Annotated in this window: 33 protein-coding genes and 1 pseudogene; 15 read left to right on the forward strand and 19 right to left on the reverse strand. The window is 61.7% G+C overall.

The window, feature by feature from the left end; all coding sequences use genetic code 11:
- Nucleotides 1-325: 325 nt before the first annotated feature.
- From JUB11_RS27930 to JUB11_RS27940, 3 genes are all read right to left on the reverse strand, one after another.
- Entirely contained in the window at nt 326-754 is a 429-nt protein-coding gene (locus JUB11_RS27930) for a response regulator (protein WP_207462076.1), read from the reverse strand.
- A 1,081-nt stretch (nt 755-1,835) separates the two neighbouring features.
- Complete coding sequence (locus JUB11_RS27935; RefSeq protein WP_207462077.1) at nt 1,836-2,168, reverse strand: response regulator; 333 nt, start codon at nt 2,166-2,168, stop codon at nt 1,836-1,838.
- Between the two features lie 202 nt (nt 2,169-2,370).
- Nucleotides 2,371-2,748, reverse strand: a complete 378-nt coding sequence (locus JUB11_RS27940; RefSeq protein ID WP_207462078.1) for a response regulator — start codon at nt 2,746-2,748, stop codon at nt 2,371-2,373.
- Between the two features lie 474 nt (nt 2,749-3,222).
- Here JUB11_RS27940 and JUB11_RS27945 point away from each other — a divergent pair, with 474 nt between their 5' ends.
- Entirely contained in the window at nt 3,223-3,945 is a 723-nt protein-coding gene (locus JUB11_RS27945) for a HipA domain-containing protein (RefSeq protein ID WP_207462079.1), read from the forward strand.
- 205 nt (nt 3,946-4,150) lie between these two features.
- Here JUB11_RS27945 and JUB11_RS27950 read toward each other — a convergent pair whose 3' ends face one another.
- Complete coding sequence (locus JUB11_RS27950; protein WP_207462080.1) at nt 4,151-5,407, reverse strand: methyl-accepting chemotaxis protein; 1,257 nt, start codon at nt 5,405-5,407, stop codon at nt 4,151-4,153.
- 984 nt (nt 5,408-6,391) lie between these two features.
- Between JUB11_RS27950 and JUB11_RS33030 the strand changes: the two genes are divergently transcribed.
- A complete protein-coding gene (locus JUB11_RS33030) occupies nt 6,392-8,341 on the forward strand; it encodes a methyl-accepting chemotaxis protein (protein ID WP_247887377.1) in 1,950 nt (649 codons plus the stop codon).
- A 90-nt stretch (nt 8,342-8,431) separates the two neighbouring features.
- Here JUB11_RS33030 and JUB11_RS27960 read toward each other — a convergent pair whose 3' ends face one another.
- From JUB11_RS27960 to JUB11_RS27990, 7 genes are all read right to left on the reverse strand, one after another.
- Complete coding sequence (locus JUB11_RS27960) at nt 8,432-8,716, reverse strand: hypothetical protein (RefSeq protein WP_207462081.1); 285 nt, start codon at nt 8,714-8,716, stop codon at nt 8,432-8,434.
- Nucleotides 8,709-9,887, reverse strand: a complete 1,179-nt coding sequence (locus JUB11_RS27965; RefSeq protein ID WP_207462082.1) for an IS256 family transposase — start codon at nt 9,885-9,887, stop codon at nt 8,709-8,711. The genes JUB11_RS27960 and JUB11_RS27965 overlap by 8 nt, the downstream gene beginning before the upstream one ends.
- A 520-nt stretch (nt 9,888-10,407) precedes the next feature.
- The gene (locus JUB11_RS27970) at nt 10,408-11,577 is read right to left on the reverse strand and encodes a diguanylate cyclase (protein WP_348771524.1); all 1,170 of its coding nucleotides are present in this window, start codon (nt 11,575-11,577) and stop codon (nt 10,408-10,410) included.
- Between the two features lie 209 nt (nt 11,578-11,786).
- On the reverse strand, nt 11,787-12,230 hold the full coding sequence (locus JUB11_RS27975; RefSeq protein ID WP_207462084.1) for a hypothetical protein: 444 nt from the start codon (nt 12,228-12,230) through the stop codon (nt 11,787-11,789).
- Nucleotides 12,211-12,606: a rod-binding protein gene (locus JUB11_RS27980; protein WP_207462085.1), complete on the reverse strand. Its 396-nt coding sequence runs from the start codon at nt 12,604-12,606 to the stop codon at nt 12,211-12,213. The genes JUB11_RS27975 and JUB11_RS27980 overlap by 20 nt, the downstream gene beginning before the upstream one ends.
- A 14-nt stretch (nt 12,607-12,620) precedes the next feature.
- Nucleotides 12,621-13,778, reverse strand: a complete 1,158-nt coding sequence (locus JUB11_RS27985) for a flagellar basal body P-ring protein FlgI (RefSeq protein ID WP_207462086.1) — start codon at nt 13,776-13,778, stop codon at nt 12,621-12,623.
- Between the two features lie 605 nt (nt 13,779-14,383).
- Nucleotides 14,384-14,836, reverse strand: a complete 453-nt coding sequence (locus JUB11_RS27990) for a hypothetical protein (RefSeq protein ID WP_207462087.1) — start codon at nt 14,834-14,836, stop codon at nt 14,384-14,386.
- A 313-nt stretch (nt 14,837-15,149) separates the two neighbouring features.
- Between JUB11_RS27990 and JUB11_RS27995 the strand changes: the two genes are divergently transcribed.
- Genes JUB11_RS27995 through JUB11_RS28005 form a run of 3 tightly spaced genes read left to right on the forward strand, consistent with a single transcriptional unit; the run spans nt 15,150 to nt 19,318 of the window.
- On the forward strand, nt 15,150-17,372 hold the full coding sequence (locus JUB11_RS27995; RefSeq protein WP_207462088.1) for a flagellar biosynthesis protein FlhA: 2,223 nt from the start codon (nt 15,150-15,152) through the stop codon (nt 17,370-17,372).
- Nucleotides 17,373-17,388: 16 nt separating this feature from the next.
- Nucleotides 17,389-18,231, forward strand: a complete 843-nt coding sequence (locus tag JUB11_RS28000; protein ID WP_207462089.1) for a flagellar biosynthetic protein FliR — start codon at nt 17,389-17,391, stop codon at nt 18,229-18,231.
- Nucleotides 18,232-18,241: 10 nt separating this feature from the next.
- Nucleotides 18,242-19,318, forward strand: a complete 1,077-nt coding sequence (locus tag JUB11_RS28005) for an EscU/YscU/HrcU family type III secretion system export apparatus switch protein (RefSeq protein WP_207462090.1) — start codon at nt 18,242-18,244, stop codon at nt 19,316-19,318.
- Nucleotides 19,319-19,479: 161 nt separating this feature from the next.
- On the opposite strand, the gene JUB11_RS28010 is transcribed toward JUB11_RS28005, so the two are convergent.
- The gene (locus JUB11_RS28010) at nt 19,480-22,224 is read right to left on the reverse strand and encodes a peptidoglycan-binding protein (RefSeq protein ID WP_207462091.1); all 2,745 of its coding nucleotides are present in this window, start codon (nt 22,222-22,224) and stop codon (nt 19,480-19,482) included.
- 140 nt (nt 22,225-22,364) lie between these two features.
- On the opposite strand from JUB11_RS28010, the gene flgF reads away from it, so the two are divergent.
- From flgF to JUB11_RS28035, 5 genes are all read left to right on the forward strand, one after another.
- Complete coding sequence (gene flgF / locus JUB11_RS28015) at nt 22,365-23,090, forward strand: flagellar basal-body rod protein FlgF (RefSeq protein ID WP_207462092.1); 726 nt, start codon at nt 22,365-22,367, stop codon at nt 23,088-23,090.
- A gap of 135 nt (nt 23,091-23,225) precedes the next feature.
- The gene (gene flgG, locus JUB11_RS28020) at nt 23,226-24,035 is read left to right on the forward strand and encodes a flagellar basal-body rod protein FlgG (protein WP_207462093.1); all 810 of its coding nucleotides are present in this window, start codon (nt 23,226-23,228) and stop codon (nt 24,033-24,035) included.
- Nucleotides 24,035-24,703 (forward strand): flagellar basal body P-ring formation chaperone FlgA, encoded by a 669-nt coding sequence (gene flgA, locus JUB11_RS28025; protein ID WP_207462094.1) that lies wholly within the window; start codon nt 24,035-24,037, stop codon nt 24,701-24,703. The genes flgG and flgA overlap by 1 nt, the downstream gene beginning before the upstream one ends.
- Nucleotides 24,704-24,725: 22 nt before the next feature.
- Entirely contained in the window at nt 24,726-25,469 is a 744-nt protein-coding gene (gene flgH, locus JUB11_RS28030) for a flagellar basal body L-ring protein FlgH (RefSeq protein WP_207462095.1), read from the forward strand.
- Nucleotides 25,470-25,518: 49 nt separating this feature from the next.
- Nucleotides 25,519-25,953, forward strand: coding sequence for a hypothetical protein (locus JUB11_RS28035; RefSeq protein ID WP_207462096.1), 435 nt, complete (start codon nt 25,519-25,521; stop codon nt 25,951-25,953).
- Nucleotides 25,954-25,998: 45 nt separating this feature from the next.
- Here JUB11_RS28035 and JUB11_RS28040 read toward each other — a convergent pair whose 3' ends face one another.
- Nucleotides 25,999-27,339, reverse strand: coding sequence for a FliI/YscN family ATPase (locus tag JUB11_RS28040; RefSeq protein WP_207462097.1), 1,341 nt, complete (start codon nt 27,337-27,339; stop codon nt 25,999-26,001).
- Between the two features lie 188 nt (nt 27,340-27,527).
- Between JUB11_RS28040 and JUB11_RS28045 the strand changes: the two genes are divergently transcribed.
- From JUB11_RS28045 to JUB11_RS33035, 5 genes are all read left to right on the forward strand, one after another.
- Nucleotides 27,528-29,162, forward strand: a complete 1,635-nt coding sequence (locus tag JUB11_RS28045) for a sigma-70 family RNA polymerase sigma factor (protein WP_207462098.1) — start codon at nt 27,528-27,530, stop codon at nt 29,160-29,162.
- A 158-nt stretch (nt 29,163-29,320) separates the two neighbouring features.
- Nucleotides 29,321-30,043 carry a hypothetical protein gene (locus tag JUB11_RS28050; RefSeq protein WP_207462099.1) on the forward strand — a complete coding sequence of 241 codons (723 nt, stop codon included), beginning with the start codon at nt 29,321-29,323 and terminating at the stop codon, nt 30,041-30,043.
- A 216-nt stretch (nt 30,044-30,259) separates the two neighbouring features.
- Nucleotides 30,260-31,132 carry a response regulator transcription factor gene (locus JUB11_RS28055; RefSeq protein WP_207462100.1) on the forward strand — a complete coding sequence of 291 codons (873 nt, stop codon included), beginning with the start codon at nt 30,260-30,262 and terminating at the stop codon, nt 31,130-31,132.
- Between the two features lie 152 nt (nt 31,133-31,284).
- Nucleotides 31,285-31,905: a hypothetical protein gene (locus tag JUB11_RS28060; RefSeq protein WP_207462101.1), complete on the forward strand. Its 621-nt coding sequence runs from the start codon at nt 31,285-31,287 to the stop codon at nt 31,903-31,905.
- Nucleotides 31,906-32,148: 243 nt separating this feature from the next.
- A complete protein-coding gene (locus tag JUB11_RS33035) occupies nt 32,149-32,448 on the forward strand; it encodes a hypothetical protein (protein WP_247887379.1) in 300 nt (99 codons plus the stop codon).
- Nucleotides 32,449-34,206: 1,758 nt separating this feature from the next.
- On the opposite strand, the gene JUB11_RS28070 is transcribed toward JUB11_RS33035, so the two are convergent.
- The 6 genes and pseudogenes from JUB11_RS28070 to JUB11_RS28095 form a co-directional block, all read right to left on the reverse strand.
- Nucleotides 34,207-34,554: a hypothetical protein gene (locus JUB11_RS28070; RefSeq protein WP_207462103.1), complete on the reverse strand. Its 348-nt coding sequence runs from the start codon at nt 34,552-34,554 to the stop codon at nt 34,207-34,209.
- Between the two features lie 100 nt (nt 34,555-34,654).
- Nucleotides 34,655-37,183 (reverse strand): PD40 domain-containing protein, encoded by a 2,529-nt coding sequence (locus tag JUB11_RS28075; protein ID WP_207462104.1) that lies wholly within the window; start codon nt 37,181-37,183, stop codon nt 34,655-34,657.
- Nucleotides 37,184-37,310: 127 nt separating this feature from the next.
- Nucleotides 37,311-37,901, reverse strand: a complete 591-nt coding sequence (locus JUB11_RS28080) for a hypothetical protein (protein ID WP_207462105.1) — start codon at nt 37,899-37,901, stop codon at nt 37,311-37,313.
- 73 nt (nt 37,902-37,974) lie between these two features.
- Nucleotides 37,975-38,640 (reverse strand): hypothetical protein, encoded by a 666-nt coding sequence (locus tag JUB11_RS28085; RefSeq protein ID WP_207462106.1) that lies wholly within the window; start codon nt 38,638-38,640, stop codon nt 37,975-37,977.
- A 170-nt stretch (nt 38,641-38,810) separates the two neighbouring features.
- Nucleotides 38,811-40,355: a hypothetical protein gene (locus JUB11_RS28090; RefSeq protein WP_207462107.1), complete on the reverse strand. Its 1,545-nt coding sequence runs from the start codon at nt 40,353-40,355 to the stop codon at nt 38,811-38,813.
- Between the two features lie 360 nt (nt 40,356-40,715).
- A pseudogene (locus tag JUB11_RS28095) lies at nt 40,716-40,927 on the reverse strand (IS5/IS1182 family transposase); the annotation flags it as partial.

The following is a 40,927-nucleotide window of genomic DNA, read 5'->3' on the forward strand; positions in this document are numbered from 1 at the left end:
CGTGTCCGTCAGGTCGCTCGGGTAACGACGGTCGTCATCTTTGTACTTTTCCCGCTGCGCGTCTGTCCACATCGTCCACTCCTCCTGCCATCACCAACAGACAGAAGCAGGTTTCAGTCAAACAGGCTCTGACCAGGCCTCTCCGCCAGCCGTACCCGCCTGTGAGCCCGCAACGGCGCTGACCGAAGGGACCGGAACCAATCCGATAAGCTTCTGTTAGGGAGGCAGGTGCATCTGATCCCTAACCCAGATTGCACCTATTCACGTAACGTCGGTGCCGCGCGAAGGCCGCCTGCCATCCGGGCGGCCTTCGCTGCGTCTGGGCTCAGTGAGTGGCACCCTCTGAGATGCTGATGCCGTCCAGGGGCGGAACAGGCATTCCGACCGTGTTGCTCTGCGGCAGCGATGCCCGAACCGCATCAAGAAGCAGGGCGTTGGGAACTGGTTTCGTAAACACAGCGGTTCGTCCCTGGGAGGGCTCGACCAGCACCATGCTGGGGACCATGTGGCCGGTCATGATGACCACCGGTAGGCTCGGATATTGTTCACGAAGGTGCGCTACCAATCCCAACCCATCAAGCTCCGGCATACGGACATCGGTTACCAAGATGTCTGCGGGATCCGCAGCGTATGCCTGCAAGGCATCTAGACCGTTGTCCGCCACTGTCACCCGATATCCTGCTTCGGTCAGCAGATCCTCTACAGCCATAGCGACCAAAACCTCATCCTCGGCAAGCAACACATGGATCGGCACGTCCCGGTCCCCTCAAGCGGTTCGACAAATTGGAAACGCGCCGATCAATCAGCCCGCCCAGTGCGCCGAATGATTAACTTATTTTAATGAAAGACCCGATTCGGTCTTTGGCCATAGGGGCGCCTATCGCAATCGAACATGCCCCTTTGGAGAAGCGGAACCAATCATTGAGGACCATGTTGTAGACGCCAGTGCGCTCTGGATCTCCGTCTGGAGGCACTGGTGGCTTGTACGTTATTTCATTCCTTCAGTGCAACGCGCGAAGGCCGTTTGCTCCCCGGCAACGGCCTTCGTTGCGTTTGTCCCGAATCATAATGCCATGACAAAACCTCGCAGGAACACTGTGCTTCTGCATGCGTTCTTTGCGTGGGTTTGGCATGGGCCAGCCTATAAGCCTTCGGGGTCGTTTCCTAAGCGGGAGACGGCCCCGTTGCTTTTTGTGGTCTTGTTTGGTTTAGAGGCAAGCTCGGCCTTCCTATGAGCCTCAAGCCGAGAGCATTCATGATTGGACGCTCCCAGTAAGCGGAGAAAGCCCGACAGACATTATAATAAAAATTTAGCTAATCCATTATAAGCGTACGGTTACAAACTGTTAACATCCGCCGTCTACAATCAATAGAAAGCGAGTTTCCAAAAATCCGAGGCCATGAGACACATTGAGTTTTCGAAAATGTATGTTGATCACTCTAATCCAACCGAAGTGACGCAGACTAAGAACTATTTACGTTCGATGACTCTGGAGGAACTGGAGCACGTACTGCACGAAAGCTGTGAGATCGTGCTGAGTGGCGAGGTTGTGTATCCATCAAGCGTGCGCCGCATGATCGCTACACAGATCCTGATTAGAGACGAGATTATGGCGAGGCGGAGCGAAAAATGAAGGTTGCGGCGTTTTTTCTTTGGATGCTAGCCTTTATTCTGATGAGTCCAGACAATGAATTGGTCTTTAGGTCTTTAGGCTTGATGACGTTGGTATCAACGACAGCATATCTACTTAGCAGTAATCGTGAAGAGCTTTCAACGCAGCGCTTTTCAAGCGTAAGCCACTAAACCATACAAGCTGCTTCACGTTACCGTTTGATCACTTAATCAGCGTCCGAATGGCCTTGATCAACGCGCCGACCATGAAAGGTTTGGTCAAGACAATGAGTTTTCCTGGTTGCTGCGCAGGTACGCTGTCGCTGTAGCCGGTCATCACGACGATGGGCAGGTTGGAGCGGCGCTGACGGATCAGGCGGATTAGGCTGTTGCCGTCCATGACCGGCATGCGCATGTCCGTGATCAGGAGCGCCGCCGGGTCCTTCTCATTAGCCTCCATTGCCTCCAGGCCATTGTGAACCGCCGTAACGCGGTATCCGTAATCTTCGAGCGTGGAGGCCAGAGCCATCGCAACAAGATCCTCGTCTTCAGCCATGAGAATGTGTGGCGAGATATTAGACACGGCGCTAGTCCCGTTATGGAGCCTCTGCACGCAACATTCTACGCTCTGGATTTATCACAAAAAATCGCAGCAGCACCGGAACAAAGCTTAAGGGCATGCGGCTTGGTTGGTCAACCTCACGTCTCAACCCCACCTCCGCACATCCAAACTCCCAATGAGATCCGTGAGAGATGCGCTATCTGCCAGCTTGGCTGGTGGGGAATGAAGCACGGACTGCATTGAGCAGTTGGTCCAGCCGCACGGGTTTTTCGAACACCGTGGTTTTCCCTCTGGATTGGTCAGTCACCATCATGCTGCTGAGCAGGTGGCCGGACATGATGATCACTGGCAGGGTCGGGTTCATTCCCCGAAGGCGCCACATCAAGGAGAAGCCATCAAGCTCCGGCATCCGCACATCCGTGATCAGGAGGTCAGCAGGGTCTGCCATGTAGGCGGCGAGAGCCTTCGTTCCGTCGCTTGCGACGGTCACGCGGTAACCGGCCTCCGTTAGGATCTCCTCAACGGCCATAGCGACCAGGATCTCATCGTCGGCTAGCAAAACGTGGATCTGCACACTGGGACCTGACGGCTACGGAAAGGCACACGAACGCTGCGTGACACCTCATTTATAACACCAAAGCGTTAACATATGTTAATGCACGAGGGGATTTCGATGTCGGGCGTATTGGTCGTCAGCAAGATGTTCACCGACGCAATACCTGTTGATCGGGCATGCCATATCGGCTTTTGGGCACCTTTATACGGTGGACGTGCCCGCCTGTGCGCCCGCAGCGACGCTGAGCGAAGGGACCAAAACCAATCTCATAGAGGGTGTCACGCTGTAACGTTGGATTTAAACAACTTTTATTGCTTCGCCTCTGTCAGCGCTTTTAGGGCTTGTTTGCTACCCCAGACATGCGACAAGCGATGGATCGGCCTTCCGGAGAATGCGTATGTGAAGGGAGGACGATCAACTCAGAGCAGCACAGAGGCACGATGTCAACAAAGTGACTCAAATCCAACGTTACTGCGTGACACCCTCCTCTGCATGACGCTCGCCGGCCGCTGCGACCTGAAGACCGCAGCGGTGACGACGGGCAGGGCGGGGGAGTGGAGCTACTTACTGGTCACCCGCTACGACCGGGTGCAGCGGGAGGGGCGCTGGCTGCGCGTCCACCAGGAGGACTTCTGCCAAGCGCTCGGCAAGCCGCCTGGGGCGAAGTACGAGCGCAACCGCTCGGGTGTCAGGGGGCCGCGCTTGGCCGACATGTTCAAGGTAGTCGAAGACTACCTGACGGCAGTTGACCGCATGCGGCTGCTCGACGCCGTGATTTCCAACGTGATGATCTGCAACACGGACTCGCACGCCAAGAACTACAGCGTCCTCCTGACAGGCCGGGGCGCCTCTCTGGCCCCGCTCTATGACCTCATGTGCGCGGCCGAGTGGGAAAACGTTACGAAAAACCTGTCGCAGACTATCGCCGGCAAGACCCGCGGGGATCATCTCAAGGGCTGCCACTGGCAGCGGATGGCGGACGAGTGCGGCCTAAACCGCACGATGATCCTCCGGCGGATCGAGACGATCGCGGGAAAGGTCCGGCGGGAACTGCCGGAGGCGGTCGAGGCGGTCAGAGCGATGCCGGGCGGGAACCATCCGCTGCTAACCGAGTTCGCAGCAGCGATCGAGGCACGCTGCCGAACCATCGTCCTAAACCTCGTCCACATCGAGGCGGCTGCCGAAGATGCTGACGATAACGTCCACGCCCGATAATGAGGCTCGATCCCGCCACCGCCTTCGGTTCCTCAATTCTCCAGCGCTTGGGCTCTGTTGCAAAGTTTGACTCAGCCACAAATGCTGATATGCGGCGTCTGCCGGACAGATGTTAACGTCTGCAGGTCAGCAAAAATTTTCAACAGAACCTTGCGCCGCCCTCAATTGGGCTGAGATCTTCGCTCAGCTGGTCAGCGCCCAGGTACTAACGGACTTGCATGTGCTGAAGGAATAGTTCGACCTCGCCTTGGAGAACCTCGGCCTGACGCGACACCTCGCCAGTGACGCCGAGCACCTGAGAAGCCGCGGCGCCCGTCTCATTGGCCGCTAACCGCACCTGAGAGATGTTGTTCGACACCTCTTTCGTGTGGTTCGAAGCCTCCAGCACGTTGCGGGTGATCTCGACGGTCGCGGCACTCTGCTCCTCGATGGCCGAGGCGATGGTGGCGGTGATCTCGTTCATCGTAGCGATGGTCGAGCCGATGCCTTGGATCGCCGTCACCGCCTGGCCCGCCACGTCACGTATAGCGGTGATCTGGGAGGCGATCTCCTCCGTCGCGCGCGCCGTCTGGTTGGCGAGGCTCTTGACCTCGCCGGCGACAACGGCGAAGCCCTTGCCGGCCTCGCCCGCCCGCGCCGCCTCGATGGTGGCGTTCAGCGCCAGCAGGTTGGTCTGGCTGGCAATGCTCTGGATCAGGTGCACCACCTCGCCGATCTTGTGCGCGGCTTCCGTCAGACCGGCGACTGTGCTGTTCGTGCGCGCGGCCTCCTGCACGGCGTTGCCGGCGATGCCCGAGGACTTGGCCGCGTGGGTCGAGATGTCCCGCAGCGCCGTCGCCATGCGCTCGGCGGCGGTGGCCACCGTCTGGACGTTGGTGGAGGTTTGCTCCGACGCGCTGGCCGAGGCGGTCGCCTGCCGGCTGGTCTCCTCCGCGATAGCGGACATGCTCTGGGCGGTCGCCTCCAGCTCGGTGGTGGCGGACGCCACGCTGCCGACGAGCTGCTTGATGGTCGCCTCGAAGTTCTGCGCCATACGGACCTGCTCGGTGACCGCCTGCCAGCTCAGCATCGCGCCGCAATAGGTCTTCTTCTTGTCGAGCACGGCGACGAAGCTGAGGTCGATCCACTCCTCGCCGATCTGCAGGCGGCACTTGTAAGGAAGCGCCGAGGGGTCGGGCAGTTTCACGCGGAGGTTCGCGCCGATGGCGGGGAAGAGATCCGCGACGTGCCGTCCCATCACTGTCTTGGCGGTCGCCGGGAAGGCGTCGCCGAGCCGGCCGATCAGCTCCTTGGCGGCCGTGTTGATGTAGGTGACCGTGAAGCCCTGAGCCGTGTCACACCACAGCAGCGGAATCGGCACGCAGTCGATCATCATCATCGCGGACTCGAACCAGGTCTGAAGCTCCGCGTGACGATTTTTGAGCGCGTTGTACTTCTTGTTAGACGCGAACGGCTTCCACATGCATCCCTCGTCATCACGGATGCCACGCTGCGTAGATCAACAGGCGGCTAACGCAGTTGCGTAAACCAGCAAACTTGAAAGATCATTAATGTTGCTCGGAAAGTTGCAAGCCGATGGGCCCCTGTTGCAAATTTCTGCGGACCTACAAACAGTAGCGTCCGTCCGGCAAATTCCGCATATCAACCTTTGTGGCTCAACCAAGATTCGCAACAGAGCCCAGGGATCCGGCGATTTCTCGGTCGGATGAGGTCGGTTAAAAGGCGGGCGCCTTGGTAACCACTGCGCCTGAGCATGTCGCAAAAACATAACGCTGACATTCGGCATGGTATCCCGAAGCCCAAACACAGCCTTGAGAACTGGGGGGGGGGTGCAAGCAGGACACTTAGGAAGTGCGGGAGCCCAACGCTCTGGGTGCGGCCCGAGGAGTTCGCGGTATGGACATCCGCCGGCACTGGCCGGAGACGTCGGCCTCAGGCCTATCTGGACATTACCAGTAAGACGGGAGTGATGCTGTGCGATGCGTTTGGCTGTAATGCTTTGCCCCGCGTCGCGCCTTTCAGGTCCAACTGTCGCATCAGCCGGGCTACCGTGCAGCCCGCCACCTCCAGACCCTACCGCGGCCTTGTTGCGCAAATCGGGATACGGGTAGGCTGCTCCCTTCCCCGGTTTTCAGGCGACCATGAGTGAGGCTGGCATACCGAGGCTGGTCATCCAGTTGAGGACGGCGGAGGTGAAGTGAGCCTCAACGTTTTGGATCATTCTTTGACCTATGTCACAGGGCACAAACTTATTTCAGTAAGATTTAATTAAGAGGTCGCGTTTATGACTCGGCCGGGGTTTGTGACAGCTTGCCTTATGCTGAGAAAAGGAATTGGACCAATGAACACACGCGGGCAAGTCGTTACGGGTGCAGCAAAAGCCGGAATATTCTCCAACCTCAAAACCCGAACTAAAGTTTATGTAGGCTTCGGTTCTGTCCTGGCATTGCTCGCGGGCATCGGCGCCTCCTCCTGGTATAAGGCGGGCGACGCGGAACGAAATCTGCTGCGCTACACCGGCCAGGCACAGTTGGCAATGCACAGCGCCGAAGCGGACTCTCACTTGATCGAGGCGCGGCTCGCGGTTCGGCGCTTCCTCGCCAGCGGGTCCGGCGAGGACGTCGCGAGCTTCGACGCGGACTGGTCCGAGGCGGCCCGGCAATTGGCCGCCATGAAGGCCAAGGTCACGCTGCCCGAGAACCTTGCTCTAATCGAAGAGATCATCCGGCTCAAGGCGGAGTACGAGGCCGGCTTCCGAGCAGTGGTGGAGAAGACAGCCAAGCGCGATGCGCTGAGCGAGTCGATTCTGACGAAGCTGGGGCTGGAGATCCGCACCCTGCTGACCGAGATTCGCAAGGCGGAGGCCGACGCATCCAACGTCGGCGCGCTGGCGCACAGTGGCGAGGCGAGCGAGACCTTCATGCTCGCCCGCTACGTGGCGGCGCGCTTCCTGGCGGAGCGGAAGCCGGCCGACGCCGAGCGCGTCGGGCGTGAGATCGCGGCCACCCGCAAGGCGCTGGACGTCATGGTCGGCGAGCATCTGGCCGACGGGCAGGGCGAACGGCTGAGCCGGGCCAGCTCCATGCTGACGTCCTACGATGCGGGCTTCAAGGAGTTGGCCGCCCTGACGGCCGAGATTGAGGAGTCAATCAACGGGCCGATGGCCCGGACCATCAAAGCTGTCCGTGAAAAGTCGGCCCGCATTCGCGAGAATGCCGTGCGCATGCAGGCAGGCGTAGCTGAAGAGGCTACGGCTGACGCCGCCGAGGCGAAGTCCATGGCGGTGCTCCTGTCGGCGCTGGCCGCGTCGCTCGGCGTCGCGCTGGCCTGGCTGATCGGGCGCAGCATCGCCGTGCCGGTCACCTCCATGACCGCCGCGATGCGCCGGCTGGCGGGCGGCGACACGGCGGCGGAGATCCCGGCGGTCGGCCGCCGCGACGAGATCGGCGAGATGGCCGAGGCCGTCCAGGTGTTCCGCGACAGCATGATCCGCACTCGCGCGATGGAGGAGGAGACCAAGGCCGCCGAGGCCCGTGCCGAGGCACAACGCAAGGCTGAGCTGAACCAGCTCGCGGCAAACTTTGAATACAGCGTGCAGGGTATTGTGGAGACGGTCGCGGCTTCCGCCACCCAGATGCAGGGTGCGGCGACGGCCCTGTCCTCCACCGCCGCCCAGGCGAGCAGCCAGGCGACTGCCGTGGCCGCTGCATCGGAACAGTCCTCCGCCAACGTCCAGACGGTGGCCGCCGCGACCGAGGAGCTGGCCGCCTCCATCCTGGAGATCGGCCGTCAAGTTTCCGCCCAGACCCGCATCAGCGGCGAGGCCGTGCAGGAGGCCGAACGGACGCAGAGCAGCATGCAGGGGCTTGTCGAGGCGGCCCACCAGATCGGTGAGGTGGTCGGGCTGATCAACTCCATCGCGGGACAAACCAATCTTCTGGCGCTGAACGCGACCATCGAGGCGGCCCGGGCCGGCGAGGCCGGCAAGGGCTTCGCCGTCGTGGCGAGCGAGGTGAAGAGCCTCGCCAACCAGACCGCTAAGGCGACCGAGGAGATCCAGACCAAGGTGAAGGAGATCCAGGGGGCAACCGGCGGCGTCCAGGGGGCAATCGCGAACATCGGCCGGACCATTGGCGAGCTGAACGAGATCGCCACGGCAATTGCCGCCGCCATCGAGGAGCAGAACGCGGCAACCGGCGAGATCTCCGGCAACGTCGCCCAAGCGGCGCGCGGGACGGAGGAGGTCAACCTCAACATCACCGGTGTGACTCAGGCCGCGACCGAGACCGGCTCCGCCGCCACCCAGGTACTGGGCACCGCCAACAGTCTGGCGGAAGAAGCCGAACGGCTGAAGGCCGAGGTGACCAACTTCATCGCCACAGTTCGCGCCGCTTGATGCGGTCGGTGGCAGGGTGATGAAATGCGGGACCGCCCTGTCGGGGTGGTCTCGGGACTGTCAGGAATTCCGTGTACGGGCCGGTTTTGATCAAGAGAGGGTGAAGCAGTCCTCACAAAGGTTTGTGGTGTACACGATCTGCCACAGAAGCCGACGCACGATCGCCATCATCACCTTGCACAGCGGCGCATCGGTCGGCCGCGGCGTGGGGCCAGGGCGGGGCTGCCGCTCGCCCTCGCTGGCCAGCACCGTTAGCTCGACCAGAACTTCGTCTACGAAGGCATCCACGTCGGCAAACGCGTCCCAGGAAGAAGAAGCGGTCTTTGGATTGAGCAACATGGTTTCTGGAAATTCGTATGTTTGAGCCTCAGTCATCCCGGTCGTTCATGTTGATGTAGACGCGGTCGGTTGTGGCCCACTCCTTGTCGATCTCGATGAGGATGGCGGTAACGAGGCGTAGGAGCGCGCTCTCGTTGGGGAAGACGCGAACCTTGGTCGTGCGGCGCTTGATCTCCTGCTGAATGGCGCGCTCGATCGGGTTTGCTGTGCGCATACGGCGGCGGTGATGGTCTGGCAGCCTGAAGACGGTGAGCCCCTCCGGGACGGCGCTTTCCAACCAGCCGGCGAGCTTGGGCGCGGTGGCCTGGTAGGCCTGCACGAGGCGTTTGAGCTCCTCTTCCGCCTGCGGCAGGGTGGAGGCGTTCCAGACCTGGCGCAGGTCGGCACCGATGCTTTTGCGGATGGTGGCATCGGGGGCGTGCTGGATGGCGTTCTGGGCCAGATGAAAGTGGCAGCGTTGCCACCGCGCGCCGGGAAAAACGGCTTGGCGGGCGGCGCGCAGCCCGGCGTGATCATCACTGGTGATGAAGCGCACGCCGCGTAGGCCTCGGGCAACCAGGTCGTCAAGAAAGGCCCGCCAATGAACCTCGGCTTCCGACAGGGCGGCGCAGACGCCGAGCACGTGCCGGCGGCCATCGGGATCGATGCCGATGGCCGAAAGGATGGCGGCATCGCGCACCACGCCACCCTTTCGGACCTTCTCGTAGCGCGCATCGAGCGGCAGATAGGAGACCGTGCCGAGCGGGCGTGAGCGCCAGGCCTGGAGCTCTTCATCGAGCAGAGCAGCGGCGCGGCTGACCTGCATGGAGGAGAGGCTCTTCAGGCCGAACTCGGCCGTGACCTTAGCAGCATCGCGCGTGGAGACGCCCTTCACGTACATCTCGGCCACCGCCAGCATCACGGCGCGACAGGAGCGCCGACCGCGTTCCAGCGACTGCGGATAGAAGGGCTCATCGGTGTCGCGGGTTTTGGGCACCTGGACGGTGACCGTTCCGGCCGGGGTGTCGAGCGTCTTGGGCTTGTAGCCGTTGGCATAGCCGCGCCGATCGGCGCTGCGCTCATACGGCTCGGCACCGAGATGGCGTTCGCGCTCCAGCCGCATGGCCAGGTTAAACAGGGCGGTGAAGGCCTGGGCCATGCCGTCCGGCCCGGCCTGGATAAGCTGTTCCATGAGCGTGGCGATAATCGTATCCTGAGGCTCCGGCATCTGGTTCTCCGAGTTTGGCGACAAGGATCACCGGAATGAACGGGCGCCCAGCCGTGTGCTCCGGCACGCGGCTGGGGCAGCCCAAAACTCAAATGCCGAATTTCCAGACCTCAAGTTACGCCACCGCGGGCGCGGGTCGTCTTCTGGTCGCGTGAGGGTGGCAGGCTGGAATCTCCCGGTTCTTAGGCGGCTGGTTCAGCTTCGCCTCGAGCGCCACGACGCGCTCCAGGAGCGCCAGGATCAGCGCGTCCTTCCCTTCCGAACACAGGCCAGACAAGTCGGGGCGTGTCATAGGTACGTTCACTCATGTCCACGCCTCCGACGCAACACCGGATCGCCAATTCACCCCCCTAATGCGCAAACCATGCCAGCATGGCTCTGCCCGCTTAGCCAACCAGGTGAGTAAATACCAGAAAGTCACGGCAATTCTGCTCGCACGCTGAATTGTACACCAAAGCCGCTTTGTCGATCCTGCCTGTAAGTCTCATTACTAATTTGCAGTAGAGTGATCATCACAGCCTTACTCCAAAGAAGGAGGTGTATCGACTGATCTGGAGCTGAAGGGGTTATTTGAGATGAAGTGATGAGTTATGGTTGGTTCAACGCAATTTCTTCCGCGTTCCTTTGCTTTATAAAGATGCCGGTCGGCCGACCGCAGCATATCCTCGGCATCCGCAAAAATGGGTGACCAAGTAGTAACTCCTATACTTACTGTAACGTGAATGATATCTTCGTCCGTGTGCAGGGCCGCATCTTCCACCGTCTTTCTGATGTGGTCTGCTTTCAGAATGGCATTCGCCTTATTGTCATGCTGCAAAAGCATTGTGAACTCTTCTCCTCCAAATCGACCAACGACCCCATGTTGGCCAATCTCAGCTTCAAATATTCGTGCTAGATGAATGAGGGTCTTATCGCCGCATTCGTGGCCATAGGTGTCGTTAACTTTCTTAAAATTATCACAGTCGATGAGTAGCAATGAAAAAGGGCGATTATACTTCAAAGCATCCTGGAATGAACCTCGAAGCGCGGTTAAAAAAGCTCTCCTGTTGGACAACCCGGTAAGCGAGTCGGTGAAAGCGACGCTGCGAAGCCATTTCTCTGAGTTAGCACTAAGCCGTTCTCTTGATAAAAATGTTCCCAATATCACAATGCCGCTAATGTTGGCGATAGTGAGTGGCACAAGAGCTTCGTTCAGGAACGTGAACATGATTGGTTGGGGCAAGATTAGAGCGTTGACTCCGCTGGCTGCAACCATACTGCCAAGCAGTACTAATTGTTTGAGACTGTATCCACCTTCGCGCTGTGAAGCCAAACGGTGGAACAAGATGCTGGACAGCAGGGCGATACCAATTCCGAAAACGCCGGCCATGGCGCCCGCTCCGCCAAGCCATGCGCGATAAGCGCCAGCAAGAACGCCCGCAATCAGGCCAGCTGGAACACCTCCGAATGGCGTTGCCAAGCCCACCATTATAGTCCGACCGTCAACAATCAGGCCGGACATCAGCTCTACGGGATCGGTCATAACCAGGATTGCTCCAACGCCGAATAGCAGACCCGTCAAGATCGAGATCAAAGCTCTACCGGAAGCATGCCGAATTAACACCCCGTAAACCATAGCCGTTAGCGCCATAAAGCTTAGGCTGTGGAGGAGAGCGTGAAAAATTATTTGATCTGGAAATGCTATTTTCATAACTATTCATATAGCTATGAATATCTTAATGTTTGATTACGATGCTTTGCTGGGTTCTGATGAACGATCCGGTGGGGGATAGACTCTGTTGCAAATTTCTGCTGACCTACAAAGGGTTAGCGTCCGTCCGGCAGACGCCGCATTCCGGCCTTTGTGGCTTAAACAAACTTTGCAACAGAGCCCTCAAGGATTGTCGAGCGCCCGAGCGGTCAGACCTTCTGCCCGCTGAAGAGGGTGGATGAGGCGTCCAGGGCATCCGGACCGTAGCCCCAACCCTCCTGCTTCATGTGGTCGAGCGCGAGACGAACTGACGAGGTGATCGAGTCAATCACGCCGCGCACGCGCAGTCGGTTGTCCTCGACGCTGGCCTGGAAGGCGTACCAAGCGGCCTCGACCGTGGCCCGGTCGGCGGCGGCCCCGCTTCCCCTCATGGCCACGCTCAGATGCTCGACCTTTGCAACCAAAGCGAGTTTTTCGGCAATGACCTCGCGCAGAGAGCCCTCAGATGCCGACAGCGCGAGTTCGATTTCCTCCCTCATCAACTCTTGGAGGCGCTGAAGGGTGGCCAGAAATTCCGGGACCAAGGAGGCCGTGCTGCCGGCGTTGGCCGCTGGAGTCTCCGGCACGGGCGTTTCAGCCGTGAAAGTCGTCATGGTCTTTTCCGTAGGGTGTTGAATTGGTGACCACCGTTGCAGCGGTCCGCGCGTCCGCCTGGTCCTGCAGGTCCTGCATTTGGGTCGCCACGAGCGTGGCAATCCCGAGACCGCCGTCGGTCGCAAGTGCCTTGCCGTACTCGTCGCACAGGAGGTCTCGCCACTGCGCCTCGGCGTTCCCACCCCCCATGCTGCCGCCGCGCACGCCGGCGAACATGCTCTTCACGAAGAGGCCGAGCACGACCCCCTCAAATTCCTCGGCTCTGGCCTTGATCACAGGCGCGACCGGTCGCTCGCCGGGCCGGGTCTCGCCGGCTCCGGCGGCGGATCTTAGGGAGGTCACGCCCAGCGGGCCGGAGGCGGGAAAGGTCGACATGATGTGATTCACCGTCACTGAATGACCAGATCGGCTTGAAGGGCCCCGGCGGTCTTGATGGCCTGAAGGATGGAGATCATGTCGCGTGGCGACACGCCAAGCGTGTTCAGGCCCTTGACCACGTCCTGGAGGGTCGAGCCGGCTGGGAGCACGGCAAGGCGCTTGTCGGCGGCTGTGTCCACCTGGATGTCCGTACGCGGCACTACAACGGTGGCGCCCTCACTCAGCGGGTTGGGTTGGGAGACCTGCGGCGTTTCGACAACCTTGATGGTAAGATTGCCATGGCTCACTGCGACCGTGCTGATGCGGACCCGTTCGCCCATTACGATTGTGCCGGTGCGGTCGTCCACCACGACTCGGGCGGCGGTGTCCGCAACGACGTCGAGATTCTCCACGCGCGCCATCAGTTCAACCATCCGGTCCTTCCAGGAATTGCCGGGCAGAATTTCGACCGTTGTAGGATCGAGCGCTTGGGCTCGCGCGCCCGTGCCACCGACGGCGCGGTTCACCACGTTGGCAATGCCGACGGCGGTGGAGGCGTCCGGGTTCATTAGCGCCAGCCGAAGCGTCTCGAGGCTGCTCATCTCGTAGGGAATGGGGTTGTCGGGCGTGCCTTCCGACAGTTCCGCCTCAATGATCGCGCCGCCGGGGATACGGCCAACGGTCTGCACGCCGACCGTCATCTTCGCCGCCTGTCCCTGCACGCCGAAACCCGACACCGCGATCGGGCCCTGCGCCATGGCATAAGGCCGTCCGTCGGGACCGACCAACCAAGTCTGCTGAAGGACACCGCCGAGAAGGCTTTTCGCGTCGCCGACGGCCTGCACGGTAACGTCTATCCGCGAGCCCCGGCGAGGAAAGGGAGGGAGGGTCGCCGTGACCGTGACCGCTGCGACGTTCTTCGCCCGCATCGGCTCGCCAGAAATGTTAACGCCGTACCGATCCATCAAAGAGGCCAGCAATTGCTGCGTGAACGGGGAGGAATTCAGGTTATCGCCGGTCCCGCCCAGGCCCGAGACGATGCCGAGCCCGGAGATTCGATTCTCGCGCACGCCCTCGAACGAGGCAATGTCCTTAATGCGCGCGGCTTCTGACGGCAATGCCAGATAGGAGGCCAAGGCAGTGGCGCAAAGGACCCTTGCGACGACGATCTTGATGGATCGGCGGATCATGGCGGACTCGACACTCCTCGTTGCCTGTCGGGGATCGTGATGCATGTGCGGCCGACACGTCACATCCGGCACTTCACTCCATATACGGCTGTAGGATTACGTCCGCCTCACATGGGCGTGCGGAAACACCAAAGGCTTTCGAAATCGGCACATTTTTTCGATCGCGCAGGCTCAAGCATTGGGTGTTTCAGGCATCATCGAAGGTTGCATAATGTTTGAGGGCGTCGGTCAAAATAACGATGTTCTCTAGAAAATGAATCGTGGCCCATCTTCGAAAATGGCAACTAGTATTGTTCCACCTTTTTAATGAATGTGAGGGCAAATACTCATATGTATGGGACGCCAGTGCTTGGGTTTCTTAAGCGTCCGTGCATCGAAAATGTTCCAGCTATATGCTGCAAGTGCTAAGCTCATAGGGCGCGCGGGACGGCGGTTCCTAATCCGATGCGCCGCCTCCGCCATCTCGGGCGCCAGTAATTGGGGGTGCCCTCAGCCGGTACGGCCCCTTCTGGTTTGCTCCGCCGTTTCCGCCATTCCTTGCCCGAGCCCCTCAATGTCCTCCCGATCTGGTCTGATCGGCAAATCGGGACAGTCGGCTCGTGCCTCTAGTCGAGGTCACACGCCTCCATTCCGCCGATGTGGCACGCCCGAACTTGCGGCACCGAAGCAAAGGACAGCCCGTTGCCATCCACGCGCACGCGCAGATAGCCCTGGTTGAGGAGAGCCCGCAACGCCGCCTCGGCCGTGGTGGGCGATACCTCCAGTCCTTGGGCGACTTCAAGCACACTGCGATGGCCCGGATGCGCCTGCAGCCACAACAAGGCGTGCCTTTCCTCCATGAACGCGGATGGTTCGGAGGGACTTCCCAACATCGAGGTGAGATCCCGGCTGACTCCCTTTGCCACCCAGTCGGGCATCTGCGTCACGCCGAAGATCCAGCGTCGGAGCGTCTCGTGTGTCACGCCCAGATAGGCGCGCATCGCCGACTGCCAATGCTCGCCGAAGACCAGCCGACCGATGCGTTCGAGGTCGGCGGGGTCAGAGATGCGAATCTTCATCCATGCTTCTCCTTCCGAACCGTGGCTTTCGGTCCGGGCATTCCATGCTCCAGGGATCGTCTTCTGCCGGACGGCTCTGCTGTCCTATGGATAGGAGACGGGAATTTCCGATGCTTCGTCTGCGGAGCCGAATTTGTCGGCCGCATTCAACAAAAATTTTTCAAAGGCCAAATTTTGCAGGGCCAGCAATGGGCTGGGTTCGTCAACAGGCTTCTCAGGAGCCCTTAATGATCGAACGTCATATTAACGATGATCGGACGCTCTCATGGTGGGCCGGCGGAGGGGCTGTGCAGGCCGGATTCAGGAAAGATCGATGAACGACATCAAGGCATCCGGAGCCCAAGCGGTCACCGCCCGGCCCGGGCAAACCGCCACGGGCGGAGTCATCACCGACTTGGTTTCGAGAATATCCGGGACCTTCTCCGCGGTCGCTGGAGCACATGGCGACACGGTTCTCGGCGTCGTGGTCGTCGCCGTGCTCGTCGGGCTCTTTGCACCGATCCCGGCGATCGTCCTGGATTTCGGCCTGGCCGTTTCCTTTACGACATCGCTGCTGGTACTGCTGGTCGCCGTTTATGTCCACAAGGGCCTGGAGTTCTCGTCATTTCCGACGGTCCTTATCCTCACGACGATGATCCGGCTGACGCTCAATGTCTCCTCGACGAAGCTGATCCTGTCGGAGGGGCACACCGGTCCCCATGCCGCCGGCTCGGTGATCGAGGCTTTCGCCGAGTTCGTCATGGGTGGACAGGTGATCATCGGCGTCGTGATGTTCCTGATCCTGCTGTTCGTAAATTTCGTCGTCATCACCAAGGGTGCGACCCGCATCGCCGAAGTGGCGGCTCGTTTCACTCTCGACGCCATGCCTGGCAAGCAGCACGCGATCAACGAGGACAAGGCCGCCGGCGTCATCGACGACAACGAGGTGCGCCGTCGCCGCCTAGAGCTGGAGCAGGAAGTCTCATTCATGGGCGCTATGGACGGCGCGGCGAAATACGTCAAGAACGACGCCGTGGCCGGCCTAGTCATCACCGGTATCAACCTGCTGGGCGGCATCACCGCCGGTCTGATCAGCCATGGAATGAGCTTCACCGACGCTGCCTTTGTCTACGGCCTGCTAACCGTCGGCGACGGCCTGATCACTCAGATCCCTGCACTGTTCATCAGCGTCGGCGCCGGCCTCCTCGTCGCCAAGAGCGGCACCGGTATGCGGCCGGACAAGGAGATTTTCGGTCAGGTCGGCCACCCACGCGCCCTTTCCCTGGGTGCCGCAGTCCTGTTCGGCTTCGCCGTCATGCCGGGCCTGCCCTTCGTGCCTTTCGCCACCTGCTCAATCATCGTGGGCGCCTTGTCCTACGCCCTGCGCCTCTCCCGGGCTGCGCAGGCCGCTGCGGCGCAGGCAGGGAAGGAGCAGGAGGCCATGAAGGCAGCTGCCGCTCCAGCAGGGCAGGAGAGGGAAATCCATAAGCTCAGCATTGAGCTGGAGCCGGTGCTCGCCGCGGCGCTCTACGGCCGCAAGCCGCCCGGACAGGAGAATGTCCCGGAGAAGGACCAGGTCTGCGTTCTCCAGTCCGCCATCCTGGAAATCCGCAAGCGCCAGGAGGAACGCTACGGCGTTCCCCTGCCGGACGTCTTTCTGCGACCCAACCCCATGTTCAAGCCGGGGGAGTACGCCATCCTCGTGCGCGGAAGCGTCGCGGGACGCTCGCTCGTGCGGCACGAGAAGATCCTGGTGGTCGACCGCATCGGCATGGGAAAGGGGTTCGGCCAAATCCAAGGCGAGGATGTGCTGGAACCGACGCTGAACCTGCCAGCGCGCTGGGTGGATAGCATTCACGCGCGCGCCGCCCGCGAGGCCGGCCTGATCGTCGCCACGCCGGAGAAGGCGATCGTCACCCACCTCCTTGAACTTGTCCGGCAGCATGTCTCCGAGCTGCTCGACTATCCGGAGATGATGAAGCTCGTCGACAAGCTCAGTCGGGACCACCGGGCCCTGTTTGACGAGTTCTGCCCGAAGCCACTGGGGCGTGCGGTGTTCCAGCGCATCCTGTCGAACCTCCTCTCGGAGGGCGTGGCGGTGACCGACCTGCCGCTGATCGTCGAAGCCATTTCCGAGGGGGTTGTCTGGTCCACCAACCCGGAGACCTTGACGGCCCATGTGCGTCGGCGTCTGTCCTGGCAGATCTGCTCGGCGGTCGCCGACAGGGAGGGCCGGATCAACTGCATCAGCCTCAACCAGCAAACCGACCAGATGCTCAACCGTTCGGTGAAGGAAGTGGACGGCGATGCGCGCGTCCTCATCAGCCCGGAGAATACCCGCGCCCTGACCGAGAGCATCGACCAAGTCGTCGGGAACTGCACCTCCGAGCCCGTGCTGATCGTGGGAGCCATGCACCGCCGCTGGATCCGCGACATCCTGTTCCGCTCGGCCGCCGCCGGCAAGATGCAGAACGCGCAGCGCGTCCTGCGCATGCCGGTCCTGAGCACCGAGGAAATCCACCCGAAGGCGAAGCTTCGCTACGTCGGACAGGTCTGAGAAGCGGGCGGCCAGGATGAATCCGGATCTGCTCGCGGCCTCGCCGGAATTCGCAACGCAAGCCGCCGCGTTCGCGCGGGTGGCGGGCATCGAGACTATCGCGCAGGAAGCCGTCTACGGCTTCCTGCTGATCCTCTGCCGCATGGCCGGCGCTTTGCTGCTGCTTCCCGGCTTCGGCGAAATGTGGGTGGCAGCGCGTGCGCGGATCGCGCTCGCCTTCATGCTTAGCCTCGTCGTGCTGCCGGTGATGCTCCCGGAGCTGCCGCCCGCGCCGGCGACGGCGAGCGCCATGGCACTGCAGGTCGGCGGCGAGGTTCTGGCGGGCCTCTTCTTCGGCTTCTGCGTCCGGGCGGTGTTTTCGGCCGCCTCCGTTGCCGGATCGATCTTCGCCATGCAGGCCGGCCTCAGCAACGCCTTCACCGCCGGTATCGTGTCGCCGGATTCCTCCTCGGCGCTCGGGTCCCTGCTCGGCATCGGCGTGCTCGCCTTTCTGTTCGCATCGGGCGCCGGAGGCGAGCTTCTCCACGCGGTGGTTGACAGCTACGGCGTAATTCCGCCGCCCGGCCCCGCCGGCTGGCATCTGCCCGCGGGCGACTATGCTCGCATTGCCGGGAGCGCGGTGACGGAAGGATTCCAACTCGGCTTCTGGATCTCCTTTCCTTTCCTTCTCGCGGGAACGGCCATGAACATCGGGCTCGGGCTGATGAACCTCTTCATGCCACGCATGCAAATCATCTTCATCAGCCCGCCGATTACGATCCTCGGCGGATTCCTGATCATGGGGCTGACGATGCCGCTGATGCTCGACCGCATCACCGAAGGGCTGGCGGCCTTCCTCGCCAACCTGACCGCCAGTTGAAGGACAGACCGTGTCGGGCGAGGCCGCAAGCAAGGATCAGAAGCAGTTCCAGGCCACGCCACAACGGCTGGAGCAGGCCAGGCGCAAGGGCGACGTGGCTCATTCACGGGACGCCACTCAGGCGCTGATGCTGATGTGTGTGCTCGCCTGGTTGAGCCTCGTCCTTCCCGGCGCCGCGAGCGCCTTTCTGGCCTGGGGGCTTGCGCTCATGCAAAATCCGCCCATGCGTCTGCTGGAGAGCGCCAACGGGCTGACCCATCTCGGCTGGGAGGTCGGAGGCCGGCTGATGGTCATTCTGATGCCGCTGCTCGCGATGCTGATCGCCGCGCCGGCCGCCTCCGGCCTCGCGCAGCAAAGCATTGTGCTGACGATGTCGAAGCTTGCCCCCGATCCGTCCCACATCAGTCCCGCCAGCGGTTTCAAGCGCCTTTTCTCCGCCCAGGCGCTGGTCGAGTTCGCCAAGGGCACCATCAAGATGTCCGTTGCCTTTGTCATTGTCGGGCTCGTGCTGAAAGGCGAGGTTGAGGGCATCATCTCCTCCGGGGAGCTCACGCCGGGCGCGGCCCTGTCCGCGTTCAGCGCCGTCATCCTCCGTTGCCTGGCCAGCGTCGTCGCCATGGCCATGGCCGTCGCCATCATCGACCTGCTGTGGCAGCGTTATCACTGGAACGCCAAGCTGATGATGACGCGCGAGGAAGTGAAGCAGGACATGCGCCAGAGCGAAGGTGACCAGGAAACCAAGACCGCCATCCGCCACAAGCAGATGGAGAAGTCCGTCCAGCGCATGAAGGAGGGGGTCAAAAAGTCCAGCGTTCTGATCACCAACCCAACCCACTTCGCAGTGGCGCTGCTGTACGATCCGGAGAAAGTTCCGCTGCCGGTCGTCATGGCCAAAGGCGTGGACGCCGTGGCGTTGGAATTGCGCAAGACGGCGCGGGAGGAGGGTATCCCCATCATCGAGAACCGGCCGCTTGCGCGCCTGCTCCACGCCCAGGTGGAGCTGCACGAGCCGATTCGGAAGGAGCATTTCGGCGCGGTCGCCGAGGTGATCGCCTACATCCTGGGCCTGGAAGCCGAGAAGAACTGACGCCGGCACCGTCGCGCGTTGGTCCTCCCTTCAACATTTCGGATTTCCGCCGCTTCGCCCCGTCGCGGGGATACAGCGCGGCCCTGATGCGAAACGGCCCATGTCGTCGACACGGGCCGTTTCGTTTGGGGAAAAACGCTTCCCGATATATGTGGCGCCGGTCAGCGCACCTTCGCTTCCAAGAGGCGGTCCGCCCTGGCCAGCAGGTCGCGGACGGTGGATGCCTGCGTGCGTTCCGTGAGCGCAGCGAAGGAGCTGGCGTGGCGCGTGCTGTCCATTACCGGCCGCCAATCCCGTCCGAGAGCTTCCAGCGCGTCCTCCTGCCCCGCGAGGGCATAGCTGGAGGCGAGCCGCATGACGTCGTCGTGCAGGTCGTTCTCTCCGAGCCGCTCGGCTGCCAACTCAGGGCGGGGGGGAACCTCCTGCGCCAGCTGGAACGCAACCCAGCCCCATCGATCCGCAGCGATGTGCGCCCTCATGGCCGCATCCGCCACCTTCCGGTCAGCAACGGCCTGTTTCTCCTTGCCCAGCAGGGCCACGGCTTCGTCGGGTTTTCCCGACAATGTCAACGCATCAGCTGTGCGGGCAAGCCACTCGGCGCGCAATGGGCTAGCCTGCGGTATGAGGCCGGCCACGCCTCGCAGTGTGGTGACGGCGGCCTTGGGGTCGCCGGCAGCCACCTGGAGTGCTGCCCGCCGCATCAGGATCACGGGCTTTTCGGCCGGATCAGCCGCAGCTTCGGCGTAGGCCAGCATCTCGGCCGCGCGTTTCGTCAAGCCGGTGCGGGCTAGGAACTCGGCCGCTTCGAGAAGGTGCGGACGAAGGGATGGGTCGCGCATCGCCCAACGGCTTGATAGCGACAGAAGGGCGAGTCGAGTGGGCAGTGAGACCGGCTCGCTCCCGTCGATGAGGCCGTTCAGCAGCCCACGCAGCTCGTCGCGCGCCCAGGATGCCACGGTCTGGTCCGGGTCCTGCATCAGCCGATCGAGCCGCGAGACCGCTTCGGCGGTGCGGCCCGCCTTGCGCAAGGCCCCGATAGAGAGCCGGTAAAAGGACGGGTCGAGCGCCGCGTCCGGCCATGTCGCCGCCAGCTCGTCGAGCTGGTCCGCCATGCCGGATGCGGCGGTGGGGCCGGCGTCCGGCAGCGACAGTGCGACTAGATGGAAACGGGAACGGATGCCGATCTCGCTACGGTTCTGGGCAAGCCGCCCATAGATCGCTTTTGCCTTGTCCTTGTCGCCGCGGATGTCCAGTTCGCGTGCGCGCCAATAATCGAGCACGTCGGCCGTCTCCCGATCGGCGGACCAGGATTCTAGCATCCGCATGACGTCATGCGCCGGTGCAAAGCGAGATGCCTCCACCAGACGGCCAATCGCGTCCTCGGCGATGCGGAAGCGGAGCGCCTCGGGGAGGTCCGCCAGGGCTCCCTTCAGCGAGTTCATCCGGGCCGTGCCCTCGACATCGCCCCTATACAGGGCGTCGACCGCACGCCAGAGCCGGGCTTCTGGCGACGTTCCCTTAAACAGGCCGGCGTCCGGAGACGCGTTCCCTTTGAGGGCGGCGGTCGCGTCGGCGAGTGCGGCGACGAGCGGCGTGGCCTCGCCGCGTCGGCGCAGGTCGGACACGAGCTCCTGGGTATCGTCCATTCGTCCGTGGGCGAGGTACACGCCGGCCAGCCGGCTCAGGATCTTCGCTTGTTCACTCGGCTTTTCGGCGATGGTCTGCACCGCGCGGCGCGTCTCCTCGACAAAGGGACGGGCGGTCCAGTCCGCGAAGTCCAGCTGCTTCGCCAGGGGAGGGCTTGCCGGTTCCGCGCTCGCCGGGGGCGCGGCATCCACGGTTTCCGGCGGCGCTTCTGGCACGCCGGCGCTAAGCATTCCGATCCGGGGGTCGATTACGTCGAGCGACATCCGGCTCTTGGCCGGGCCGGCTTTCTTGCCTTCTTCAGAAAGGCGGATCACCACCTCGGCGTTGTCGGAGTCCGGATCGATCTTCAGATTCTGCAGGAGTGAGGCGAGTTCCGCGTCGGACATCCGGATGCCCTGCCTTGCGAGCGGCTGGGTTGGTGACGTAACAGGCGTCACCTCGCGCGGGGGCCGCGCGCCCGGAACAGCGCGCGCGGGATCAATGTGGGCGACCATCGGCGGAGGGCTGTCTGCTGGCGCCGATCCCGTCAACGGTCCGGCCCCGGCCGCGAAGGCCCTCAACTCGTTCAGGGCGCGCTGCAGAGCTGCGAGATCTCCGTGCGAGGGGGCTTCCCGGTCGGGGAGACCGCGCTCAGATCGAAAGCTCTTGAGCGCGTCGCGTGACATCGGGCCCCAGTGGCCGTCGATGGGACCGGGGTCATAGCCGAGCGCGGTGAGCGAGGCCTGCACATTGTGAAGGTTGACCTGCTCAAGTTGCGCCATCCGGCTGGGCGGGAGCCGGGGCGGGACGGGTGCCTTGTCCGCGGCTGCCGCGGTTGACGGCACCAAATCCGGTGCGGAAGCGGACGACTGTGCATCGCCCACCTCGGCTCCGGTACTTGCCCCATGGTTCGCCGGCGTGTCGAGAGCGATGACGACCCGGCGCGGGCGCTGGTTGACGAGCAGATCGATCGTTACCGCGCCGTCGGCCACCGAAGCATGGGTCGGAGCCACATGGACCGTCTTCCCGCCGCCACCCGCTCCGCGTCCGGGAACAGCGGTCGCGACTCCGGCGGCTGGATCGAGGTACAGCTGATAGTCGGCCCCGCCGATGGCAACCTTCGCGGTTACCGCCTGTCCGGAACCGGCGCGGCTCGGCGCGACGGCCGCCTTGACCGGCGTGACCTCGGGGTCGCCGTCAGCTTGGGCGTGAGCGGTGCCGGGCATAGCGGCCGCCAGGATCCAGGCGGACGTGGAAGCGGCGAGCAGGCGGCGGAGCATGGGCGGGTTCTCGAAAAAATCTGTGCGGTTTTCATATATTCGTGCGTCGTTGCGATCGGATGATTTTTAATGGGCGGCTCATTTTTTTACGCCACCTGAAGGGGGAGAGCTTCACCGCTACCAGTTTAGGACATCCGCCCATGGCCCTGGAAAACGCGAGTTACGCTGCGCTGTCTAGCTTGAAGGCGCTGCGCACGCGCAGCGAAATCACGGCGAACAACGTAGCGAACATGAACACGGCTGGTTTCAAGGTCGAGCGCCAGATCATCCATGAGCGTGAGCTTTCCTCGGGCAAGGACAAGGTGTCCTACGCGCTCGATATTGGCAGCTACACCGACATGAGCGCCGGCGCGATGAGGCGCACGGATGATCCCTTCCACGTCGCCCTGGATGGGGACGGCTTCCTCGTCGTTCAGACGCCCGAAGGGCCGCGCTACACCCGCGATGGGCGCCTGCAACGCGCGCCCGACGGGACCCTGACAACCGTTTCCGGCCGTCCGATCCTCAACGATAACGGCGGGCCGATCGTCATTCCGCAAGGTGTGGGCCGGATCCAAATTGCGGAGGACGGGACCATTCTTGCCGGTGGTCAGCCTCTCGACCAGTTGGGCGTCGTCCGGTTCCCGGAAAGCCGTCCGATGTCCCGGCAGGCGGAGGGGCTGTTCAACACGGACGAGGCCCCGCAGATCGCACAAATGACGCGGGTCCAGCAGGGCATGCTCGAGAACTCCAATGTCCAGGCAATCAGCGAGATGGTGAACCTGATGCAGCTGGAGCAGGACTATCAGGCGGTCACGAACCTCGACAAGGAATCCGAAGAGGTGGCCCGCAAGGCGCTGAACGCCCTGTTCGGCGCGCCGGTCTGATCCATGGCGGACGGGCGGACCCGCCCCTTTCAGCCGCCCACCGATTCGACGCCGGCCCGGGAGCCCCTGTGGCGGCAACACGAGACGCAAGCCGGGACACCGGGCCAAGGACAGCAAAACAGAGGCAGCAGGACGATGAGCGCGCTCTACACGGCCGCAACGGGCATGATGGCCCAGGCCACCAACGTCGATGTCATTTCGAACAACATCGCAAACGTCAACACGACCGGTTACAAGACTGCACGTGCGGAGTTCCAGGACCTGCTGTACCAGCAGCATGTGCGCCCGGGCTCGCGAACCGGCAACACCGACACGCTCGCCCCGACCGGGGTGCAGGTCGGCGCCGGCGTGAAGGCGGCCGGCGTGTCCTACTCGAGCATGCAAGGCAGCCTCAAGCAGACCGACAACAAGCTCGACGTAGCGCTGCGCAGCCCCGGCAACTATCTGGTGGTGGCCATTCCCGGCCAGGATCGGCTCACCTATACGCGTGACGGTTCGTTGAAGCTATCGGCGGACGGACGGCTGGTCACTCGCGACGGCTACGACGTCATGGTCGACGGCGGCCCCGTGGAAATCCCCGCCAGCGCGACCGACATCACCATCAACGAGGCTGGCGAGATCTTCGTTACCGAGGGCGGCGCGGTCGAGGCGCGGCGGCTCGGACAGCTCGACTTAGCGCTTTTCCCCAACGAGAACGGCTTGCTGCACGTCGGCGGCAACCTGCTGATGGAATCCGAGGCCTCGGGCGCGCCAGTGGATGGAAAGGCCAACGACATGGCGAACGGCTTCGGCGCGATCTCCCAGGGTTACCTGGAAATGTCCAACGTCAATATCGTCGCCGAGATCAGCGATCTTATCACCGCTCAGCGTGGCTATGAGATGAACGGCAAGGTGATGGAAGCGGCGGATCAGATGGGCCAAGCCGCCAACCGGGTGATGGGCTGATGCGCACGCGGTTCGCGCCTTTCCTTTTTGCTGCCGTGGTCGCTCCGGCGCTGCTCGCCTCGGCCGCGTCGGCGAGCGTCGCGGTCGAGGTCGGCGAACGCCTTCCGTCCCTGGTGGGTTTCGCGCCGCCCGACGGCGAGTTCGAGATCGACTGGTCGCGGGTGCCTCCCGCGAATGGGACGCTGCGCGACCTGTCCTACGACCCGATCCGGCGTTCGGTGACGGCGCTGGTGGAGTTGCAGGGCGTCACTGCGCGCCTGTCCGGCCGGGTTCGGCTGATGGCGGAGGTGCCCGTTCCGACCCGCACCGTTGCTCGAGGCGAGGTGATCGCCGACAGCGACCTTTCGACCCTGCGGCTGGACCTGCTCACGGTTCACCGTGACGTGCAGACCGGCAGGGCAGGCGTCGCCGGCGCCGAGGCGCGGCGTTCGCTGCCTGCGGGGCGGCCCATCCTCGCAACCGACATTGCCGCAGCCCGCGACGTGAACCGCCATCAGGAAATCGACATCGTCTACGAGAACAATGGCGTCGTCATCGCTACCAAAGGACGTGCGATGGAGAGCGGCAACCTCGGCGACGTGATCCGGGTCCAGCCGACCGGCGTCCGTAAGATCATCGATGCACGCATTTCCGGCCCGGGCGCCGTCACCGTCGGCGCACCCGGCTGATGCTCATTCAAGGACAGTCACGATGAACCCGATCCGGACGGTCTCGTTCGCCCTGTTTCTCGCAGCCCTTGGAGGCTGCGGCCGTTTCGACCATCTGGGCCAGCCGCCGACCATGACTCCAGTTGGCCCGGACGCCGAGGGCAGGGCGCTGACGGAACCCGTGCGCCTGGCGGCAATGCCTATGCCCATGCCGACGCCGCTTCCGCCCGGGCGGGCGTCGCGCAATCCCGGGTCCGTCTGGCAGCCCGTAATGGGGAATCCCATGCTCGGGCAGAGGGCGTCGCGAGTCGGCGACATCCTGACTGTGATCATCGACATTGACGAGCAGGCATCGTTCCAGAACCAGACGAGCCGCACGCGCAATGCGAGCGAAGGGGTGAGCGTCCCCGGACTGTTCGGCCTGCAGAATCAGCTTCCAGGCAATGCCGAAAGCTTGGTCGATATCGGTTCAGACAGCACCAGCCGCGGCGTGGGCACCTCTAGGCGGCAGGAGCAGGTCGAGACGAAGATCGCCGCCGTCATCACTGAGGTCCTGCCCAACGGCAACTACGTGATCCGGGGCCAGCAGGAGGTGCGGGTGAACTATGACATGCGTGTCCTGCACGTGGCTGGCGTCGTTCGGCCACAGGATATCCGCGCCAACAACACCGTGACCGGCGACAAGATCGCCGAGGCGCGGATCGGGTACGGCGGGCGGGGCCAGATCATGGATCTCCAGCAGCCGCGCTACGGCCAGCAGGTGCTCGACATCGTGCTGCCCTGGTAACGCCGCCCGTGCCGGTTTCAATCTCTCAACTCCGGACAGGACCCATAGGATGGCATCGCCCTCTCCACTTTCAGCAGCTCTCTTCGCCGCTCTCTTCATCGCGCTGGCAATGCCCTTGGCTCCGCCAGCCCACGCGGAAGAGGCGCCGGCCGGCGCCTCACCCGGATTTGTGCCGATCGAGGACATCGTCGTCCCGGTGGTCGTGAAGACGCGGCTGCGCGGCTATCTGCTGGTTCGCGGCACGCTCGAATTCGGAACGCCGGATCAGGCGAAGAGCGCCGAAGCTTGGGTGCCCCGCGTCCAAGACGCTTGGGTGCGCACCCTGAACGGGCTGGCGGCGCGCGGCCATTTCGATGACGCCATCATCGATGTGGACATGCTGAAGAAGCATCTGTTCGCGGCCGTCGCCTCGGCCTTCGGCAACGGGACGACCGCGCATGACGTGCTGATCGTTCGGGCGCTTTTCCAGAAGGTCAACGGTTGAAACGGAAATTGGGCCTCGCCGCCGGGGCGGGGCCCGTTCCAATGCCTATTGTTGTGGCGCGCGCAGCAGCGCGTCGATACGGGCGAAGGTTTCGGCAGGTTCCGTAGGGTCGTCGGCGCGTTGTCCCAAAATGCTCTCAATGCGCGGGGCAATGTCGAGAGCGAGGTCAACGATTTGATCGGCGCCACGCTTATATGCGCCGATTGCCGCCAGTTCGCGCATTTCTTCATAGGTCGAAAGGAGATGACGACTGGCCTTGACGATGCCCTGTTCCTCTGGGCTATGGCAGCCGGGCATCGCTCGCGAGACGGATCGCATTACGTTCACTGACGGAAAGCGCCCGCGTTCGCCGATCGAGCGTTCCAACACCATATGGCCGTCCAGGGTGCCGCGAACGTGATCGGCAACGGGCTCGTCGTGATTGTCGCCCTCTACTAGAACGGTAAAGAGGGCGGTGATGTCGCCCTGTCCTTTTCGGGCTTCACCGGGACCGGCCCGCTCCAGAAGGCGAGAGATTTCCGTGAAACACGAGGGAACGTAGCCCTTTGTCGTCGGCGGTTCGCCAGCCGCGAGGCCGATTTCCCGCTGGGCCATGGCGAAGCGCGTGATGGTGTCCATCATCATCATTACGTGCAGACCCTGGTCTCGGAAAAACTCCGCGACGGCCATCGCGGTGTACGCCGCTTCGCGGCGCATCAACGGCGGCTGGTCACTGGTAGAATAGACCACCACTGATCGCTTAAGCCCCTCTTCCCCGAGCACGTCCTCAATGAATTCCGGGACCTCCTTTCCGCGTTCGCCGATCAGGCCGATGACGTTGACATCCGCTTCACCCCAGCGCGCCAGCATGGACATGAGCGTGGTCTTTCCGACGCCGCTGGATGCGAAAATGCCCATCCGTTGGCCGCGGCAGACCGGACAAAAGGCATCGACGACGCGCACGCCCGTTGAGATCCGGCTGCCGATACGCCGTCGCTCGATGGCTTCTGGAGCGGCGACTCGGGTCGGCTGACGTACCGCTCCCAGGGGCAGCGGCCCCTTGGTGCCGACATCCTTGGGCTTCCCGCGGGCGTCGACCACGCGGCCCAGCCAGCCAAGGCTTGGACGAAGACCCGCCGCGCGGTCGAGCTCGACGCGCGCCCCTGGCCCCACACCTGCCGTCGGTGCGAAGGGCATAGCGAGCGCCGTATTCCCCCGGAAGCCGACAATCTCACCTTCCAGCCAAGAGCCGGAATTGGTTTGGATGCGAAGCATGTCGGAGACGGCAGCGTTTCGCAGCCCAGAGACCTCAATGAGGATACCCAGAATACCACTTACCTCGCCCCATGCCGTCACAGTGGAAAGAGGATCAAGGTCAGACAGAGCGCGAGCGAAGGGGGAGGGCAAAGCAGTTCTCTATGGCTTGTAGAGGGCAACACTACCAAATGGGCGTGCTGACATATTAACGATTTATATAGGCTCGGCTTATTACAAATGGGCGATATGGCGCGCCGGGCCCGCACAACCGGGCCTCACCTCCGCCCTGGAGGTGGCGAGCCATCAAGTCAAAGCCTTTTTGCTGTCAGAGGTTCCACATGCCCCCGCTGGGAGAGAGCCTTGAAAACGAGGCCGAAATCGTGAGTTTTCCGACGAGCCTGTCAGAAGGGGAGAAGAAAGCTGCGCGGGCAGGGCAGGCGGGCGCGATAAAAAATGGCCACAAGCCAGATCTAGAAGTCGACGGGGAAGCTGACCTGTTGCGGCTCTACATGCGTGATATCGGGCGCGTGCATCATCTCACGTTGGACGAGGAGACGGATGTAATTGCCATTATCCAGAGCAGCCGCAGTGCCGTTCTTTCGGAGGCCCTTCGAGCACCCGGCGCCGTTGACCTGCTGCTATCCTGGAAAGACGGTTACCTCCAGGGCACCATGCCGTTGCGCGACATCATCGAAGTTGTTGGCAGCTACGAGGAGCACCGTGCACGCGTTGCCGACGAAGTGGAGGCCGAAGCGGGCAACGCCAGCATCGGGCGACTTCCCATCCGGGAGGCTGCGTTGCGCCCGGGCCTGCTTGCCGCGTTCGATAGGATTGAGGCAATGCGCGTAGACGCTGCTTCGGGCCGAGCCGCGGGATGGTCCACTCACCATCACGAAACGGCGCGAATTGCCGAAGGATTGCACCTTATCAAGCTGCGCCAGACAGACTTGCAGGAATTCGTGCTGTCTGTTCGGCGTGACCTTCACAGTGCGGAAGGAAAGCTCCTCAGGCATGCGCAATCCCTCGTGGGAAGCCGCGAGAGAGCGGTTTCCCTAATCACCTCGGCCAGTGATGCCGACGAGCTCGCAATGCAACTCGGGGACGAGATCTGCAGAGATGCCGGCGTATGGGCCGTGCTGGAGACAATACGCGGAATCGAGCGGAAAAGCGGGCTGAGGCTGGACGAGCTGCGGCGGGTGAGCGCGTCCCTCCGAGCGAGCATCAAGGCTTACGAGGGGGCTTGCAAGCGCCTGTTCTGCGCCCATGCTGGCTTTGTCACCAGCATCGCCCGGAGGTTTGAATCGTCAGGCGCCGCCCTAGTCGATCTGATTCAAACCGGGAACCTCGGCCTGCTGAGGGCCGTTGAAAAGTTCGAACCTGGCCGAAGCCGTTTCGCCACTTACGCCGAGTTCTGGATCCGTCAGTTCATCGCTGAGTCCATTCCGGACGAGGTGAACACTGTTCACATCGCCAGCAGCGTGGCCGATCTTTCTCGCCGTATTGCCAGGGCGCAAGAGGTTTCTCTCGCCTTGCACATGAAGGAACTGACTTTCACAGAACTGTCGGAGATGTTGGGCGAGTCGGTCGATCGGATCAGAGGGTGTATGTTCACTTCTGGTCGGGCAGTGAGCCTCGACCAACCCGTCGGGCAAGCGGACGGTGAAGACGGTGAAACTCCGCTGAAGGACGTTATCGCCGACGATGAGGATCGCAGTCCTTACGAGATCACGCTCCAGTCAGAGATGAGCCGTACGTTCCGAAAGCTACTGGCGCGTCTTCCCGAGCAAGAGTCTCGCGTCGTCGCGCTGCGTTTCGGGCTTGAAAGCGGCATCGAACTCTCGCCGGACGAGGCGGCGAGGGCTATTGGGATCAGCCGCGACAAGCTGTTGCGCATCGAACAGAGCGCGTTGCGTGCCCTGCGCAGCCCGGTTCGGTCGCCAGAGGTTTGGAGTTACAGCCGGCAATTCTCATAACTGCCCTTGTGCAGCCGAAATCCGAACTCCAGGCAAATCTGAACTCTTTATATGACATAGGGGCAACCGGTCAGCGATGCCGGCGGAGGGCGTTGCCGTCCGCCCAAAACATCATGCTGGTTGGCTCCGCTTTGCTTCCAAGTTCAGAGGAACTTTTGATGCCGGATGGTAACAATGAGTGGGGTTTGCTTCTCAAGAGCACCATCGAGTCATTCAAGACACTCGTCAAGAACCGCGTACGAGCAGGCGAAGCGCTTGCACTCGATGAGTATCATTACCTGATCCGGGATGCAGTCGAGCGCACCATGCCTCGCCATGACAATGCGATCAGGCAGATACTGGAGTCAGAGGCATCCTTGTGGACGCGTGCCCTAGAGGAAGGGGCACGGACTCTCAGCGGTGCTGGGAGCCTGGTAATCCGTAATGCGCTCGAAGAGACGCTCATAGGGCGCCTAGGAACTCTTCGGCGGGAGTTTGCGGGTCAAAGCAGCCGGCTCGATATTGTTCTGTGTCAGGAAAGACTGCGGGCTATTGAGGGAATTACGCCGTCCTGGCGAGCCTATGTTCCACATCTCCGTAGTTGTTTCGAAGCGGCCATGGAGTTGGATCGTGCCGAAGATCGCCTTCCGAACGCATTTAGGGAACGGGATGCAATTGAGTACATCGAACAATTCCTAGCCGAAATACTCCCGGACAGCAGTTCCCTAGTAGCCGTAGCGTCGATTCTGGCCTCTGACCCGGACCTATACAACAGCGCTCCCGCTCGGGAACCCTCGTTGCGGGGAACGATCCTTAAAACCTTTGAGCGGGTGTTGGCTGAAGTGTTGACTGACCTTTTTACGAAGTATAATCGCCAGATAAAGGAACATGGTTCAGATTAGATAAAGCTGTAGTGCTCCCGGACTTGATGCTTCGGAGTACTCCGGGAGCAGCTTCGCGAAAAGGTCGCCGCTCAGTGGGTTTATTTGATGTGGTGCTCAGGCTGAGCGATTTCCTTAAAATGTTACGAAACATTTCATAAAACTAAAGCGTCTGTTACCACTTTGGAAACTTTTTCCCCGTATATGATTCACGACTCAGTAGACGGAGCGGGTTTCATGCGGGTATTTGTAATTGAGAACAGCGAAATCGCCCTTCAGAGCGTCATGGACGTGTTCCGCCAGGAATTGAACATGGTGGTTGAAGGGGTGGTCGGCATGGTTCCGGAGATGCTTGCATGGCTGAAGACCGAGGCCGACAACTTTGACGTGATCGTGGTGAATGAGTTCGCCGGTTCGATGGACGGGCTTGATATCATCCGGAGCTTACGGCGCGCTGGCACCCACGTCCCGCTGGTGGCGACGCTGGAATGCTCAATGGCGCGACTGCCTGAAGCTTTTTCAGCCGGCGCCGCCGACGTCGTGCAGAAGCCATTCAAGCGCGAGCATTTTCTCGCCCGCGTGCGGGCCCGGGCGCTGGGGCGCTTCGGTTTTTGTGAACCCTGTGTCGCCGTCGGCAGCCTTATAGTTTACTTCGACGGTCGGCCGGCCGAATACGATGGGCGCGAAATCAACCTGACTAAAAAAATCTATAAGACTCTTCAATGCTTGGCGCTGCGCTATGGCCGCGTGGTTACTCGCGAGCAGCTCTACAACGATCTCTTTAGTGAAGAAGAACAGCATAAGGTTAATATTGACACGGTTAATGTGCATATCTGCAAGCTGCGCTCTGACTTGGCGGCTGCGGGCGTGAAGGAAGACCTGATCGAGACCATTCGCGAGACAGGCTATCGATTGACCGGAGCTCGCATTGGCGAGACGGGGCGGCTGATCCGCGGCGGGTACCGCGTAGCCATCACCTCTCCGCGTGAGGAGCGTCTGGTCGCAGAGGTTCCTTTGAGCGGCGAGCTTCCACTCCGAGATCTGGGCAAGGAGGATACACAGCTCGCTCACGAAGCGACACTGTTGCCCAGACGGGCCGCGAATAGGTAGCGAATGATTTCCTAACCTTGGAGTCGCTGTGGTCTGGCCAAGTCGAGTGGTGCACCGACCTGGAGCGACTTCAAAAGTGGAGCTCTGATAATAAGTTGAGGTCGTGCCTCAACTTATGTGAGCGTTTGCTGCATGAATAGATGAGGTTAGGCATGACGGTACATGGCACCGAAATGAACAGAATGGACACGATCAACGAGCTGCGGGACGCCGTGTTCGAGATCCGAGAACGTCTGCGCCGCCAAGACCGCTTTAGCGACGAAGAACACATTAAGCTTCTGCGCAACGAACTCATTGCAATGGCCGCTTCGATTGATCAGGCGCGGCGAGAAATTTCGGCGTTGCAACCACCGGAGAGATCTACGAACCAAATCACAACAGCAGCCGGCGAACTCGAAGCCATTCTCCATACCACGCAGGAGGCGGCCGACCAGATCCTTACCGCCGCAGAAACCTTGTTGGAATTATCCAGCCAACTCAAGGGAACCGGTACCCCACCCGAACTGGCCGCACAGATTCAGGAGCAGACCATGATCCTGCTCACGGCATGTTCGTTTCAAGATCTGACCGGCCAGCGCACATCGAAGGTACTGAAGGCTCTACGCTTCATTGAAGATCGCGTGACCGCCATGGTAGATATCTGGGGTGATGATGCTACACAAGTGCCTCCGGCGGTAGCTCCTGATAATGATGCGCGCGAGGACGCCCATCTTCTCAACGGTCCCACGGCCGGCGGCATAAGCCAGTCCGGTATAGATGCATTGTTTGATTAAGAACTGAACGACAACTTGGTAGGCATATGGCTTTAGAGTGTTTCATCTAAAAACTAGAGTTGCACGCGTGGTGATGCTAACTGTTTAGTGGGACGCGCCCTACGGGTCGTTCAGTTCTACAAAGAATGCTGGCAGGCCGAGGGGCATGGATGTTTCGCAGAGGGGTATTGATCTGAAGCTAACTCCTGCTGACTTAAATCGGTTAAGGGGCTCGTCCACAGCGGCACCTCGCCGCAGAAACTTGTGCCGCCTGCTCGCATCGCTCTGCTGATCGACGGCACGCGCCTGAACGGCGCCACTGCCCAGGAGGTCGGCGTTGCCTTGCTGACCGTGTACCGCTCGCAGCGCCGCGTTCAAGATCAGGGCGTGAACAGGCTGCTGCGCTACAAGACGCGGCCGTCGCGCATCCCAGCTTTGGCGCCAGAGGTGGGCGAGCGCTTGGTTAAAACACGCTGGGTGAAAACACAAGCTCTGCATGCGCCCCGGCTCTTCGGCGAGTGCGATCCATGCCTCGCAACAGGCCTGGACATAGCCTTCCGATAAGGAAAGACACGGAGCGACAGGAGCCGTTCGCGCAGGAAAATCCATACGCGCTCGATAAGGTTGAGTTCGCGACTGCAAGGCGGCAAGGGTACCAGAGTGATGGTGTCTGGCACGACGAAGGCGTTGGCACCGTGCCATTCAGCGCCGTCGAGCACCATGACGGCGTGCTCGTCTGGAGCCAGCGTAGCGGCGAAGCGTCCCAGAAACAACGCCTTCCAGGCACAGCGCCATGGTCCGGGTAGACACCTCGGACAGTACGAGGCCGAACTCCCCGCCGGTCGCGGGCTGGACAGCGGCGAAGATGTAGGTCCATCGAAAGTGGCGGTCGCACGTGCCGGGCGTTGCCTTTTGATCCACCAGCTGTGACACAGCCGCCCTTTTTGGCCGACACGGGCTTCGTCCTCACATGGGGGTTCAGCATTCAATCGGATGCAGAACAATGGCTCGAAGGGGAAGTATAACCGACGAGCCTCGGACAAGCTGGGGTGGTTTAATGTGCCTGAGGTCATGGTTCCGTGCCACTGGACGAGCGTGACGGACCATGAGCATGGGGTGGTGGAAAAGGCGCAGCGCTGTTGTTCGGTTTTCCGGTCCGCTCGGATGGGAGTGGAAGCTGCCGCTGCCGCTGACCTGCACGCTTCGGAAACCCTCGCGCAGTACCTGTTGCTCAGGCCGATGGGCAAAGCTGAATTTGTGACAAACATCTTTTCTCCTCTCGCAGCCTGGTGCTGCTTGCGGGGGAGAATCTCGGCCCTTCAGGGCCGAGAGATGTTAGGAGGCGACCCCGGTGCCTCAACCTTTTGGAAAAAATTAACGCCTTTTAGTCCATCCTGCGAGCCGCGATAATCTATGTGAGGGTTATAAAAGAATGGCTTCAATCGGCCTTGTGCGTATCGAGCCTTTCGGTCCCGGGCAGTATCGGGTAACTTTGTCGATCGAGGGAAGTATCCTTGTTTTTGGCGATGGTATGCTCGGCGACCGAGCTAAGGTGTCGGTTGTTGTCGGCGCACGATCTTTGGACGAAGCTGTCGTGGAGGCACAGCGGGCATTAGGCAGCTTTGGAAAAGAGCTAGCAGAAAAATGTGCGCAACACATATGAAGGGGTTGGAAATTATACTATGCTATGCTCGATGATCAAGTAGCAGGTGGCCCATATAAAGTGGTCAGAGTCACAGCCCAAGTAAGTGCGAACGGGCGCTGTGCCGTCAGTTATCGTTAGCTGGGCGCCACGTAGAGGTGTCTAGCAAGATATCTGAGAAGCTAACTGCTCCACAGTGTTCCTTGATGTCAGAGGATCTGTGCTCTTCTTGCGTGGTTTTGTCCAGAGCTACAGCGGTATGGTCGGAGTCAGCGTTTTTGTCGAGCCATTGTTTCAGTCTCAATGCGCTCCCTCGGGACATCCCGAATCCGATGACTCGTGCGGAGTGGCCAGAGCGCACTGTGGCAGTGTCGACGACTGCCCAGGTGCTAGTTTCGGGGTTGACCCAAATTTGAAACCGGTCACTCATATTTGAAATCTATCGAATGGAAAAAACTTAGGCTATGGTTGAGACAAATTGTTAAATGCGATTTCGCGTCTGTAACATGGCGCCGATCGGATTGAGGGGGCTGTCACTGTAGCCGACCGGGGTAGCCGCCCACAGTAGGGTGTGGCATGACGAGGGGATAAGGCGCGGCCTTAGTTCCCACTACTCCAAGGCTCCTTAAAAGCAGATAAGATCAGTTATGGAAAATAAACCCATCGTTAGGCGCGGAGGCCTACGCATCAACCGTGGCGGTAACCTCAGGTTTTGTCCAGCGGCCGTTGAGGTGTCCGCGCCAGTTTTGTGTCTTTCCAAGAGCTTCGGCCAGCAACGTGAACGTCTTCCAAGCCGCATGCACATCGGATTGATCCCGGTCCCGGCACCCGGTTTCGAGGTACCAGCGGATGTGCTTAACCTGCCACCGGGATGGGCCCACCTGCCACCGGCGCCAGATGACGTCTCCAGCCTCCGCAGCGCGGTCCAGATTGGACTGGGGGTCGGCCTCTGCCGGATGCTGGAGCAGGTACTCTTCCAAGATCTTGCGGGCATGTTCTGCGGCTTGGGCTTGGTTCGCAGGGTTCATGGGAGACTCCTATGCGTCCGAGAGCAGGGCTATGGTTGGTTCGGACCATTGTCCGCATGTCAGGAATGGACGCCGCTGATGAGCGGCGTCCATCGAGCAATCACACGACCCAGGCAGCGTCGAAGCTGGTAACGCCCTCCAGTGTCACGGTCTGGCCGGCGCCCAGATCCAGCCGCACCCATCCGCTTGGAGCCATGGTGACGTTGTACGCCGCACCGTTGAGCGCGATCCTGTCGCCCTGCGCGGCGCTGAAGTCCATGATCGTGTCTGCGCCGCCACCGGAACGGACCAGGAAGGTATCCGCACCCAGGTTGCCCCAGAGCTGATCGTCGCCGAGATCGCCGCTCAGAAGATCGTTGTCCATGCCGCCGTACAGCGTGTCATTCCCAGCGCCGCCATACATCGTATCGGCGCCGGCGTTCCCGAACAGCGCGTCCTGACCGACGTTGCCATAGAGCGCGTCCGAACCGGCTCCACCGTTCAGAAGATCTTCACCCAGATCACCGCTCAGGCTGTCGTCACCGAGATCGCCGCCCAGGAGATCATTGTCCCGGCCGCCGAAGACCGTATCCGCGTCAGCTCCGCCGAAGACGGTATCGGCACCGGCATTGCCATAGAGGACGTCCTGGCCGGCGTTGCCGTACAGCGAGTCTGAGCCGTCGTTGCCGGACAGTGCGTCTGCGCCCTGGCCGCCGAACACTGCGTCGTCGCCCTCACCGCCGCTGACCCAGTCGTCACCGTCGTCGCCGAACAGGCTATCGTTGCCCGCCGCCCCACTCAGGGTATCCGCACCCTGTCCGCCCGCGAGGGTATCGGCAGTGCTGGAACCAGCGAGGTTGTCGGGCAGAGACGTGCCCACCGGCGCAGGCGTTTGGGCCGGTTGCTCGACACTCGGGCTGGGGCTGGGGCTCGGAGCGGGCGGCGGGGGCGGCGGGGAGACCGGTGCGGCGACGTAGGAGATGATGCCGCCGGCCACGGAGAAGTTGGCAGTGCTGTACGTGCCGGTGAGGCTCACGCTCAGGTCTGCGCCGGCCTGCCCGTCCGTGTCGATCGCCAGCGTAGTGACGCCGCCAGCGTTGCTCACGTGCACGCCGTTCACGAGGCCGGTCCCATTGCCCGCTGCCACGGCGGTCAGCGAGCCGCCGGTCTTGATCTGATCTCCTGCGCCGAAGTCCGTGATGGTGTCGGTCCCCAGTCCAGAGCCGACGAAGTCGAAGGTATCGGCACCGTCGCCACCGGTGAGGCGATCGTTCCCACCGTTGCCGATGAGGGAGTCGTTTCCGGCCCCGCCGATAAGGGTGTCCGCGCCAACTCCGCCGGTCAGGGTGTCATTGCCGCCCAGTCCATCGACCAGATCGCCCGCTCCATACGACAACATGTGGTCGGCGTTCTCGGTTGCCGAGAGGCCGACGAGCATGATGTCGCTGAACCCGTTAGTATCTCCGGCCACCAGGTTGGAAGCCGCGGTTTCGTACACCGCGAACTTGCCGTCGCTGGTCATGGTCGGAAGCGAGCTTGCGCCATTGCTGGCAGCGCCGGCCTGCGAGACGCTCACCAGCGTGAGGCTGTTGGTCTGCCGGTCGACCAGGAAGAGGTCCTTGGCAGCGTTCGTGTCGCCAGCCACCAGATTGCTCGCGTCGGACTCGAACAGCACATAGCGGCCGTCAGACGAGATAGCCGACCGGAGGCTGTTACCATCCGCCTGGGCGCCATCACTCGCCTTGCTGATGAGCGTGGTCATGCCAGTCTGGGTGTCGCGCAGAAACACGTCGGATGCGTTGTTGGTATCGCCGGCGGAGAGGTTGGAGGCATGCGTGGCGAACAGCACATAACGACCATCGGCGGAGATTGCCGGGTCTACGACGTTCATATCGGCTTCCGAGCCATCGGACGCCAGGCTTACACGCGTGATCGCGGTGGACTGGGTGTCCCGAACGAACACGTCGGCGAAGGTGTTGTTGTCGCCCGGAACGAGATTGACGCCGTCGCTAGAGAAGGCGACGTAGCGGCCATTGCCTGAAATCGTCGGAGAATAGCTGCTCCCGAGCGACTGCGAACCATCACTCGCCACGTTCATGCGCGTGGTGGTATTGGTCTGGGTATCGCGAAGGAAAATGTCATAGCTTGCGTTCGTATCGCCCGCCACCAGGTTGGTCGCGGTGCTGAAGAACGAAACGTAACGTCCATCGGCCGAAATCGCCGACGTCTGGCTGGACCCAGTGGCCTGAGAGCCGTCGGTTGCCACGCTGAGGCGCTCAATCGTGCCCGTCTGCATGTCCTTGCGGAACACATCGTCGGCGCCATTGGTGTCGCCGGCCACGAGGTTGGAGGCCGTGCTGTGGAAGACGACGTAGCGGCCATCCGCGGAAATCTTCGGAGCATAGCTGTCGGCGTTGCCTTGGGTGCCATCGAACGCCGTGCTAACGAGCACGTTGGCCCCTGTGACCGTATCGTGCCGGATGATGTCGCGTGCGCCAGGGGTATCCCCGGCCACGAGATTGGTGGAGTCGCTTACGAAGACTACGTAGCGGCCGTCGTCGGAAATGGACGGCGCGGTGTTGTGCCCGTTGGCCTGCGTACCGTCTGCGGCTTTGCTCACCTGGCGGGTGGTCGTTAGGTTCAGAGCCATTGCTTTCAGAGCCTCTAGATCAGAGTGAGTTCTATGGTTCGTCGCCGAGCATCGCTCTGGCGGCGTTGTTTGGTTCAGCGATGGGCGAGGTGGTTAGCGGGACTGGATCAGTGCGGCCGATCGGGCGTCAGCGGGTGGTGGAGACGAACTCCAGCACCTTGCCCACATGATCGTTGGCAGCGTGCTCATACGTGCGCACAGCGGCTTCCTGCTGATTGGCGACCCAGCTCGGATTGAGCGTGCTGAAACAGGAGGTTTCCGTCCGCTGCATGTCGATCTGCTTGGCTGCTATCGTCTGTCCGTTGCGGACGAGAGAAACCTCACCAGCTGCATCGACGACATGGTCCATTTCCTTGCACGCAATGCCCATGGTCAGCACGCCGGTCGCGAGGTTGCGCCCGACATTGCTCTGGTTGTCGACGATGCCGTTTGTGGTGCGACCGCGCACGGAAACGCGAAGCTGAGTGTCCGCGTCAGCGGTCAGAACGTAGCCCGCCTTCTTGAAGCCGCTCTCTGCGATGGTCCTGTACTGGCTGGCCAGCAAGCTATCGGCGGGATAAGGTTTCCCAGTGTGATCCTGAGCCTCGACCAGCAGGCGAACCTTTTCACCCTGAGCCGAGACGGTCGGCTGCCCTTGGTACTCGGTCTGCAACGGGATAGGCGTTCCCGCGCAGGCGGAGATCAGCAGAGCGGCGGAGAGGCAGATTAGCTTCTTCAACTTAGACCCCATATCGCTAGGGTGGATGGCTTCTAATAACTCGCTATTTCGAGTGAGTATAGGCTAGTTCTTTTCAGAATGCACGTACATTTGAGCGAGACAGCGAGGAAAACTGAGCGATGTTCCAGGCTCGCCAGCGGCCCAATCGTGAGCCAAGTCGTTGTATTGCCTGGATATACGCTGAACGGTCGCTATCCGGTAGTGCGTCGGCAGCGGTTTCGAAAAACCACCGGATGTGGTTTGCCTGCCACTGATCGGGGGATAGATTGAACTTTAGCCAAATACAGCGTGCGATCTCGCCAGCAGCGAAGGTGTGTACCGCCACTCCGGGGGCACCAGGACATTCGCCTTGCTGCACAAGAAGCTCGGCATCCTCCCGCGCCATGCCTTCACTCGATGACGCTTCCCCCCTGCCCTGCTCCAACTCCACCGCTTCCCACCGGATCTTTCGTTCCCACGCGGCCCAGCGGCCGAGAGCCTCTCCAACGATCCGCCCCGTAGCGTAGTAGGCCTGTCGGTCCAGTGCGGACAGGTCCTGTGTCGCCTCGGTGAGAAACCAGCGCAGGTGTTTGGCCTCCCAGCCGAACGGCCCGACGTCGTAGCGATGCCAGATGCAGGCTGCCATCTCGCCGGCCAGGAACAAGTGCGTGTCAGCATCGGACGGACGACGGCGGTGGAAGGTCCCTCGCAAGAGAGCGGTGACTTGCCCGCGGGCGTGATCTTGGCTCTGAACCGGCATGGCAGATGCTCCTCCGTGGCTCTGCCGCATACGGTAAGCCGAAGGGCGCTGCCCGCGCGGCGTCGATAAATTGCGGGGCTGCGCATCTTTCTGCAGGAAATTGAGCGGCTGAACAGCGCGGCCCTCGTGATCGCGCTGTTCCAGCCTTTGTTGGGATTATAGGCGCTCTATCAGCAAGAGCCACCGTCCCAGCGGACACATGTGAACGGCCGGGAGGCGTAGAAGGGCGCGCTCTTCTGGGCGGCTGCCGGGTCAGCCTGGCAGAGCGGATCATAGTTTGTCGGACGAGCGGCGCCGGTGCAGAAGGCATCATAGTCGGCCTGGGTGCAGCTGCTGCTGATCCGGTACTGGTTGTTGCAGGCGTAGTGGCGGTCGCTCCACCAGTAGTCACACATCACAGGCTCTTCGGGCCGGATGCACACAACAGCCCGACGTTGGCCTGCATGGACAACCCACTGATTGCGAGAAATATAGCCGATGTTCGTCCAGGTGTAGGGCGACTCCTTGGACATCACTGAGTTGTTCGTGCCCCAAAAGCGCTCGTTTTGACGGACAACGCCACCATGGGTGCGAAGCGACACGAACCATTCACGCTCGGTAAAGCAGTCGATGCCGTCTCTGTTGCACTGACGGGAGACGTAAGGCGGATCTCCCAGGCCGGCATTCCGGCAATCGGAGTGGCTCACGACCCCGCGCACGCTGCCGATGCACTGGTACTCCTGCGTTTGAGTGCCGCCCGACGGCGAGCAGGACGCGCTACATCCGCCCCACGCTGAGGCCTGCCAGCGGAAGGTCTCGAAGCCGGTTGCGGTGCCAGCCAGCTGTTGGGACGCGGACACCGTGCCATAGACGGGGTGCGTCGGTGACGAGGCGGTCATCGTGGCCGACATAGCACCGTCCTGCCAGGCTTTCGCCCTTACGGCAACCTCACAGGTCTGTCCTGGACCGAGGACCGTGCCGGAGCAGGCGTCCCGTCCGGGCACGACCTCGAAGTTGCCGCTGGAGAACGAGATCGCCATTGGAGTAGTCGGGAACTCCGTGCTGGTGTTGCTGGCCGTGAACGTCACGGGGGTTGAATAGCCCATGGTGCCGGGGCCGGCGCTCGGGCCGTTGACGTGCATGGTACCGGGATTTCCAGACTTAACCTGCAGGGTCAGGCGCAACGGGTCGAACTGGGCGCCTCGGCCGGAAAGCGGCACCTCGAACTTGTAGTCGCCGCTGGACAGAAGCAGCGTGCCCTTGAGCGGGCCGAACCAGCTTGCCCGTGGCTGAATCGTGATCTGGCAAGTGCTCCCAGCAGCGCCCGGCGCTGCGAGGCGCACTCCGGTGCAGCTGTCCGAGATCACCGTGAAGTGCTCGGCACCCTCGCTGATCTCAGCCGACAGCTGGTCGATCATGAACATCGGTAACGGTGCCGCCGACCCGATGGTTTGCCCGTCTGCGGTGGTGAGGCTGAGCGTCGTCGCGGCGCTCGGCATCCCGTCGATCGAGATCACCAGATCCCGGAAGTCATCAATCGTGACGGCGCTGCCGGTCACGACCTGATCCGGCTTGGGAGCGGCTGGGCTGAAAACGCTGGGGTAGGTTGTTCCTGCGGGTTCGGTAGCCACTCCGGCGCCCTTGATCCGAAGCTCGATGCTCGCCGTATCGGCAGCCCAGGATGCGGGCGACAGCACAACGGTGGACAGCAACAGGCCGGCAAGAAAACGCTTCATCCATATCCTCCAACGCCGCAACGGGCATCCCGGTTCTGCAGCGGGTTAGCGGGTCCGATCGAATACGGTGCTCCGCCCACACACTAGGCCAGGGGGATTTGGCCTCGCGCTGGGGATAGATGACGCCAAAACGCATCATTCAGCAGGTTTTTGCCCATTCGGAGCTTGGAAGTGGCCTTGCCCAGCATGAGATAGCGGAGCCGCGAGTCTGTGTGCGACCTGAGGCTCAATCCAATGACAAGGTCGAAAGTCCTGCCCGCCTTCTAAACGCTTCAGACGCTTCGTGCAGGTCCGTATCCGAGCCTAAGGAGGTGCTCAGACGCCAAGCCAGGCGCAAGCAGGACTAGGGTCTGTTGACATTCATCGTGTGTTCAGAACGGCAGCAGCGAGGTGAATGGCGGCGGCAAAACCGGCGTCGGTTTTGTCGTAGCGGGTGGCGATCCGCCGGAACTCTTTGATCTTGCAGAAGAAGTTCTCAATCAGGTGGCGCCACTTATACATCTCGCTGTCATGAGGGATGCAGGTGGAGCGGTCGGCTTTTGAGGGAATGACGGCGAGGGCGCCGCGTTCAG

Origin of the sequence: Azospirillum sp. SYSU D00513, from assembly GCF_017356015.1 — a bacterium.
Classification (GTDB): domain Bacteria; phylum Pseudomonadota; class Alphaproteobacteria; order Azospirillales; family Azospirillaceae; genus Azospirillum.

Bases quoted from the DNA above. Each gene is read 5' to 3' on its own strand.
- JUB11_RS27945 (WP_207462079.1), top strand. From the start codon at position 3,223: ATGACGCTCGCCGGCCGCTGCGACCTGAAGACCGCAGCGGTGACGACG.
- JUB11_RS27980 (WP_207462085.1), bottom strand. From the start codon at position 12,606: ATGTCGACCTTTCCCGCCTCCGGCCCGCTGGGCGTGACCTCCCTAAGA.
- JUB11_RS28070 (WP_207462103.1), bottom strand. From the start codon at position 34,554: ATGAACCCTGCGAACCAAGCCCAAGCCGCAGAACATGCCCGCAAGATC.
- JUB11_RS28050 (WP_207462099.1), top strand. From the start codon at position 29,321: ATGCCGGATGGTAACAATGAGTGGGGTTTGCTTCTCAAGAGCACCATC.
- JUB11_RS28045 (WP_207462098.1), top strand. From the start codon at position 27,528: ATGCCCCCGCTGGGAGAGAGCCTTGAAAACGAGGCCGAAATCGTGAGT.
- JUB11_RS28075 (WP_207462104.1), bottom strand. From the start codon at position 37,183: ATGGCTCTGAACCTAACGACCACCCGCCAGGTGAGCAAAGCCGCAGAC.
- JUB11_RS27965 (WP_207462082.1), bottom strand. From the start codon at position 9,887: ATGCCGGAGCCTCAGGATACGATTATCGCCACGCTCATGGAACAGCTT.
- JUB11_RS27975 (WP_207462084.1), bottom strand. From the start codon at position 12,230: ATGACGACTTTCACGGCTGAAACGCCCGTGCCGGAGACTCCAGCGGCC.
- flgH (WP_207462095.1), top strand. From the start codon at position 24,726: ATGAACCCGATCCGGACGGTCTCGTTCGCCCTGTTTCTCGCAGCCCTT.
- JUB11_RS27960 (WP_207462081.1), bottom strand. From the start codon at position 8,716: ATGACTGAGGCTCAAACATACGAATTTCCAGAAACCATGTTGCTCAAT.
- JUB11_RS28010 (WP_207462091.1), bottom strand. From the start codon at position 22,224: ATGCTCCGCCGCCTGCTCGCCGCTTCCACGTCCGCCTGGATCCTGGCG.
- flgG (WP_207462093.1), top strand. From the start codon at position 23,226: ATGAGCGCGCTCTACACGGCCGCAACGGGCATGATGGCCCAGGCCACC.
- JUB11_RS27990 (WP_207462087.1), bottom strand. From the start codon at position 14,836: ATGAAGATTCGCATCTCTGACCCCGCCGACCTCGAACGCATCGGTCGG.
- flgA (WP_207462094.1), top strand. From the start codon at position 24,035: ATGCGCACGCGGTTCGCGCCTTTCCTTTTTGCTGCCGTGGTCGCTCCG.
- JUB11_RS27970 (WP_348771524.1), bottom strand. From the start codon at position 11,577: ATGAAAATAGCATTTCCAGATCAAATAATTTTTCACGCTCTCCTCCAC.
- JUB11_RS28055 (WP_207462100.1), top strand. From the start codon at position 30,260: ATGCGGGTATTTGTAATTGAGAACAGCGAAATCGCCCTTCAGAGCGTC.
- JUB11_RS28000 (WP_207462089.1), top strand. From the start codon at position 17,389: ATGAATCCGGATCTGCTCGCGGCCTCGCCGGAATTCGCAACGCAAGCC.
- JUB11_RS28085 (WP_207462106.1), bottom strand. From the start codon at position 38,640: ATGCCGGTTCAGAGCCAAGATCACGCCCGCGGGCAAGTCACCGCTCTC.
- JUB11_RS27935 (WP_207462077.1), bottom strand. From the start codon at position 2,168: ATGGCTGAAGACGAGGATCTTGTTGCGATGGCTCTGGCCTCCACGCTC.
- JUB11_RS28060 (WP_207462101.1), top strand. From the start codon at position 31,285: ATGACGGTACATGGCACCGAAATGAACAGAATGGACACGATCAACGAG.
- JUB11_RS27995 (WP_207462088.1), top strand. From the start codon at position 15,150: ATGAACGACATCAAGGCATCCGGAGCCCAAGCGGTCACCGCCCGGCCC.
- JUB11_RS28035 (WP_207462096.1), top strand. From the start codon at position 25,519: ATGGCATCGCCCTCTCCACTTTCAGCAGCTCTCTTCGCCGCTCTCTTC.
- JUB11_RS27985 (WP_207462086.1), bottom strand. From the start codon at position 13,778: ATGATCCGCCGATCCATCAAGATCGTCGTCGCAAGGGTCCTTTGCGCC.
- flgF (WP_207462092.1), top strand. From the start codon at position 22,365: ATGGCCCTGGAAAACGCGAGTTACGCTGCGCTGTCTAGCTTGAAGGCG.
- JUB11_RS28090 (WP_207462107.1), bottom strand. From the start codon at position 40,355: ATGAAGCGTTTTCTTGCCGGCCTGTTGCTGTCCACCGTTGTGCTGTCG.
- JUB11_RS27950 (WP_207462080.1), bottom strand. From the start codon at position 5,407: ATGTGGAAGCCGTTCGCGTCTAACAAGAAGTACAACGCGCTCAAAAAT.